General features: G+C 65.2%; 49 protein-coding genes and 1 tRNA gene (2 of these 50 cut by a window edge). 22 read left to right on the top strand and 28 right to left on the bottom strand.

The window, feature by feature from the left end:
* The 3 genes in view from ABJO18_RS15750 to ABJO18_RS15740 are tightly spaced (at most 8 nt apart) and all read left to right on the top strand, a layout consistent with a single transcriptional unit that may run on beyond the window.
* Positions 1–1,015, top strand: partial view of a dsDNA nuclease domain-containing protein gene (locus tag ABJO18_RS15750; protein WP_348507703.1) — the 3' portion only. 254 nt of this gene lie to the left of the window's left edge; only the last 1,015 of its 1,269 coding nucleotides appear in the window; the start codon falls outside the window, past its left edge; the stop codon is at positions 1,013–1,015.
* Entirely contained in the window at positions 1,008–1,574 is a 567-nt protein-coding gene (locus ABJO18_RS15745; protein ID WP_348507704.1) for a hypothetical protein, read from the top strand. The genes ABJO18_RS15750 and ABJO18_RS15745 overlap by 8 nt, the downstream gene beginning before the upstream one ends.
* An 8-nt stretch (positions 1,575–1,582) precedes the next feature.
* Complete coding sequence (locus ABJO18_RS15740; RefSeq protein ID WP_348507705.1) at positions 1,583–3,520, top strand: AAA family ATPase; 1,938 nt, start codon at positions 1,583–1,585, stop codon at positions 3,518–3,520.
* Positions 3,521–3,557: 37 nt separating this feature from the next.
* Here the strand turns inward: ABJO18_RS15740 and ABJO18_RS15735 are convergent, their stop codons facing one another.
* The 11 genes from ABJO18_RS15735 to ABJO18_RS15685 all read right to left on the bottom strand — a co-directional run bounded on the left by ABJO18_RS15735 (position 3,558) and on the right by ABJO18_RS15685 (position 13,618).
* Positions 3,558–4,244: a hypothetical protein gene (locus ABJO18_RS15735; protein ID WP_348507706.1), complete on the bottom strand. Its 687-nt coding sequence runs from the start codon at positions 4,242–4,244 to the stop codon at positions 3,558–3,560.
* A 159-nt stretch (positions 4,245–4,403) separates the two neighbouring features.
* On the bottom strand, positions 4,404–5,567 hold the full coding sequence (locus tag ABJO18_RS15730; RefSeq protein WP_348507707.1) for a membrane dipeptidase: 1,164 nt from the start codon (positions 5,565–5,567) through the stop codon (positions 4,404–4,406).
* A gap of 132 nt (positions 5,568–5,699) precedes the next feature.
* Positions 5,700–6,611: a peptidase gene (locus tag ABJO18_RS15725; protein WP_348507708.1), complete on the bottom strand. Its 912-nt coding sequence runs from the start codon at positions 6,609–6,611 to the stop codon at positions 5,700–5,702.
* 111 nt (positions 6,612–6,722) lie between these two features.
* The gene (locus tag ABJO18_RS15720) at positions 6,723–8,219 is read right to left on the bottom strand and encodes an alkaline phosphatase (RefSeq protein WP_348507709.1); all 1,497 of its coding nucleotides are present in this window, start codon (positions 8,217–8,219) and stop codon (positions 6,723–6,725) included.
* A gap of 188 nt (positions 8,220–8,407) precedes the next feature.
* Positions 8,408–9,256, bottom strand: a complete 849-nt coding sequence (locus ABJO18_RS15715; RefSeq protein WP_348515998.1) for an ATP-binding protein — start codon at positions 9,254–9,256, stop codon at positions 8,408–8,410.
* Positions 9,253–10,437, bottom strand: coding sequence for a fused response regulator/phosphatase (locus ABJO18_RS15710; RefSeq protein WP_348507711.1), 1,185 nt, complete (start codon positions 10,435–10,437; stop codon positions 9,253–9,255). Before ABJO18_RS15710 ends, ABJO18_RS15715 begins: the two co-directional genes overlap by 4 nt.
* 7 nt (positions 10,438–10,444) lie before the next feature.
* Positions 10,445–10,747 carry an STAS domain-containing protein gene (locus tag ABJO18_RS15705; RefSeq protein WP_348507712.1) on the bottom strand — a complete coding sequence of 101 codons (303 nt, stop codon included), beginning with the start codon at positions 10,745–10,747 and terminating at the stop codon, positions 10,445–10,447.
* 36 nt (positions 10,748–10,783) lie between these two features.
* Entirely contained in the window at positions 10,784–11,113 is a 330-nt protein-coding gene (locus ABJO18_RS15700; protein ID WP_348507713.1) for an Hpt domain-containing protein, read from the bottom strand.
* Between the two features lie 77 nt (positions 11,114–11,190).
* Complete coding sequence (locus tag ABJO18_RS15695; RefSeq protein WP_348507714.1) at positions 11,191–12,255, bottom strand: LacI family DNA-binding transcriptional regulator; 1,065 nt, start codon at positions 12,253–12,255, stop codon at positions 11,191–11,193.
* Positions 12,256–12,362: 107 nt separating this feature from the next.
* Positions 12,363–13,037 (bottom strand): ChrR family anti-sigma-E factor, encoded by a 675-nt coding sequence (locus ABJO18_RS15690; protein ID WP_348507715.1) that lies wholly within the window; start codon positions 13,035–13,037, stop codon positions 12,363–12,365.
* Positions 13,034–13,618: a sigma-70 family RNA polymerase sigma factor gene (locus ABJO18_RS15685; protein WP_348507716.1), complete on the bottom strand. Its 585-nt coding sequence runs from the start codon at positions 13,616–13,618 to the stop codon at positions 13,034–13,036. Before ABJO18_RS15685 ends, ABJO18_RS15690 begins: the two co-directional genes overlap by 4 nt.
* A 201-nt stretch (positions 13,619–13,819) precedes the next feature.
* Between ABJO18_RS15685 and ABJO18_RS15680 the strand changes: the two genes are divergently transcribed.
* The 7 genes from ABJO18_RS15680 (at position 13,820) to modC (ending at position 22,062) form a co-directional block, all read left to right on the top strand.
* Positions 13,820–15,172 carry an FAD-dependent oxidoreductase gene (locus ABJO18_RS15680; protein WP_348507717.1) on the top strand — a complete coding sequence of 451 codons (1,353 nt, stop codon included), beginning with the start codon at positions 13,820–13,822 and terminating at the stop codon, positions 15,170–15,172.
* A complete protein-coding gene (locus ABJO18_RS15675; RefSeq protein WP_348507718.1) occupies positions 15,169–15,939 on the top strand; it encodes a DUF1365 domain-containing protein in 771 nt (256 codons plus the stop codon). The genes ABJO18_RS15680 and ABJO18_RS15675 overlap by 4 nt, the downstream gene beginning before the upstream one ends.
* Positions 15,939–17,168 carry a cyclopropane-fatty-acyl-phospholipid synthase family protein gene (locus ABJO18_RS15670; RefSeq protein ID WP_348507719.1) on the top strand — a complete coding sequence of 410 codons (1,230 nt, stop codon included), beginning with the start codon at positions 15,939–15,941 and terminating at the stop codon, positions 17,166–17,168. Before ABJO18_RS15675 ends, ABJO18_RS15670 begins: the two co-directional genes overlap by 1 nt.
* Positions 17,169–17,317: 149 nt before the next feature.
* Positions 17,318–19,456: an EAL domain-containing protein gene (locus tag ABJO18_RS15665; RefSeq protein ID WP_348507720.1), complete on the top strand. Its 2,139-nt coding sequence runs from the start codon at positions 17,318–17,320 to the stop codon at positions 19,454–19,456.
* 74 nt (positions 19,457–19,530) lie between these two features.
* Positions 19,531–20,310 (top strand): molybdate ABC transporter substrate-binding protein, encoded by a 780-nt coding sequence (modA, locus tag ABJO18_RS15660; RefSeq protein ID WP_348515997.1) that lies wholly within the window; start codon positions 19,531–19,533, stop codon positions 20,308–20,310.
* Positions 20,307–20,981, top strand: a complete 675-nt coding sequence (gene modB / locus ABJO18_RS15655) for a molybdate ABC transporter permease subunit (protein ID WP_348507722.1) — start codon at positions 20,307–20,309, stop codon at positions 20,979–20,981. The genes modA and modB overlap by 4 nt, the downstream gene beginning before the upstream one ends.
* Positions 20,971–22,062: a molybdenum ABC transporter ATP-binding protein gene (modC, locus tag ABJO18_RS15650; RefSeq protein WP_348507723.1), complete on the top strand. Its 1,092-nt coding sequence runs from the start codon at positions 20,971–20,973 to the stop codon at positions 22,060–22,062. The genes modB and modC overlap by 11 nt, the downstream gene beginning before the upstream one ends.
* Here the strand turns inward: modC and ABJO18_RS15645 are convergent.
* From ABJO18_RS15645 to ABJO18_RS15620, 6 genes are all read right to left on the bottom strand, one after another.
* On the bottom strand, positions 22,059–23,450 hold the full coding sequence (locus tag ABJO18_RS15645; RefSeq protein WP_348507724.1) for an efflux transporter outer membrane subunit: 1,392 nt from the start codon (positions 23,448–23,450) through the stop codon (positions 22,059–22,061). The two genes, modC and ABJO18_RS15645, sit on opposite strands and share 4 nt — an antisense overlap.
* A 2-nt stretch (positions 23,451–23,452) precedes the next feature.
* Positions 23,453–26,563, bottom strand: coding sequence for an efflux RND transporter permease subunit (locus ABJO18_RS15640; RefSeq protein ID WP_348507725.1), 3,111 nt, complete (start codon positions 26,561–26,563; stop codon positions 23,453–23,455).
* Positions 26,560–27,672 (bottom strand): efflux RND transporter periplasmic adaptor subunit, encoded by a 1,113-nt coding sequence (locus ABJO18_RS15635; RefSeq protein WP_348507726.1) that lies wholly within the window; start codon positions 27,670–27,672, stop codon positions 26,560–26,562. Before ABJO18_RS15635 ends, ABJO18_RS15640 begins: the two co-directional genes overlap by 4 nt.
* A 120-nt stretch (positions 27,673–27,792) precedes the next feature.
* Positions 27,793–29,289 carry an MFS transporter gene (locus tag ABJO18_RS15630; RefSeq protein WP_348507727.1) on the bottom strand — a complete coding sequence of 499 codons (1,497 nt, stop codon included), beginning with the start codon at positions 29,287–29,289 and terminating at the stop codon, positions 27,793–27,795.
* A 188-nt stretch (positions 29,290–29,477) separates the two neighbouring features.
* Positions 29,478–30,107, bottom strand: a complete 630-nt coding sequence (gene eda, locus ABJO18_RS15625; RefSeq protein ID WP_348507728.1) for a bifunctional 4-hydroxy-2-oxoglutarate aldolase/2-dehydro-3-deoxy-phosphogluconate aldolase — start codon at positions 30,105–30,107, stop codon at positions 29,478–29,480.
* A gap of 89 nt (positions 30,108–30,196) precedes the next feature.
* Positions 30,197–31,108, bottom strand: coding sequence for an alpha/beta hydrolase (locus tag ABJO18_RS15620; RefSeq protein WP_348507729.1), 912 nt, complete (start codon positions 31,106–31,108; stop codon positions 30,197–30,199).
* Positions 31,109–31,391: 283 nt separating this feature from the next.
* On the opposite strand from ABJO18_RS15620, the gene ABJO18_RS15615 reads away from it, so the two are divergent.
* The 3 genes from ABJO18_RS15615 to ABJO18_RS15605 all read left to right on the top strand — a co-directional run bounded on the left by ABJO18_RS15615 (position 31,392) and on the right by ABJO18_RS15605 (position 34,299).
* Positions 31,392–33,356, top strand: coding sequence for a copper resistance system multicopper oxidase (locus tag ABJO18_RS15615; protein ID WP_348507730.1), 1,965 nt, complete (start codon positions 31,392–31,394; stop codon positions 33,354–33,356).
* A complete protein-coding gene (locus ABJO18_RS15610) occupies positions 33,356–34,135 on the top strand; it encodes a copper resistance protein B (protein WP_348507731.1) in 780 nt (259 codons plus the stop codon). The genes ABJO18_RS15615 and ABJO18_RS15610 overlap by 1 nt, the downstream gene beginning before the upstream one ends.
* Before the next feature lie 87 nt (positions 34,136–34,222).
* Positions 34,223–34,299 (top strand) — tRNA-Arg (locus ABJO18_RS15605).
* Between the two features lie 257 nt (positions 34,300–34,556).
* Here the strand turns inward: ABJO18_RS15605 and ABJO18_RS15600 are convergent.
* Together ABJO18_RS15600 and ABJO18_RS15595 are read right to left on the bottom strand one after the other, a co-directional pair.
* On the bottom strand, positions 34,557–37,517 hold the full coding sequence (locus tag ABJO18_RS15600; RefSeq protein WP_348507732.1) for a TonB-dependent receptor: 2,961 nt from the start codon (positions 37,515–37,517) through the stop codon (positions 34,557–34,559).
* A gap of 190 nt (positions 37,518–37,707) precedes the next feature.
* Complete coding sequence (locus ABJO18_RS15595) at positions 37,708–38,514, bottom strand: LytTR family DNA-binding domain-containing protein (protein ID WP_348507733.1); 807 nt, start codon at positions 38,512–38,514, stop codon at positions 37,708–37,710.
* A 386-nt stretch (positions 38,515–38,900) separates the two neighbouring features.
* On the opposite strand from ABJO18_RS15595, the gene ABJO18_RS15590 reads away from it, so the two are divergent.
* Entirely contained in the window at positions 38,901–39,704 is an 804-nt protein-coding gene (locus tag ABJO18_RS15590) for a LytTR family DNA-binding domain-containing protein (RefSeq protein ID WP_348507734.1), read from the top strand.
* Between the two features lie 8 nt (positions 39,705–39,712).
* Here the strand turns inward: ABJO18_RS15590 and ABJO18_RS15585 are convergent, their stop codons facing one another.
* Genes ABJO18_RS15585 through ABJO18_RS15565 form a run of 5 tightly spaced genes read right to left on the bottom strand, consistent with a single transcriptional unit; the run spans position 39,713 to position 43,543 of the window.
* Entirely contained in the window at positions 39,713–40,189 is a 477-nt protein-coding gene (locus tag ABJO18_RS15585; protein WP_348507735.1) for a hypothetical protein, read from the bottom strand.
* 11 nt (positions 40,190–40,200) lie between these two features.
* The gene (locus ABJO18_RS15580) at positions 40,201–40,668 is read right to left on the bottom strand and encodes a hypothetical protein (protein ID WP_348507736.1); all 468 of its coding nucleotides are present in this window, start codon (positions 40,666–40,668) and stop codon (positions 40,201–40,203) included.
* Positions 40,656–40,778 (bottom strand): cytochrome bd-I oxidase subunit CydX, encoded by a 123-nt coding sequence (gene cydX, locus ABJO18_RS15575; RefSeq protein WP_271187581.1) that lies wholly within the window; start codon positions 40,776–40,778, stop codon positions 40,656–40,658. The genes ABJO18_RS15580 and cydX overlap by 13 nt, the downstream gene beginning before the upstream one ends.
* A gap of 17 nt (positions 40,779–40,795) precedes the next feature.
* Positions 40,796–41,941, bottom strand: a complete 1,146-nt coding sequence (gene cydB / locus ABJO18_RS15570; protein ID WP_348507737.1) for a cytochrome d ubiquinol oxidase subunit II — start codon at positions 41,939–41,941, stop codon at positions 40,796–40,798.
* A gap of 12 nt (positions 41,942–41,953) precedes the next feature.
* Positions 41,954–43,543 (bottom strand): cytochrome ubiquinol oxidase subunit I, encoded by a 1,590-nt coding sequence (locus ABJO18_RS15565; protein WP_348507738.1) that lies wholly within the window; start codon positions 43,541–43,543, stop codon positions 41,954–41,956.
* Positions 43,544–43,644: 101 nt separating this feature from the next.
* On the opposite strand from ABJO18_RS15565, the gene cydD reads away from it, so the two are divergent.
* Genes cydD through ABJO18_RS15550 form a run of 3 tightly spaced genes read left to right on the top strand, consistent with a single transcriptional unit; the run spans position 43,645 to position 47,453 of the window.
* On the top strand, positions 43,645–45,303 hold the full coding sequence (cydD, locus tag ABJO18_RS15560; RefSeq protein ID WP_348507739.1) for a thiol reductant ABC exporter subunit CydD: 1,659 nt from the start codon (positions 43,645–43,647) through the stop codon (positions 45,301–45,303).
* Positions 45,300–46,958, top strand: coding sequence for an ATP-binding cassette domain-containing protein (locus ABJO18_RS15555; RefSeq protein ID WP_348507740.1), 1,659 nt, complete (start codon positions 45,300–45,302; stop codon positions 46,956–46,958). The genes cydD and ABJO18_RS15555 overlap by 4 nt, the downstream gene beginning before the upstream one ends.
* A gap of 48 nt (positions 46,959–47,006) precedes the next feature.
* A complete protein-coding gene (locus ABJO18_RS15550; RefSeq protein WP_348507741.1) occupies positions 47,007–47,453 on the top strand; it encodes an Rrf2 family transcriptional regulator in 447 nt (148 codons plus the stop codon).
* On the opposite strand, the gene rfbA is transcribed toward ABJO18_RS15550, so the two are convergent.
* The 3 genes from rfbA to ABJO18_RS15535 form a co-directional block, all read right to left on the bottom strand.
* Positions 47,450–48,316 carry a glucose-1-phosphate thymidylyltransferase RfbA gene (gene rfbA / locus ABJO18_RS15545; RefSeq protein ID WP_348507742.1) on the bottom strand — a complete coding sequence of 289 codons (867 nt, stop codon included), beginning with the start codon at positions 48,314–48,316 and terminating at the stop codon, positions 47,450–47,452. The genes ABJO18_RS15550 and rfbA overlap by 4 nt on opposite strands.
* 100 nt (positions 48,317–48,416) lie before the next feature.
* Complete coding sequence (locus ABJO18_RS15540; RefSeq protein ID WP_348507743.1) at positions 48,417–49,349, bottom strand: proline racemase family protein; 933 nt, start codon at positions 49,347–49,349, stop codon at positions 48,417–48,419.
* 11 nt (positions 49,350–49,360) lie between these two features.
* On the bottom strand, positions 49,361–50,308 hold the full coding sequence (locus ABJO18_RS15535; protein ID WP_348507744.1) for a dihydrodipicolinate synthase family protein: 948 nt from the start codon (positions 50,306–50,308) through the stop codon (positions 49,361–49,363).
* 143 nt (positions 50,309–50,451) lie between these two features.
* Between ABJO18_RS15535 and ABJO18_RS15530 the strand changes: the two genes are divergently transcribed.
* Both ABJO18_RS15530 and ABJO18_RS15525 read left to right on the top strand, forming a co-directional pair.
* Positions 50,452–51,420, top strand: coding sequence for a nitronate monooxygenase (locus ABJO18_RS15530; RefSeq protein WP_348507745.1), 969 nt, complete (start codon positions 50,452–50,454; stop codon positions 51,418–51,420).
* A gap of 17 nt (positions 51,421–51,437) precedes the next feature.
* The gene (locus ABJO18_RS15525) at positions 51,438–52,889 is read left to right on the top strand and encodes a carotenoid oxygenase family protein (protein WP_348507746.1); all 1,452 of its coding nucleotides are present in this window, start codon (positions 51,438–51,440) and stop codon (positions 52,887–52,889) included.
* A 15-nt stretch (positions 52,890–52,904) separates the two neighbouring features.
* Here the strand turns inward: ABJO18_RS15525 and ABJO18_RS15520 are convergent, their stop codons facing one another.
* Positions 52,905–53,882, bottom strand: a complete 978-nt coding sequence (locus ABJO18_RS15520) for a helix-turn-helix domain-containing protein (protein WP_348507747.1) — start codon at positions 53,880–53,882, stop codon at positions 52,905–52,907.
* Between the two features lie 159 nt (positions 53,883–54,041).
* Between ABJO18_RS15520 and ABJO18_RS15515 the strand changes: the two genes are divergently transcribed.
* The 3 genes in view from ABJO18_RS15515 to ABJO18_RS15505 are tightly spaced (each overlapping or abutting the next) and all read left to right on the top strand, a layout consistent with a single transcriptional unit that may run on beyond the window.
* Positions 54,042–55,715: a class I adenylate-forming enzyme family protein gene (locus ABJO18_RS15515; protein WP_348507748.1), complete on the top strand. Its 1,674-nt coding sequence runs from the start codon at positions 54,042–54,044 to the stop codon at positions 55,713–55,715.
* Positions 55,712–56,956: a thiolase family protein gene (locus tag ABJO18_RS15510; protein WP_348507749.1), complete on the top strand. Its 1,245-nt coding sequence runs from the start codon at positions 55,712–55,714 to the stop codon at positions 56,954–56,956. Before ABJO18_RS15515 ends, ABJO18_RS15510 begins: the two co-directional genes overlap by 4 nt.
* Positions 56,953–57,671, top strand: partial view of an AMP-binding protein gene (locus tag ABJO18_RS15505; RefSeq protein ID WP_348507750.1) — the 5' portion only. It continues 754 nt past the right edge of the window; only the first 719 of its 1,473 coding nucleotides appear in the window; the start codon lies at positions 56,953–56,955; its stop codon lies beyond the right edge, outside the window. Before ABJO18_RS15510 ends, ABJO18_RS15505 begins: the two co-directional genes overlap by 4 nt.

The following is a 57,671-nucleotide window of genomic DNA, read 5'->3' as shown; positions in this document are numbered from 1 at the left end:
TACAGACAGTCCTGTACTAAAAGCGTTGGCGAAGTTCTGCAGGCTCGATGCGAACTACCCAGGGCAGATCGACAGGTTTGATTTTTCAACTAACCACAGGTTCTGGAACGACAAAGAAAGCCATCAGAACCTGCCTTGGGTGGTCAACCAGCTTCAAGAGAAACCAACGGTAAAAGGGCTGCGCGCTACGTCTGAAAAGCGGATTGCGGTCCAGAAGGTCGCAGCACAGGCGGAACTCAACCAAGAGGACGCCGCCAAAACACTCTCACGCGTTCTGCTTAATGCTCGCGATGAACCCATCACGAATATTGAACGAACCTTGCTTGCCGCCATCTGGGAACTTGGCACCGTTAGCGACTGGACCTATCCGAAGCTGCTGCTTTTGGCGAACGACTTAATAGCTCTTGCGCAGAATGCCTCTAGTCTAGGGTTGGGGAAAGGCCAGGCCGACCTCTACGCCGCAGGGGGTGGCTTCAATCAAGCACTGGCCGCTTCGACACTTGCCGGAAAGAAGCTCGATGGCGAGGCGGTTCAACGCGCCATATCGGAGCGCGCTGACAACGCGGATGAACCCCTGATACTCGATGGCCTCCTTGGGGTGGGCGATCTGCCAGTAGATCTACGAAAAATGGTGCAGAAACTGGCCGCCGGTGGCGTCCAGAAAGTTCGCATAGACCATCTAGAGGACCTAGTACGAAGTTTTCAGAGCCTCGAACTTCGTTGGGCTAGAAAACACAGTTTGGCCAGAGCACGCACCCAACGCCAAGATATCTTGGCGCGCGTGATGACTGACTGCGTCGAAGCCGTCGCAGCAGCCGAAGGAGCACCGGAACCTTATGGTGCCAATATGTACACCGACCTATTGCAGAAGCTCCGTGAGCGGGCAGATAGAGAGGACGGGAAGCTACACGGCTGTACACCCGAACACTTGTTGGGGGCAGCCGGGCTGCTGACCGAGCAATGCAAGGTTTGGTGGTCACCACGCTTTTCTCTGATGGAGGAAGGCGGTGAGTAGCGATTTGCTGGACATTTTAGAAGAAGTCGAGGAGACCAACGACGCAAAAGCTGCTCGGTTGCTTCTGCTGATCCATGCTTTTCGAAAGCAGGACCGCCCCGCTATCGAAGGCATCACCAAGCTCGCGAAATTGGATTTCCTGCTTCGGTATCCAGCTTACTTCGAAAGCGCGATGCTGGCCCGAGGCGCGAACCCAAAGGCCATTGAAGTCCAGGAATTCGAACGGCATTCGATCGAGTCGAGTATGGTTCGATATCGCTTTGGCCCTTGGGATCATAGTTACCGCGCGTTGCTAAACCTGCTCGCCGCTAGAGGCCTCGCCGTTCTCCGCGTGGAGGGGCGGAAGGTTCTTATAGATCTGTCCGATAGAGGCTGCGAGATAGCTGGCGAAATGGAGCTGTTGGAAGAGTTCGCCCCGGTGGTGGCTCGAGCTCAAATGTTGCAACGTTATCTGGATGTCGGCGCCACCAAGATTATGAATTTCATCTATGAGCAATTCCCAGAGCTGGCGGACATGCAGCTCAATGAGCGAATTGAGGCCGAGACACTGCTACCATGACACTAAACTTGAAACTTAAAAGCCTCAAAATTCTCTGCCGTGAAGGCAATGAATTAGTCGAATTTGGTGAAATTCTTACATTTATTCACGGCGAGATGTCGACCGGGAAGTCGACCGTTGTGGAAATGGTTGATTATTGCCTGGGCGGCCAAATGGCGAAAACGCCTGCAGTCTCAAGTGAGGTTATCTCAATTCAGCTCTTAGCTCAGGTTGGGCAGACCGAGATCTTACTTGAGAGATCCATTGAAGAAGGCACCGTCATCAGAGCGACGTGGGAAGAAGAAGAGGGCGTCAGACAGGCTTCGATTCCTGTCAAGGCGGGAACCGAAGAGGTTCTCGAAGGCGGGATCTATGGATTTTCAGACTTCCTACTAACTCGAATGGGCCTAGGCGTTCTCAAGGTAAGAAAAAGCAGGTTAGATCCAGACTCGAAATACGAAAGGTTGAGTTTTCGAGACTTTTTCACATTCAACTACCTCGATCAATTTGACCTGGACTCGAGTCTATTTGAATTAGAGCAACCGATAAAGAAGGAGAAGTCCAAGAATGTATTGAATTTTGTATTTGGCTTCCAGAGCGACCAGCTACTTGTTCTTGAAGCGCGACTTGCGGATTTGAGGCAAAAACAACGCTCTCTGCGCGAAGCCGCCGAAGAGATTGATAATTTTCTCGCGAGTTACGGATACAATTCAGAGTCTCAAATCAGCGCACAGATTGATTCCGTCAATGCTGAGGCTGAACAGCTAGAGCTGGAACGCGAAGAACAGCAAAAACTTGGCGATATTAGAAAGCTCGTAAGCGATCAAGATAGAGCACTTCTTCTTGAACTAGATAGATCTTATTTTGAGAAACTGGAAGCGGTTGAAGATATAAAAGCACGAATATCAGAACAAGAAAGCCTGAAAGCGGAGCTGCTGACGCTCAAACTCAAAGCTGCACGAACAAGCAGCGCTTCGGAGGTTTTGGAGAAGGCCAAGTTTCTTGCATGCCCGCAATGCGGCACAGGTGTTGTAGAAAAACTGGAACCGGAATCCTGCTCTCTCTGCAAGTCAGACCTGTCGGCTGAAGAACACCGAACCGCTTCCCGCCCCTCTGCTTTGATTGAACAGGACCTCTCAGACCGCATCGACGACCTAAAAGTGTCTCTAAAGCGCCTAAGCGCTTCATTGCGCTCGCAGTCTGACGATCTCAGCCTGTTCATGGAGAAGAGACTGGAACTACGAAGAGCGCTGGATGCTCAGCGTCGCGAGAGTGAGTCAGAGTATATTTCCCAAGCACGCCGCTTAGAAGCACGCTTAGGTGAACTCAACGAACGGCGCCGGCACCTTGTGCAGATACGGAAGATGCCGGAGGAGATTGAGCGCCGCCTAGAGGCCGCCGACAAACTTAGCGCGGACATAGCCCAAACGCTGAGGGAGATCGACGCCGAGCGCTCAAAATTTGATAGCGCAAGAGCTAATATAGGACTTTTGAACAAAACGCTCGAAGACGTTCTACGATCTATCCGATTTCCCGGATTCGGGGCCGACGACAGAGTTTATATAAATGTAAAGTCTTGGTTTCCGTATGTGTTTCCGAACGGCGACGAAAGTCGCGCATGGACGTTTAAAGACGCGGGAAGCGGAGGAAAAAAGACGCTATTCAAGATGTCTTACGCCCTATCAATATACAAAGTCGCAAAGGCTAAAGGGCTTAGTTTTCCAAATTGTTTCATGATAGATTCTACCATGAAAAACATTACTCCCGAGATCAACCGCGATATTTTTGAGCACTTTTACTCTGAGCTCTATGGATCGCTTCAAGACGATCTCGCCGGTTGGCAGTGCATAATCGTGGATCAAACACTTTTCCCGTTGGAGGGAGCTGCGCCAGAGTTCGTGGAGAGGAAGTTCACCGTTACCGATCCAGCGCACCCTCCACTCATTAGCTACTATAGGGGGCATTAGGGCTTTACCCCTTCCAATCAAGATCGACCGTTCTCCCCTACTCCACCTCCACCACCACCCGCGCCTCCGCACGATCCAGCACACCTCGCGACAAGCCTTCCCAGAGCGGGCTGTCCAGGCCGGCGTTTATGATGTCGGCCATGGAGGCGCCGGTGGGGGCCAGGTCTTCTATGTAGATGATCATCAGCTCCTCGCGCGGATTGGCGGGGTCGAGGATGTGTTTCATGGTGGCGTTGATGGTCTCGGCCGGCAGGGTGTAGCCCGCCGCGTCGAGCACGGTCCGCATCATGGCATTGTCCGATCCCGCCTGCGGCACATCGGTCGCGCCCTCGCCGAAGCGGGCGCGGACGAAGAAATTGGCGTCGCCCAGTTCGCGCTGTTCGAGGTCTGACAGGTGGAAGTCATAGCCGGCCTCCGGCAGGGACGGCAGATAGGCCTCGAACTGGATCCAGTAGAGCCGGTCGACCACCCGGTCCTCGCCGGCCTCGACGAAGAGGTGCATCTCGGCATCTACCGCGTCATAGAGCGCCCAGCGCCGGCCGCCGGCATAGACCGCGCTGTCCGGTACGGCGATGCGGGCTTGCGGCAGATGCGGCGAGACGAGCGTGCCCGCCGCCTCGACCGTGCGCATCGGGGCCGGCCAGGGCGCGGCGTCCGGACAGCCGGGCGCGGTGCACACATGGGTGGCGAGCGTGACGGCGATGGCGCTGAGGGTCAGGGGCATGAGGGCATGGCTCCGTTTGCTGGATCGGTTTTATGTGAGCCAGCAGACCCGGCGGGCGCAGGCGGAACCAATGAAACATCGGTAAGATAAGGGGATTTTGCGCCGGTGTGTCCCCGAGGACCCGGCGCGCCCCTGAAGACCCGGGCCGGCCTCCGCCCCCTATTCCGGCAATTGCTCCCGGAAAAACCGGATCGCATTGCCGCCCATTACCTGGCGCACATCGTCTTCGCTGAGGCCGGCCGCCAGCAGGCGGTCGGTGAGGACGGCGTATTCGGAGGCGTCGAATGTGGTGGTGATGGTGCCGTCATAGTCGGAGCCGAGGGCGACATGGTCGAGGCCGACAAGGTCGATGGCGGCGATTATGGTGCCGGCGACGCCGGACGGGCTGTCATCGCAGGTCACGTCTTCCCAGAAACCGATGCCGATCAGCCCGCCTTCCGCGGCGATGGCGCGCATCAGCCCGTCGGGAATGTTGCGGGTGACCGGGCAATGGCCGTGAATGCCGGTGTGGGAGACCACGAGCGGCCGGTCGGTCATCGCCAGAACCTCGGCCACCACGGCGGGCGAGGAATGAGCAACATCGATGATCATGCCGCGCGCGAGCAGGGCGGCGACAGCCTCGCGGCCGAAATCGGTGAGGCCGGCGCCGGAGAGGCCGTGCAGCGATCCGCCCAGCTCATTGTCGAAGAAATGCTGCAGGCCGATCAGCCGGTAACCGGCCTCCCAGAGCGGTTCGATATTGGCCAGATCGCCTTCCAGCGGGTGCGCGCCTTCCGTGGCGAGGAGGCCGCCCATCGCCATCGGATCGCTCTGCCGGGCCGCCAGCACCGCGTCGAGATCGCCGCGCGTGCGGATGACGGTGAAGGCGTCGTCATTCTCGGCCAGGCGGTTGAGGCGATCGGCATGGTAGAGCGCGCGATTGCGGATCGAGCCCCAGGTGTCGACCGGCCAGCGCTGGGCGATGGCGAGCGGGGTGATATTGTCGCTGTCGGCCGAGTTTTCCTCGTAATTCATCGAGGACGGCGTCTTGGTGACGCTGGAGAAGACCTGGAAGGCCACCCGCCCCTCGCGCAGGCGCGGCAGGTCGGTATGGCCGCGATCGTTGCGCTGTGCCGGATCGCGCATCCACAGGAGCATGTCAGAGTGCAGGTCGGCGACGTCGAGCGTGGCGTGCAGGGCCTGCGCTTCGGCGGAGATGGCGTAGGGCTCGTGCGGGGTGACGACATTGCGCCCGGCATCGATGCGCACGGGGATGACGTAGAAGAAGAGGCCGGCAGCCACCGCCAGCAGGATGGCGATCGCGCCCAGAATGATCCGTGTCATGCCCCGTCCCTCCCATGAACAGCGTTCACAAGCTGTAGCGTGAAAGCCCGGCGCCAGACAAGAAAGCAGACAGAAAAAGGGCCGCCCGGATTGTCCGGACGGCCCTTTGTGTCTGGTGTCAGCCGGGACGGCCTATTCGCTGTAAAGCTCCGAGATCGACAGCGAGGCGTTGGCATTCTCGCCCTGGCGGTAGGAACCGATCCAGATGTCATAGGTGCCCGAGGCCGGATTGTGGAAGGTCAGGGCCGGGTTGAGACCGCTGTTGCCGCCATCATCATTGCAGTGCCAGTTGCCGTTCGGATCGTTGACCAGGATGGTCGTGTCCGACGAGGAGGCCGCCGACAGGATCAGCGGCAGGCTGGAGCCGGCCGTGTAGCGCAGCTCGAAGTCCGGCGCGGCGGAGACCCAGCCGGCACAGCCGCTGCGCACGTCCGAAGCGCGATAGGCGCCGCCGGAGACGATGTCGACGCGGTAGGGGTCGGGCGTGAAGCCGGCGCGCAGATTGGCGCTGCCGAAATTGGCCGGCAGGGAATAGTCGATCCCGCCATAGCTATTGCCGCCGCCATTATAGCTGCCGCCGGAGCCGCCGAGTTCGGAGATGGCGAGGACGGCGTCGGCATAATCGCCCTGGCTGTAGGAGCCGACCCAGATGTCGTAGCGGCCGGATTGCGGGTTGGAGAAGGTCATGCTCGGATTGAGCCCTTCGCCGCTGTCATCGTCGCAATACCAGTTGCCGCTGGGCCCGTTGACGACGAGCGTCGTGTCGGAGCTGGACGTGGCGCCAATGGTCAGGTCGAACATGTTGCCGGCGGTGTAATAGACCGAATAGTCCGGCGCATCGGCGATCCAGCCGCGGCAGGAGGAGGACACATTGGCCGCCGAGCGCGCACCGCCGGAGGTGATGCGCACGGTGTAGGGATCCGGCGTGAAACCGGAGTTCAGATTGACGCTGCCATAGGTGGGCGGTGCGGAATAATCCTGGGCGATGGCCGGAGCGGCGCAGGCCAGGACAGCCGCAGCGGCGGCGAGAGAACGAAACTGCATGACGGATCCCCTTTTTGAGCCGCCGGCCCGGTCACCCTTGTGCCGTCCCATCCGGTAGCGTGATCCAAGTTTAGACAATTCTGGCGCTGAACCACAGCTGAACGCGTAATTTTATTCCGCCGCGGTCTCGTCCTCATCCTGCCCCCAGCCGAGCGCGGCGGAGATCAGGTGGAAGACCGTGTTCTGCTCGATCGACCCGCCGAACCAATGCGCCCGCGGGCCATTGGCATAAAGCGCGACATCCGCACCGGAATGAGTCTCGTTGGACAGTTCGACTGCAGTTTCCTGGTGATAGTCGGGCGCCATCACCGTCTCGTCGTCCAGAGGCTCGCCCTCATGGGGACGGACATTGGGACCGTTCTGATAACCCAGCGTGGTGTAGGGCCGGCCGCTCTCGTCCAGCGTCAGCTGCGGCTCGGAGCCCGGCTCGTAGGGGTTCGCCCGCCGCACCAGGCCGAGAATGGGATTGCCGCGGCCGGGATAGCCCGAGAAGGTCATGGTGTGGCCGTGATCGGCGGTGACGACGATCAGCGTCTCGTCCAGATCGACCCGCCCCAGCACCGCCGCGATGGCCGCGTCGAAGGCCTGCATGTCGGTCAGGGCGCGATAGGCATTGGTGGCGTGGTGGGCATGATCGACCCGGCCGGCCTCGACCATCAGCACATAACCGTCCTCATTCTGCGACAGGCGATCGATGGCGAAGGCGGTCATTTCCGCCAGGGAGGGCTCGTCGGCCGCGCTGCGGTCGGCCTCATAGGCCATGTGGCTGTCGGAGAACAGACCCAGCACCGGCGCACCGGTGGCCGGATCGAGCGCCCGGAAACCGGCCGCATCGGTGACGGCGACGCGGTCGTGCGCCTGCCATTCCGCGATCAGATTGCGTCCGTCGGCGCGCACGCCGCCCTCGGCTTCGGGCAGGAAGCGGGCCCGGCCGCCGCCCAGCGCCAGCTCGATACCGTCACCCTCGTCGAAGGCCAGCAATTGCGCGGCGATGTCGACACAGCCGGCGGCGACACCTTCCGGCCGCATATCGCTGTCGGCTTCCCAGGAGCGGATCAGGCTGTGCGCGTAGAGCGTGGCCGGCGTGGCGTGGGTCAGGCGGGCGGTCGAGACGATGCCGGTGGCGAGGCCGCGACGCTCGGCCAGCTCGACCAGGCTCGGCGGCAGATCCGCATCGGGCGCGCAGGCGTCGAGGAACTGGTCGGCGCGCACGCTGATGGCGCCCGAGCGCGTCTTGTGGCCGGTCACCAGCGCCGTTGCCGTGCTGGCGCTGTCGGCGACCTGGGCGTCAGCATTGTAGGTGCGCACCAGGGCGGTGCTGGGGAAGGCCTCGAAGGACAGGGTGTGCGTCTCGCCATCGCCGGCCCGCTCGCCGCCATAGATCCGCGCGGCGGAAATGGTGGGGATGCTCATCCCGTCGGCGATGAAGAGGATGACATTGCGGGCCTGCTGCGGACGGACGTCGACTGCCATGCGGCGGTCCAGCTCGGCGCGGGCGCGCTGCCAGTTATCGCTGTCGCTGCCGGTGTCCTGAAGGGTTGCGGCGCTCGCAGCACCGGCCAGGAAGACGCCCAGGACAACCGCCGGGCCGAAGGATTTGATACGCACGTCGTGACCTCGTTCCGCTGGAGCGTGATCAGGTGAGATGGAACCCGGTTCACCGGTTCGATCACGTGACCGCTCAAGATTCCGGAGCAGAACCGGTTCCGCAGGAAACCATCCTGCTCCAGGCCGCGCAGGCCTATCGAATACGGCCGGGAATGACCAATGAAAGTTTCAAGTCGGTGCAGCGGCGCTCAGCCCGCCTGCCTGTCCAGCAGGATCACCGCCTCGACCACACTGCCCGAGCCCATATAGGTCAGCGAGGAGAAAGAGAGCGTGCGCGCCAGCGTGATGCCGCGCCCGCGATAGCCTGCCCCGGCCGGCGGCCCCGCAAGAAAAGCCTCGTGATCGAACCCCTCGCCCTCGTCCTGGATGGTGAAGGCAATCATCCGCGCCCCGCGCTGGAAGGTGACAATGACCCGCCGCTGGGCATAGGCCGGATCGGCGAGCCGGCGCTCGACTTCCTCGCGCCAGGTCCCGGCGATCAGCAGGTCGCGCTTCTGTGCGCCGGTGATTTCCAGATTGCCGTGCTCGACGGCATTGACCAGCAACTCCTGCAGACCGACCACCACGGCGTCGGAATTGGGACAGGCCAGCGCCAGCATGGTCGACAGGTTGCGCGCCTCGTCGAGCGTGCGGAAGACGAACTGTCCGTTCATGATCGTGCCGATGGCGGACTTGCGGCGCGCCACATCGGCCTGCAGTTCCAGCACCTGTTCGCGATAGTCGCAGGCGGCCTCGAAGACCGACTTCACCGACCCGAAATCGGTGTCGCGCGACAGCACGAAATCGGCCTGGACCTGGCTGTCTGTCCGTTCGGTCAGGAAAATGGACTGCATCGCCTCACCGGCCCGCAGCCGGGCTGCCTTCAGCGCACCCAGATGCGCATCGTCGGCGATCACCACCCCGATCTCGCCGGTCTCCGGCAGGGCGGTCTCGCCGACCAGCACACCGCGCGGTTCGTCCTGCAGATAATCGCCCAGGCGGCGCGCCAGCGGGCCGTCGGACACCATCATCCAGATCAGGTCGTCACGGGTTTTCATGGGACATCCAGTCCGATCAGCAGGAAGGTCAGGTCGTCGCGGAATTCGGCATCGGCCCGGCCGAAGAGGCGGGTCAGCAGCCGGCCGGCGAACGCATCGGCGCCCGCAGCCGCCTCGGCCTGTACGGCCGTCGCGATATCGCCGGCCGCAAGGCTGGCGTCGGGATTCTCGAAGTCCTCGTACAGCGCGTCGCTGTAGGCGAACAGCCGGTCCTGCGGTCCCAGCTGTGCTGTGAACGTCTCGTACTCGGCATCCGCCAGGCAGCCCAGGATCAGGCCGCGCCCGGACAATTCCTCCCAGCTGCCATCGCCGTGCAGGATCAGGGGCGGCGGCGCTCCGGCCACGGCATAGCGCATCTCGCCGGCGGCCGGGTCGATGACAGCATAGAAGGCGGTTGCGAAGTGCTCGACCGGCAGGATCGGCACGAGCGTCCGGTTCAGCGCGGCCAGCCACCGGGCCGGATCGGCCCGCTCGCGAACCAGTCCGGCGGTGATCATGTTGACCCGGAAGGCGTTGATGGCGGCCGACACGCCATGCCCGGACAGGTCGACCATGAAGACACCGAACCGGGTTTCGTCCACCGGGAAGACCTGCCAGAGATCGCCGCCCAGCATGTGAGAAGCCCGGTAGAAAGCGGTCATCGCGGCACCGCGCGGATGCAGGATTGCGGCGACATCCTCCGGTCCGGGCAGAAGCGCCAGCTGCATGGACTGGGCGGCGCGCAGCTCGTCTTCCATCCGGTCCTGGTAGCGCTGCAGCCGACCGATCATGCGGCGGCGTTCCAGATGCAGCCGCACGCGGGAGACCAGTTCGCCGGGATTGAGCGGTTTGGAGACGATGTCGGACGCCCCGACCTTGAAGGCGTCGACCCGGCAGTCCGCTTCCTGGATGCCGGTCTGCACCAGGATCGGAAGATCGAGCGCCAGCCGGCCGCGGATTTCGCGGCACACCTCGAAGCCGTCCATGCGGGGCATGCGGATATCCAGGATGACGATGTCAGCCGTGTTGGCTGCGAGCCATTCGATCGCCTCGACCCCGTCCCCGGCATAGGCGAGACAGGTATAGCCCGCCGCTTCCAGCACCGACCCGATCAGAAGTCGCGACGACGCCTGGTCGTCGACAATGAGGATCCGGTCACGCGCCGGGTCGTCATGCTCGGACTGGGAATGTGCGAGGTCCATCCGCGCCTCAGTCGATCGGGATCAGCTGCTCGATCCTGGAAAGCTCGACAACCTTGGCAACCTGCCCGGAAACACCGCGCAGGCGCAGACCGCCGCCGCGCTTGGCGATGCGGTCATTGGCCATGATCAGCATGCCGATGCCGGCCGAGTCGATCATGGTCAGCCCGGAGAGGTCGAACACCACGGGTCCCGGCGTCTGATCGGCGAGCGTGCCGACGAGTTCGCGGAAGCGTTCGTGATCATCGAAGGTGAGGACACCTTCGATCGCAACCACGACCGGACTTCCGGTGAATTCGGATCTGTATTCCATCGTCACTCCCCGGCCCGCCCCAGCGGCGGGCGCTCGTCAGACCGCTTCGGTCAGGCGGGTCAGGGCCACCTCCAGCTCGGCATTGAGCGCATCGCGGGCGGCATTGTCGTCCTGTTCGAGCGCCGCGGCCACTGCCGCCAGCCGGATGAGCCCGATATTTGCGGCCGCGCCCTTCAGGGCATGGGCGGTGGCGTGGGCATCCGGCCGCTCGCCGCGGTCCATGGCGGCCCAGTAGGTATCCACCAGCCGCCGCAGGTCTGCGACAAACTGCACGCTCATGTCGCGAAACACCGATTCGCCGACCGCGCTGACCAGCGCCTGGACGGCTGCGCTATCGATTTCCGGCTTGTTGCGCCAGTCGGACATGGTTCGCTCCGCGATGAAGTCCCCGCAAGGGGCGCGACTTTAGTCACCACTCCAGCATGCGGGCAAGCGGCGAGCGCCTAACCGGTGCTTGCGGGCGGCGCGACGGATTCCCGCAGGATGATCTCGGACCCGATTTCATGCGGCTCGGCATGGCCGCATTCCTCTCCCGCCCGAGCCGCATCCAGCCGGCCGGCGAGAATTCCGACGGCCTCCGCCGCCATGCACGAAACCGGCTGGCGGACGGTCGTGAGCTGCGGCCAGACCGCTGTGGCGCTCTGGGTATCGTCGAAACCGGCAACGCTCAGCTCGCCCGGCAGATCGAGCGCCAGGCGATGCGCCTGGGCGATCACCGCCAAGGCCATGTCGTCATTCGCTGCAAAGATCGCCGTCGGCCGGGGCGACAGGGCGAGCAATCGCTCGGCCGCCCTGAGGCCGGAACGGTAGGTGAATTCGCCCGGCACAATGAGTGCGGGATCGACGTCCATGCCCGCTGCCGTGAGTGCATCGCAATAACCCGCATGGCGCTCACGGCTCGCACGCTGCCCGTCCGGGCCGCCGATAAAGCCGATCCGGCGATGACCCTGCTCGATCAGGTGCGCGGTCATGTTGCGCGCTGCGGCCCGGTCGTCCGTGGTGATGGCGGGCCCGTGATCGCCGGCCTCATCCGGCGCAATGCGGATGAAGGGCAGGCCGGCCGCCTCGATCGCCGCCAGCACACCGGCATGATTGCAGACCGGTGGCGGCAGGATCAGCCCGTCAAACCCGCCTCTCTCCAGCATGGATCCGACCGTGCGTACCCAGTCGTCTTCGCTGGCGCCGCAGGTCTCCACCACGAGATGATAGCCGGCCTCACGGCACCGGTTCAGCGCCCCGATCAGCAGTTCGGAGACAGAGCCGGCGCCGGGATTGTCGTAGAGAAGACCGATGAACCAGGTGTTCGCGCGGGCCAGGTTTCGTGCGGACAGGTTGGGCCGGTAGCGCAGGTCGCGAATGGCGGCCTGGACCCGTTCACGGGTCTCCGGGCGCACATTCGCTTCGCCGTTCAGCACCCGCGAGACGGTCATCGCCGAAACGCCCGCACTTTGCGCCACATCCTTGATCGTGGCACCGAATTGCTTGTTGGCCCGCGTTTTCACAGTCATCGTGTCGGGTACCGGCTCTCGCGTCCAATCGCTGACCGGATGGTAGCGCAAACGCAACATACCCGCTTGATGTCCGTGGACAACTGCAGCGCAGTGCCGCACGATCGTCAGAGCCCGGTGAACACCTGGAAAGCGCGCAGCACGGGGCTCTCGAATTTCAGCTTGCCTTCCGTCAGCGCGAGACAGATGCACTCGCCGCCCTCATCGATACGGATATCGTGCTCGACGCCGGGATGCGCCTCCTCGACATCGCCGGGGCGATACTCCTGCTCGCCGTCCCAGAAACTGCCCTTGAGGACGAGGGTGAGCTCGGAACCGTTGTGACCGTGATGCGGGATCGCGACGCCCGGCTGGGCGCGCAGCAGCCACAGCCGCTCGCCATGCTCGCCGCGCCACAGGATCGCCTTGCGCATGCCGGGGCCGAGGAAGCCCCAGCGCACCGGCATGCCGGTGCGGGCCAGATAATCCTGCAGCGCCTGCGGCAGGCACAGACTGTCATCTGCGGCCGGCGCCGCTGCCACCGGTGCCACCGTCAGGTCTTCTTCCGCCTCGCTTCCGGCGCGCCGCAGGATATCCTCGACGCTGAAGCCAAGCGGCGCTTCGCCGTCCGATGCGTCGAGCATGGCGCCGCCGAGCGTTTCAAGCGCAGCGACGCGGCCACGGGCCTCGTCCGACAATTCCACATGCGATGCCATCATCACGTCCTGCGCCTCGGTTCCAAGCGTTCCCGCGGCGTAGTCGAGATACCAGCTGTCATCCAACACATGACCGCGCTGGGTCATTTCCATTCTCCAAGACCTTGTCTCATTTTGTTCATGGCCAGCCTGACGCGGGACTTCACGGTTCCCAGGGGCAGGTCCAGCCGCTCGGCAATCTCGCTGTGCGAGAGGCCTTCGGTGAAGGCCAGCTCCAGCACAAGGCGCTGGTCGTCCGGCAGCCCCGACAGGGCACCGGTAACGCTTTGACCAGCCTCGGCCCGCTCGTACAAGTCGTCGGGCAAGGGCTGGTCCGGCGGCTGGAAGTGCGGGTCGTGCTCATCGATCTTCCGGGCGCGAACCGCCTTGCGGTAATGATCGATGTGCGCATTCCGCGCGATCGTGTAGATCCACGTCGCCGCCGAGGCCTTCGCTGCGTCAAAGCTCGATGCACGCCGCCAGATCGCCAGCATCACATCCTGCGTCAGGTCGTCGGCCAGAGCCGCAGAAACCCGCCGTTTCATCAGGAAGCTGCGAATACGAGGCGCGAAATGGTCGAACAGCGCCCGGAAGGCCTGCGCATCACGCTTCCGTCCGACCTGTTCCAGCAGGCCGGCCAGCCGAGCCGCGTCGGAGATGGACCGACGGCGGTCGGTGTCCTGCGTCATGCGTGCCTTCCCGGTCTCGACCGTTTCGCGTCTGGCCCTTGCGGGCGGGGTGTGAAGGGCAGCGTACATGCTTCGGATTACGATTGCACCGCCCTGCCGGATCACTGACTGCCTGCGCACCCGTCAGTGATCCGCCGCCGCACCGCCCGCGTAAACCCCGGATAAGGCCGCACTTCCGGCCGTCAGAGGACAGGGCTTTTCATGACACAAGCGCGCGGACAGAAAATCGCCGTCATCGGTTCCGGCATTGCCGGCCTCGCGGCCGCCTGGCGCCTGTCGCTGGTCCATGATGTCACCCTGTATGAAGCCGCGCCCCGGCTCGGCGGTCACGCCAATACCGTCCGCGCCCAGATCGGCGGTGAGCGCGTCGATGTGGACACCGGCTTCATCGTCTTCAATCCGCGCAACTACCCGAATTTCACGCCGCTGCTGGAGTATTTCGATGTCGAGACGGCCCTGAGCAGCATGTCCTTTGCTGCCTCGCTGGATGGCGGCCGGTTCGAATACTCGTCCAATCCGGACGGGCTCTTCGCCCAGAAACGCAATCTGGTCCGGCCGCGCATGTGGCGCATGATCCGCGACATCCTGCGCCTGCACGATCATGCCCGCCGGGGCGACCACGCCGGAGAGGTTCGCTCGCTTGACGATTTCCTGCGGAGCGAAGGCTATTCCAGCACGTTCCGCGAGGATCACATCCTGCCGATGTGTGCCGCAATCTGGTCTTCGCCCGTCGACCAGATGCGGGCGTATCCGGCCCGCGCCTTCTTCGAATTCTTTTCCAATCACGGTCTGCTGCAACTGTCCGACCGGCCGCAATGGCGTACCGTCACCGGCGGCAGCCATCGCTATGTCGAGCGGCTGGCCGGTGCCATCAAGGGCCGCGTGCGCCTGTCGGCGCCGGTGCGCCAGATCGACCGCTCAGGCTCCCAGGTCACTGTCCGCACCGATGCCGATGAAAGCCGGTTCGACCAGATCGTGCTGGCCTGTCACAGCGACCAGGCGCTTGCCCTCATCGACGCGCCGGACCCCAAGGAGCGGCAATTGCTGGGCGCGGTCCGCTACCGGCCCAATACCGCGATCCTGCACACCGATACCCGCCTCCTGCCCCGCCGCCGCTCGGCCTGGGCCAGCTGGAACTATCTCGAGTCCGCGCGCACGGCCGACAGCGCGGCAAAGATCAGCCTGACCTACTGGATGAATGCGCTGCAGCCCCTGCCGACGCAGGCTCCGGTCCTCGTCACGCTCAATCCGGAAGTCGCGCCCGATCCTGCCCAGGTGCTGCACACGGACCAGTACGACCATCCGGTCTTCGATGCGGCCGCGATCGCGGCGCAGGCGCAGTTCGGTGCGCTGCAGGGGCATCGGCGCACCTGGTATTGCGGTGCCTGGCTGGGGGCGGGATTCCACGAGGACGGGTTGCAATCCGGGCTCGCCGTCGCCGAAGCGCTCGGTGCGCCGGGCCGGCCCTGGGCCTGCACTGACGGCGACACCCGCATCCCCTGGACGCAGGCACCTGCACCGGTTCAGCCCGCCTTGGCCGTTGCTGCGGAATGAGACCCCTTCCCGCCTCTCTCTACACCGGCGATGTCGGGCATATGCGGCACCATCCGCGCCGCCACAGCCTGCGCTACCGCATGGTGTCGCTGCTGACGGATATCGATGGCGCGGGCCGTGATGACCGGGGCATTGCCGGCTTTGCCTTCGACCGGTTTGCGCCGGTCAGCCAGCATGCGGCCGATCATGGCCGCGGTCATGGCGCGCTGCGCGACTGGGTGCGCAGCCGTCTGCAGCAGAACGGTATCGATTTCGAACCGGGCCGCATCCAGCTACTCGCCGCTCCGCGCGTGCTGGGCATCGTGTTCAACCCGGTGTCGGTCTATTTCTGCCACAGGGCCGACGACCGGCTGGGCGCGGTGCTGTTCGAGGTCGCGAATTTTCATGGTGGCCGTCAGGTCTATGCCTTCGACGTGCCCGACGACACGGCCAAACCGCTGCGCTTTGCCTGCGAGAAGACCTTCTTCGTCTCGCCTTTCAATCCGGTCGAGGGCGAGTACCGCTTCCGGCTCGACCGCGACGACGACACGCTGCGCCTGGGCATCCGCCATTATCGCGACGGAGCATGCATCATGGGTGCGATCCTGCAGGCGGAACGGCAGGCGCTGACGACGCGTTCTCTCTGGAAAGCCCAGCTTGCCCAGCCGCTGAACACTCTCGTGACGGTTGGCGGAATCCTGTTCGAGGCGTTAAGATTGCGCCTGAAGGGACTGCGCACTTACGCGCCGCGCCGGGGGAGTACGGACACACTGCCGAGGGGACTGTGATGGACTATACGACGCAATCCGCCGACACGCTGGAAAGCCGGGCCAGCCGCCTGCAGCGCTATGCCCGCGAAAAGATGCGCCAAGCCCTCTCGGACCTGACGGACAGCCGTCTGCGCATCGAACTGCCCGGCGGTTACCGCTTTGAATGCGGGCCCGCCGATGCCGCCCACCGGGCCGACTGGTCGATCCGCAAGTGGAACGCGCTCCTGCGCATTGCCGGATCCGGCACGCTGGGCTTTTCCGAAGGCTATATCCACGGCGAATGGGAAACCTCCGACCTGCAGGGCCTGCTCCGGGCACTGGCCGGCGAACTCGACGGCATCGGCGCTGCGCGGGCCGGCAAGGGTCCCAGCCGCATCATCGGCAAGATCCAGCACTGGATGAACGCCAATACGCGCAGCGGCAGCCGGCGGAACATCTCCTTCCACTACGATCTCGGCAACAGCTTCTACGAACGCTGGCTCGACGGGAGCATGACCTACTCCTCGGGCATTTTCGACACGGCCGGCGACACGCTGGCCGAGGCGCAGGCCCGCAAATACCGCCGTATCTGCGAGACGCTGGGCCTGAAGCCGGGCGACCGCGTGCTGGAGATCGGCTGCGGCTGGGGCGGGTTCGCCGAAGTCGCGATCCGCGATTTCGGCTGTCACGTCACCGGCCTCACCCTGTCGCGGGAGCAGCATGACTATGCGGTCGCCCGCCTGGACAAGGCCGGCCTGGCCCACAAGGCAGACATCCGCCTGCAGGATTATCGCGACGTCTCGGAAGAGTTCGACGCCATCGCCTCGATCGAGATGTTCGAGGCCGTCGGCGAGGAGAACTGGCCGGTCTATTTCGACCAGGTCTCAGCCTGCCTGAAGCCGGGCGGCCGGGCCGCGCTGCAGATCATCACGATCCGCGAAGACCTGTTTGCCCAGTACAGCAAGTCCGTCGACTTCATCCAGAAATATGTCTTCCCCGGCGGCATCCTGCCACCGCCCTCCCGGCTGGGCGAAGAGGCCGATCGTGCAGGCCTGGTGCCGATCGATACCTGCATGTTCGGGCCGAGCTATGCCCGCACGCTGGCCGAATGGCATGACGCCTACCGCGATGCCTGGCCGGATATCGCCGGTCTGGGCTTCGATGCCCGGTTCGACCGCATCTGGCGTTTCTACCTGGCCTATTGCGAAGCCGGTTTCACCACCGGCCGGATCGACGTCGGCCAGTTCGCCTACCGCAAGCCTGACTGACCCGACGACCGCGTGGCTTATAAGATAATACCGGAATAGCGAGCCTTTTCCGCGCTTTCGAACGTCCGGATGCAGCTGCGTCGACCCGGTGTTTACGATTCCCGTGCAAGGCTTGTCCGATAACGGATAAAAAAAGCCGGCGGACAGGGATGAGTCAGTCACTCGACAGTCAATTGGGGCGCTACATCAACGTCGCGACGTTGGTGAGCCTGATTGCGTCCGTGCTGGTGATCTACTTCTTCGTCGGCGCACTCAATCGGGGCGCCGCGGAGACCGACCGGCAATTGCTGACCGCCGGCATCCAGACCACCATCCATCACAACGAGACCTGGGTCGCCGACTATGGCTGGTGGTCGGTCGCGCTCGAACGTCTGGATGCCGGCGATGTCGATGTGCTCAGCGACAGTATGGCATCGTCCTTCTCGGACCATCTCGGCTTCGACTTTGTCGTGATGTCGCGGGCGCGCGACACGCTCACCTATTCCTGGCACCGCGACAGCGGGCAGACCCCTCTGGACCACCTGCTCACCCCGGACGATCTGGACAATCTGCGCAGCGACCTTGCGCGCGCCTATGCCGAGGGAAGCTTCATCGGCTCGCACATGCTGACCGTCCGCGGCCGGCCCTACCTCGCCTCGGTCACCCTGGTCGGCGAGTATGAGAACCGCGCCGCCACCGACCCGCTGACCGGACCGATACTGGTGATCGGCACCGCGCTCGACGAGCGCTTTGTCAACGAGATGCAGACCCGCTTCCTCGTCGAGGATGTCTCGCTGATCCCGATGGACACAACGCCCTCGCACGGCAGCCGCCTGCCAATCACGGACAATTCCGGGCATGCCGTAGCGCAATTGTCCTGGACGCCCTCGCGGCCGGGCAATGAGACACTGCGCTACAGCTTCCTGCCCCTGCTGGCCTATATCATCGTCTTCTTCGCCGGGGCCCAGATACTCGTTCATCGCGCCCGCAAGCTGGGCCGTAGCGCGGAACGCAATGAACGCCGGGCCCTGCGCGCCGCAACGACAGACACGCTGAGCGGACTGCCCAACCGGCTGGGCTTCAACCGCTTCATCGAGGGCGAGACCGCAACGCAGGCCGCTGCCTGCGGCGAGGCGGCCGTCATCTATATCGACCTCAACGGCTTCAAGGCGGTCAATGACAAGGCGGGCCACCAGGCCGGCGACGAGGTCATCCGGATCGTGTCGGACAAGTTCCGCGCAGCCTTGCCGGACGGCGTGCATATCGCCCGCGTCGGCGGCGACGAATTCGCCTGCGCGCTCACGGGTCAGGCCTATGCCAGCCAGGCCCTGCCGATTGCCCGCGCCCTGTCGGCCAGCCTGCGCGACCCGTTCGAGATCGGCGGCCGCCATTTCGATATCGGCGCAGCCATCGGCGTCGCCTGGTCGCGGCCGGATGCCCCCAAGACGTTTGCCCAGCTGGTGAATGATGCCGACCTGGCCATGTACCGCGCCAAGGCCGACCAGCTGGAACAACCCCTGTGCTTCGATGCCAGCCTTGGCCTGGAAAAGGACGCCCGCTGCTCGCTGGAAGCGGATATCGAGGCGGGCCTGGAGCGCAATGAGTTCCGCGTTGTCTATCAGCCGATCGCGCGCGCCCGCGACGGCAAGATCGTGTCGGTCGAGGCCCTCCTGCGCTGGGAACACCCGACGCGCGGCGCCGTTCCGCCGGACATCTTCATCGGCGTGGCAGAGCGCTCGCGCCTGATCCGCCGGCTGGGCGATTTCGTTGTCGACAGCGTCTGCCGCGAAATCCCGAAGCAGGCCGGCTTCACCGTTTCGATCAACCTGTCCCCGACGCAGCTCAAGGATCCGGATCTGTGCGTGCGCTATCTGGAGAAGCTCGGCGCGGCCGGACTGACCTCCAGCCAGATCGAGCTGGAACTGACCGAGACCGTGCTGGTCGACGATTTCGAACAGGCCAAACAGCGTCTGCACGAGTTCAATGCCGCCGGCTTCCGCGTCAATCTCGACGATTTCGGCACCGGCTTCGCCTCGATGGGCTATCTGCACATGCTGCCCTTCTCCAAGATCAAGGTCGACAAGAGCTTCATCGATGCCCTCGGCAAGGGCGAAGGTCCCAATAAAATGCTGCAGGCGCTGGCCCTGCTCGGCGATGCGCTCAATCTCGACATGGTCGCGGAAGGCGTAGAGACCGAAAGCCAGGCCGCCATGTTGCGCCTCTTGGGCTTTGATTACCTGCAGGGCTGGCATTTCGGCGCACCGATGACCGCCCGCGCCCTTGCAGACCGGATGAACAGCGCCGCCTGACCTGCGCTGACGACTGCGTGAACGGCCGCCTTTGCGCTTGAACCGGACCGGCTATAGCGAGCAATCTGCCGCGCATGGCCCGGTCTCTCCTCCTCCGACTTGCAGTCGCTTTGCTGGTTGCCCTGACCGCCGCCCTGGGCGGTCAGGCCCGCGCCGACATCGTGCGGCTGGCCGTTGCGTCGAATTTCACCGAACCGATGCAGGCCCTTGGCGCGGCATTTTCCACCAGAACCGGTCACACGCTTCTGGTCGTGAACGGCTCGACGGGCCGCCTCTATGCCCAGATCGTCAATGGCGCGGCCGTCGACATATTCCTCGCCGCCGACACGGTCCGTCCGGCGCGCCTGGTTGAAGACGGCCTGGCGGTTGCCGACAGCGTACAGACCTATGCGATCGGCCGGCTGGCCCTGATGGAGCCGGGGGACGCCACGGCCGGCACCCCGTCACCGCTGCAGCGCCTGCAGTCCGGTGACTACCGGCACCTCGCCCTCGCCAATCCCGACCTCGCGCCCTATGGCGCCGCGGCGCGTCAGATTCTGGCCCATCTGGAGCTTCAGACCGCCTCGGCCTCACGCCAGGTCTTCGGCGAGAATATCGGGCAGACCTATGCCTTCGTCGCCACCGGAAATGCCGATCTGGGTTTCGTCGCGCTGTCGCAGATCCGGCACCCCGGCAGCGCGCCCGCCGGCCGTCATGACCTCATCCCGGCCGACTGGCACGATCCGATCCGCCAGGACGCGGTTCTTCTTGAGCGGGGCCGCAACAATGAGGCCGCCCGCGCGTTCATGGATTTTCTCGCCTCACCCGAGGCCCGCGACATCATCGCCGCCCATGGCTATGAGGCGCCGGCGTGAGCGAGAGCCTGCCGGCAATCCTCCTGACGGTACAGTTGGCGCTGGTCACCACGCTGATCCTGTTCGTGATCGGCACGCCGCTGGCCTGGTGGCTGGCGACCACACGAACCCGGCTCAAACCCGTCATAGAGGCCGTCACGGCACTCCCCCTCGTCCTGCCGCCGACGGTGATCGGCTTCTACCTGCTGATCCTGTTCAATCCCGGCTCGGCAATCGGCGGTCTGTGGGTGCGTCTGACCGGCGACACGCTCGCCTTTTCCTTTTCCGGACTGGTCATCGCCTCGGTGATCTACTCCCTGCCCTTCATGGTGCAGCCGCTGCAGACCGCCTTTGAACGGGTCGGCCGCGGGCCGCTGGACGCCGCCGCCAGCCTGGGCGCATCGCCCCTGGACGCTTTCATCTCGGTCGTCATGCCCCTCAGCCTGCGCGGCTTCATCACGGCGGGGGTGCTCAGCTTCATCCATACCGTGGGTGAATTCGGTGTCGTGCTGATGGTAGGCGGGAATATCCCCGGACGCACCCGCGTGGTCTCCATCGCCCTTTATGACCATGTCGAAACGCTGGACTATGCCGCCGCTCATGCGCTGGCGCTGGGCCTTGTCGCCGCCTCGCTGAGCGTGCTGGTCGCCGTCTTCCTGATCAATCGCCGGTATCCCGTCCATGCCGGATAGAACGCTCGACATCGACCTCGACCACCGCCGCGGCGGGTTCAGCCTGAAAGGCGCAGCCACTCTGCCCCTGACCGGCGTGACGGGCATTGCCGGTCCCAACGGCGCGGGCAAGACCAGCCTGCTGCGCGCGGTCGCAGGACTGGACCGGACGCGCGGCAATACGATCCGTTTCGACAGCGAAACATGGCAGGCTGGCCCCTCATTCCTGCCGGCATACCGGCGCCGGGCCGTGCTGGTCTTCCAGGACTCCCGGCTCTTCACCCACCTCTCCGTGACCGGCAATCTGGACTATGCCAGCCGGCGTGCGCCCCCGGGCGGTCACGGCCCTGATCGGGCAGAGCTGATCGACCTGCTGCAGCTGGCGCCCCTGATGACGCGCCGCACCGCGGACCTGTCTGGCGGAGAACGCCAGCGCGTCGCACTGGCCCGGGCGCTGTCGGCCCGGCCGCGGCTGCTCCTGCTGGACGAAGCCTTCTCGGCCCTTGATGCCAGCTTCCGCCAAAACCTTCTGCCTGCGCTCCGTGAAAGGCTGGCGCACTGGCAATTGCCGGCGCTGATGGTCAGCCACTCGGCCCGGGAGATGGCCGTCATGGCCGACCATGTCCTGCCCGTCGAAAACGGACAGATCGGCGCGCTCTACGAACGGGATGCGTGGCTTGCCGGTTCCGAAGGCGGCAGCGAAGCGGCAGACGAGCCCGGCGCCGTTCTGACCGGTCGGATCACCGCCCATGATGCGCGTCTTCACCTGACAGACCTGCGTATCGGCGAGCACCGTATCGCCCTGCCGGGGCTGACGGAGCTCGCTATCGGCAGCGAGGCGCGCCTCTACGTGCCCGCCCGTGATGTCACGCTGGCCGTAGATGCCGTCGACGGGCTTTCGGTACAAAACAGACTGCCCGGAACGGTGGCGGCCATCACCGACCGGCGGGACACGGCCTGGTGCGATGTCGAGCTGGAGGTGGCGACGCAGCGCCTGTGCGCCCGGATCACCCGCGCCGCCGCCGAGGCGCTCGCGCTGAAACCGGGCGATACGGTTATCGCACTGATCAAGAGCGCGAGCCTGGCGCCCCGCCAGGATTAAGTGCCGGAAGTGAGTGCGGGGTCGACCGGCGCGCCCAGCGCCCGGTGCAGCGCGATCACGGCCAGGGCATGATCGGCCTGGCTGTCCAGCAACGACTCGCGGCTGTCGATCAGGGTGCGCTGGGCATCGAGAATGTCGATGAAGCTGGCCAGGCCTTCCCGATAGAGCGCGTCGAGCTGGTCGAAGGCCTGCTCCGACGCGGTGACGGCGCGCTCGAGCTCTGCCGTACGCGCTTCGACGGCGCGGATCGAGACGAGGGCGTCCTCAACCTCGCCGACCGCTTCGAGCAGCGTCTGCCGATAGGCCAGCAATGCCTGTTCGGCCCGGGCTTCGGCGATGTCGACACCGGCGCGGCGGCGGCCGCCATCGAAGACCGGCACATCGACCGCAGCACCGATCCGCGCAACCGTGTCTCCGACCAGCCGGTCGGCCGATCCCAGATCGGCGGTGATGCTGCCGGGAATGGAGAAGGCAGGATAAAGCCCGGCCGTGGCCACACCGATGGCGGCGCTGGCTGCGGCCAGATCACGCTCGGCGGCCTGCAGATCGGCCCGGCGGCGCAGGAGATCCGCCGGCACACCCGGGGCAACCGGATCGGAATAATCCGGGATCGCCGTGTCCGCCGCCGGCTCCAGACCGAGCGTGCCGGGGACAGCACCCGTCAGGATCGCGAGATCGTGCAGGGCCCGCGCCTCGGCAATATCGAGACTGCCGCGCTGGGCGCGAGTGCGCGCAAGATCGGAGGCGGCCCGCTGAACGTCGAGATCGGCCGACAGACCCGCTTCGGCGCGCTGGCGCACGATGTCCAGCGTCTGCTGCTGCAGCTCCAGCGAGGTCGTCAGCAGGCCGAGCCGGGCGCGGCTGCGGCGCAGCTCGATATAGCGTTCGGCAATCGAGGCGGCCGTGACGCGTTTGACATCCTCGATATCGAAACGCCGGGCAGCAGCGGCCGCCTCGACCTGTTCGATCTGGCGGCGGCGCCCGCCGAACACGTCAGGTACAAAGCCCAGCGCCGCGCCGAGACCGGCACCTGTCGAGGACGCGGCATCGCCGGAGATGTCGCCCGTGGCCGACGCATCCGCGCTCGCATCGACAGACGGCCAGTTCGCGGCGCGTTGGGATGTGATCCGGGCCTCGGCCTCGGTCAGGCGCGCGACCGCGATCTGCACGTCGATATTATCGTCCAGCGCCGTGGTGATCAGCGTTTCCAGCTGCTCATCGCCGAAGCCCCGCCACCAGGCGGTAGCCGAAGCGGCCTCGCTGCCCGGAACCGCTTCCGACCAGGTCTGCGGTACGCCGGGCGCCGGCGCGTTGTAGTCGGGTCCGACCGTGCAACCGGCCAGACTGGCCGCGAGCGCGGCAAGGGCAATACTCGGGACGTGACGCATGATCATTCTGCCGGTTGGGTGTCGGGATCGTGCTCGACGCGGGCCAGTTCTTCCTCAAGCTCGACGAGATTGACCGAGCGCGGTTTGCCGAACCGGGCGACGCCCAGATAGATCACCGGGGTCAGGAAGAGGGTGAACAGGCCCGACAGGCCCAACCCGCCGAATACGGTCCAGCCGATCGAGGTGCGGGCCTCGGCACCGGCCCCGGTCGACAGGATCAGCGGCAGGGCCCCCAGCACCGTCGAGATCAGCGTCATGGCGATCGGGCGCAGGCGGATGGTCGCCGCCTCCTCGATCGCCTCGCGCACGCTCTTGCCCTCGGCACGCAGCTGGTCGGCGAATTCGACCACGAGAATCCCGTTCTTCGCCATCAGGCCGATCAGCATGACCAGGCCGATCTGCGAGAAGATGTTGAGGGACGTCCCCGTCAGCACCAGCGCATAGACCGCGGCGGCGAGACCGAACGGCACCGTCAGGATGACGACGATGGGGCTGGTCAGGCTCTCGAACTGTGCGGCCAGGACCAGGAAGACGATGACAAAGGCGAACAGATAGGTGATCGCCATGTCGCGCGATGTTTCGTTCAGCGTGCGCGCCTCGCCCATCATGATCATCTCGATCCCGGGCGGCAGGGCCGTCTCGGCCAGACGCTCGATCTCGGCCACTGCGTCGGACAGGGCGACATCGGCGGCGACATCCGCCTCGACATCGATCGAGCGGCGCTGCTCGGTCCGGTTCAGCTCGGCGGCCACGCCTTCCTCGACCAGCGTGGTCAGGGCAGACAGCGGGATCAGCTCGCCGGCATTGGATCGCACATAGAGGTTCTGCAGATCGGTCGGGTCGTCGATGGCGCCATTGGCGGACTCAAGGAAGATCGGGATCGCCTGGTCGCCGACATTCAGATCGACCAGCTCGTCACCGCCGACCATGGCACGCAGGGTGACGGACAGCTCGTTGAGCGGCACGCCGAGATCGGCAGCGCGGCGCCGGTCGATGCGGATCGACAATTGCGGCTGGGTCGGCTGGTAGGAGATTTCCGGATTGGACAGGATCCGGCTTTCCGTATCGATGGCCCGCTCGAGCGCCAGGGCGCCCTCATAGATCTCGGCATATTCGCGGCCGGTCAGGGCGACCTGGATGCCGCCGCGGCTGGAGCCGCGCATGTCGAGACTGCCGCGTCCGAAGACCGAGGCGCGCAGGCCCGGGATCTGCGAAAGCGGACGGCGCATCTCGGCCATGATCTCCTGTTGGCTGCGGTCGCGATCTTCCCAGTCGGCCAGGGTGGCGGTCATGAAGATGCGATTGGGGTCCCAGCGGCCGACGATCGAGAAGACCGACGTCACTTCGCCGCTCTCCAGATAGGGCTGGACGATCGCGTCAACCTGGTCGGCCTGGCGCTCCATGAAGTCGAGCCCGACGCCGTCCGGGCCGGTCGCGAAGATATAGATGCGCCCGCGATCCTCCTGCGGCACGAGTTCCTGTTCGAGCGAGGTGAAGGCAAACACGGCCCCCAGCGCCGAGACCAGCATGATGCCGGCGGTGATCCAGGGACGGTTCAGGGCGAGCCGCAACAGCTTGCCATAAACGTCGGAAATACGGCCGCCGATACGCTCCAGCGGCCCCTGCTTGCTGCTTTCCGAACGCAGCCAGAGGCGCGCGGCCAGCGCCGGCACGATGGACAGAGCCACAAAGGACGAGATCACCACCGCCAGCGCCAGCACAAAGCCGAATTCGCGGAACAGGCGTCCCGCCGTCGATGGCAGGAAGGAGATCGGGATGAAGACGGAGACCAGGACGGCCGTGGTCGCGACAACGGCAAAGAAGACCTGGCGCGTGCCCAGCACGGCCGCGGCCCGCCGGCCCAGCCCCTTCTTCTGCAAGCGCTGGATATTCTCGACCACGACAATGGCGTCGTCGACGATGAGCCCGGTTGCCAGCACAAGGGCCAGGAGGGTCAGCAGATTGACCGAAAAGCCCAAGAGCCAGATGCCGGCAAGCGCACCGATCAGCGCGGCAGGAATGGCGGTGGACGGGATCAGCGAGGCACGGAAACGGGCGAAGAAGAGCCAGATGGTTGCGATGACGATCACCACCGTGATCGCCAGGCTGGTCAGGACCTCGCGCACGGAACCGCGGATGAAGACGGCGTCGTCGGAGGTGATACGGATTTCCAGATCGTCGAAGCGGCCATTCAGGCGCTCGACCGTCTCGCGCACCCCGTCGGAAATCGAGATCGTGTTGGACTGGGCCTGGCGCACCACGCCGAGCCCGATGATCGGCCGGCCGTCGAGACGCACGAAATTGGTCGCATCGGCCGGCGCAAAGAAGGCTTCGGCCACGTCACCAACACGCGTATTGCCGTCTATGATGACATCCTTGACCCGTTCCGGCGTTGCCGCCGTCGCCTCGGCCCGCACCAGCAATTGCTGGTCTTCGGAGCGGAAACTGCCGACCGGCACATCGAAGGGCGCCTGGCGCAGCGCATCGGCAACATCGCCGACGGTGAGACCGAAACGGCTGAGGCGCAGAGGATCGATCACCACGCGCAGAAGGCGCTGGCGATCACCGAACATGTTCACACTGGCCACGCCTTCGATGGAGAGAAATTCCGGCACGATGTCGTTTTCGACGATGGCCGTCAGCGTCTCCTCGTCATGCACGTCGGAAAGCACCGCCATCTGGACGATGGGATCAGCATTGTCGTCGGCTTTCACCACCCGGATCTGCTCGACCCGGTCGGGCAGCTGACGCGCCACGCGCGACGTCGCTTCGCGGATATCGGCCGCGGCGGAGTCCAGATCGACACCGGGGTTGAATTCGACCCGGATGCGCGAGCCGTTTTCCTCGCTCTGGGCGTCGATTTCCCGCACGCCGGACACACGCGCAACGGCACCCTCGAGAATGCTGGTAACCTCGGCATCGACGGTTTCCGGCGCAGCGCCGGGGAAGTTCGCCGTGACCGACACGACCGGCCGGTCGACATCGGGCAGTTCGCGAACCTCGACACCGAACAGGGCGGCAAGGCCGCCGATGATGATCAGCAGGTTGAGGACCGCGACGAGCACGGGCCGCTTGACGGCCAGCGCGGGAAGATCGTTGCGCTGCAGGCTCATCGGGTTTCATCCGAGACGATGGGCGAGCCACCGACCGCCAGCCCGGTTTCCCGCTCGCCGACATCGACGATACGGCTGCCTTCACGGACCTTCTGCACGCCTTCGGTGATGATGCGGGCGCCGGCCTGCAGATCGCCGCGCACCAGGACATGGCCTTCATTGCGCGCCACGATATCGACCGGCACGCGGAACGCCGTATCGCCATCGACACCCCAGACATAGGAACCGCTGCCGCCCCAGATGATCGCGGCCTCGGGCAGGCGCGGATAGGACTGGCCTTCGATGGTGAAGGCGACGCGGAAGCTCATCCCCGGCCGCAGCACGTCGGCTTCATTGTCGATACTGGCGCGCACCGTGAAGGTCCGGCGCGTCGGGTCGATCCGGCTGTCGACGGCGATAATGTCGGCCTCGACGGCGAGATCGGGATCGGCGAACGGCGTGGCGGTGACCGTGTCACCTTCACGCAGACGGCCGAACACCTGCTCGGCCGGCGAGAAGTCGACAAACAGCACGCTGCGATCGTCCAGCTGGGCGATGACCGTCGTCGGCGTGATGCGTGAGCCCGGGTCGATGTCGGTCAGGCCGACATGTCCGGCAAACGGCGCCCGCACGGTGCGCTCGTCCAGAGCAACCTCTGCCTGCTGCAGTTCGATACGCGCGGCGTCCAGCGTGGTGCGGGCCTCGTCGATCTGGCTGGCGGAAATCGCGCCCGTATTCTCGATCCGGCGGTAACGGGCCAGCAATTGCTCGGCCTCCTGCACCGACACCCGGGCCAGGTTGACGGCGAGCTGTTCCTCGCGATCGTCCAGCCGCAGGAGGACGGCACCCGCTTCGACATGACTGCCGGTAACAAAGGGAACATCGGTCACGATGCCGCCGGCCTCAGGATAGATCGTCGCCGTGGAACGGGCCCGGGCCGTGCCGACCGCTTCGATATCTGTGCGCTCGCGCGCAAACCGGACGGGCTGGGTGACAACACGGATCGCCTCGTCCGCACGCCCACCGCCCGCGGACGGCCCGCCAGCCGAAGGCTCGCCGCCGCATGCCGACACCAAAAGAGCGAGCACCGTGCACAGCACGGCCCCGCGAACCGAAAATCCAGCCGTCAATCAGGCCTCCCAGCGGATTGGAAGCTATAGCGCTACGCTATCCCATAGTCCTGTTGAACGAAGTAGGACAGGAAATCCGTCGGTCCAGTCCGAGATTCACTGTCAGGAATGCAGGACCCGTCAGGGGGACGGCAATTCCGCCTGGTCACGCGCGGCCGCGGCCATGCGGCGTGCGCGGCGCTCGATGCCCTGGCTGAGGCGGGCATGGCGTTCCGGCGTCAGCGGGTAGGACCAGATCAGCGGCGCCGCCAGGCCATAGAGCACGATCGGCCCGAGGCAGTAGACCAGCCGCAGCGACAGCACACCGATCTCGGTCGAGCCGTCCACACCGGCCGATGCGTGATAGCCCAGAAGGCCGACAATATTGAGCGACACGCCGGTGAAGATGGCCACAGCGAGTTTTTCCGACAGGCCGAGCACGGCGAAATAAGTGCCCGCCCGGCGGCCGCCGGACCGGGCACTGTCGATATCGACGACATCCGCCAGCATCGCCAGGGGCAGGAATTGCAGTCCGCCGAAGGCAAATCCCTTGAGAATGAACAGACAGAAGAAGGGCAGATAATCGCCCCGGCCAAGCAGGAGGTTGGCCGCGCTGACCGCGCTGACAAAGCCCAGCGTCACCAGGAAGGCGCGATGCTTGCCGATCCTGCGCCCCATCCAGAGCCAGAAGGGGATCGCGGCGATACCGGCGATGAAATAGAGGAAATAGGCCGCGCCGATCGTCGGAATGCCGATGATGTCGCGGATAAAGAAGAGCGAGACGGCGTTTCGCGAACTCTCCCCCGCAATGACCAGGAAAGCGATGATCAGGATCCGGCGCATGGGTCCGTTGCGCCAGAGATGGCGGAAGCCCTCGATCATCGGCACACGCTCGCGCGCGGCGGGCGGCGGCTCGCTGACGGTCAGGATCACGATGCCCGCGAGCAAGGGCACAATCGCGACGATCGTGACGGCCAGACCCATCATGACAGGGCCGGTCAGCGCCGCGCGACTGGTCGGCGTGCGCTGCATGATCTCGCCGGTGAAGGCACCCGAGATGTCACGCCACATCGAGGCGAAGATCTGGCCGACGGCACCGCCATCGGCGAGGATCTCCACCACCATCGGCACGGCCGCGGCCAGCAGAAGTCCGCCCAGATAGTAGAATTCGCGCGCCGCGGTGACCTGGCTGCGTGCATGATAATCGCTCGACAACTCGGCACCCCAGGCCCGGAAGGGGATCTGGATCATTGTGGCGCTGGCGAAAAAGGCCGTCAGCCAGATCAGGAAATAGACCAGGCCTGCGCCCTCCGGCGGCACGAAGAGGAACCAGGTCGAGAGCATCAGCAGCGGCGCGCCGAGCGCGATATAGGGTTTGCGGCGGCCGAAACGGGTGCGGCCGCGATCCGATATCTCGCCCATGAGCGGATCGGTGATCACATCGGTGAAGCGGGCCACCATGATGATCAGGCCGATCACCGAGAGGGACAGTCCCAGATGGCCGGCATAGTGCGCCGGCAGCCAGATCGCGAGGGGATAGCCATAGATCGCCAGAGGCAGGGCGAGCGAGCCATGCAGGAAGATCGTGGAGCGTTTCAGTGCAGGGGCCGCTTGCGGCGCCCCCTCCCCTTCACGCACGGGGGCGTCACCCGTCCTGCCGACAGTGTCCAATATGTCCTCCCAGACCTCGCACGCCGCGTCATTCTTGGTCTTGGCGCTTTTTCAAAGTTTGAGTATGGCGAGATCGGGGAGTCAAATTAAACAGGAACAATAATTTCAGAGCACTTTGTTCGTGGGCCCGGGCCTCGCTGGCGCCGAAACGAACATCAGGTACGCATCGCCGCAGCCGCTCGGGCATTCGCCTCGATGCCGGCCCAGTCGCCCTGTTCGACCATCGTCTTGCTTGCGATCCAGGACCCGCCGACACAGACGACATTGCGCAGCGCCAGATAGTCCGGAGCCCGCTCGCGCGTGATCGAGCCGGTCGGACAGAAGCGGATATCCGGCAAGGGGCCCTGCAGGGACTTGAGATAATCCAGCCCACCCGCCTGCTCTGCCGGGAAGAATTTCAGCAGATCGAACCCGGCTTCGGTAGCCGCCATGGCCTCGCTTGCGGTTGCGACACCGGGCAGGACCGGAACCCCTGCATCGAGCAGGGCCGGAACAAGCTTCGGCGTCAGACCCGGCGACACCAGGAAGTCTGCTCCGGCCGACACGCTCTGCGCCGCCTGTTCAGGGGTACGGATGGTGCCCATTCCCACGACCAGACCCGGCGCCGCGGCTTTCATGGCCCGCAACACTCCCAGCGCCGCAGCGGTGCGCCAGGTCATCTCGATCACCTTGAGCCCCCCGGCCTCCAGAGCGCGGGCCAGCGGTGCCGCATCCGCCACATCGCTGACAGTGAGAACCGGAATGACGGAGGCAAGGTCAGCAAGGGCGTCGGTCGTAAGAGACATGAATTGTCCTGTTGGGCTGCGATCCAGCGCGAAATGTCACCCCTACCATAGGACGGTGACCAGACGCTGAAACCGCACGGCGCAGGCGACTATTGCGCAGCGGTCTCCGCGCTCGCTCGTTCGGCCGCACGGTGAATGGCAGCAATGACCCGGCCATACAGGGCCGGCGGGATATCATGCCCCATGCCTTCCACGATTTCGAGTTCGGCACCGGGGATGTTCGCTGCCGTGTCGCGACCGGCCTCGACGGGCACCAGCGGATCGTCAGCACCGTGGAGCACCACGGTGGGAACCCCGATCTGTGCGAGCCGGGTGCGCCGGTCCGGCGCCGCGATGATCGCGGCGTATTGCCGTGCAAAGCCCGCGGGGTGATAGGCCCGGTCCAGATCGGCTGCGGCCCGCTCGCGCACGACAGCCTCATCCAGAGGATAGGCCGGCGAGCCGATCACCCGGCTCGACGCCACGGCGCGATCCAGAAAGGCCTCGCGATCCGCTTCCGGGTTCGGCGCCGGCGTCATCAACATGGCCTGCGCCTCTTTCGTGGCGCGCGGAAGAGCCCGATTACCCGAACTGGACATGATCGAGGTGAGCGACAGGACACGGTCCGGATAGTGGATGGCAACGAGCTGGGCGATCATGCCGCCCATCGACACGCCGACAATGTGCGCCTGATCGATACCAAGCGCGTCGAGCACCCCCACCGAATCGGCAGCCATGTCCTCAAGCGTGTAGGCCAGATCCGGCGCCTTGCCGGCCGCGACGGCACCGGCAATCGCACCGAAATCGGGTGTCCCGGCCGCATCGAACCAGGCCGACAGCCCGACATCGCGATTGTCGAAACGGATGACCCGGCATCCATCCCCGGCCAGCTGGTCAAGAAAAGGCTCCGGCCAGCGGGTCATCTGCGAGCCCAGCCCCATGATCAGAAGAACCGGTCTGCCGCCCCGCGGCCCGCGCTCGTCATATTCCAGCTTCAGGCCATTGGCGTCGATCTGCGGCATATAGCTCTCTCCTTTTTGTCGCAGGACTATGCGGCACCGCACCGTGTGGTGACAAGTGCAGCTCGCGATTTCCGAATTGTCGGTCTGGACACTCCACGCATGCCGTCACACCTGCACGCACACAGAGGCAGGAACTCGAAACACTTTTGAACAAAGAGTATGCCGCAACATTTCTCCGGGACCAGCCCGGCCACCGCTGCACAAGCCTGCAGAGGCGCGATTGACCTTCCAGCAGGGGGAAGGTGGACACTCTGCCACCTGCATCGGCAAGGGAGTGAAGCGCGTGATCTCACGACGCCTGTTCATGGGAACGGCCGCCGCATTCGGCGGAATGACGGCGACCAATCTACTGCCGGCCTGGGCGCAGTCGAACGGCGCGGCCAATCTCGGCGGCCTGCGCCCGCTGGACGGCCAGGCCTTCGACCTGACGGTCGGCCGCTCGCAGGTTCGTATCGATGGGCGCGGCGGCCCCGCCGTGACGGTGAACGGTCAACTCCCCGCGCCGCTGCTGCGCTGGCGCGAGGGCGATGAGGTCATTCTGCGCGTCCACAATACGCTGGACGAGGACACCTCGATCCACTGGCACGGCCTGCTGCTGCCGTTTGAGATGGACGGTGTGCCCGGCGTCACCTTCCCGGGCATCCGCCCCGGCGAAACCTTCGAATACCGCTTCCCGGTGCGTCAGGCAGGGACCTACTGGTACCACTCCCATTCCGGCCTGCAGGAACAGCTGGGCCATTACGGTCCGATCGTCATCGAACCGGCCAGCGCCGATCCCGTCGCCTTCGACCGGGAATATGTGATCGTCCTGTCCGACTACACATTCGAAGGCCCGCACCGCGTCTTCGACCGGCTGATGAAATCCAGCGATACCTATAATTTCCAACAGCGCACGCTGGGCGACTTCTTCGGTGATGCCCGCGAGCAGGGCCTGGGCAGCGCATTGCGCGACCGGATGGCCTGGGGCCGCATGCGGATGAACCCCACCGATATCTCGGATGTAACGGCCGCAACGCTCGACTACCTCGTCAATGGTCACGGGCCGCAGGACAACTGGACCGGGCTCTTCAATCCCGGCGAGCGCATCCGCCTGCGCTTCATCAATGCGTCGGCCATGACGATCTTCAATGTCCGCTTCCCGGACCTGCCGATGACCGTCGTCCAGGCCGACGGGCTGGATGTGCAGCCGGTCCAGGTCGGCGAGTTCCAGTTCGGCCCGGCCGAAACCTATGACGTGATCGTCGAACCGCGCGAGGACCGGGCCTTCACCCTGATGTGCGAGAGCGTCGACCGCTCCGGCTTTGCCCGCGCCACGCTGGCGCCGCGTCCGGGAATGACCGCGCCCGTCCCGGCCCTGCGCCCGCGCCCCACGCTCACCATGCGCGACATGGCGATGGATCACGGTGCGATGGGGCATGGCGGGATGGACCACACGGCGGCACCCGCTGCCGATAGCCACACGATGAACCATGCCGCCATGGGGCACGGGAATGCCGCACAAAGCGCAATGAATCACGACTCGATGGACCATGGCTCAATGGATCATGGCACGATGGGCCATGGCTCGATGATGCACGACGCCCCGGCGCCGGAGACCACAGGTCCCCAGCGGCATGACCACCCGGCAGGCCCGGGGGTCGTCGGCCTCGCCGAAGCCCCGGTCAGCCGCCTGCACGAACCCGGCGCCGGGCTGGAGAATGCCGGCCACAAGGTGCTGGTCTATACCGACCTCAAGGCCCTGACGCCCAACCCGGACACGCGCCGCCCCGGACGCGAGATCGAGGTGCATCTTACATCGAACATGGAACGCTATATGTGGTCCTTCGACGGGGTGCGCTTTTCGGAGGTCGTCGACCCGATTGTCTTCCACGAAGGCGAACGCCTGCGGATGACGCTCGTCAACGACACGATGATGCCCCACCCCATCCACCTGCACGGCATGTTCTTCGATGTGGTAACCGGCGCGGATGATGACCCGTACAAGCCGCGCAAGCACACGATCACCGTCAAGCCGGGTGAAAAACTGTCGCTGGACATCACGGCCGACGCGGTGGGCGACTGGGCCTTTCACTGCCACCTGCTCTACCACATGCATGCCGGGATGATGCAGGTCGTCTCGGTCCTGCCGGACACCGCGCCGGCGGCGCAGCCCGACCCGCATGCCGGCCACCACGCCATGCCGTCCCGGGCGCCAGCGCCCGGGCCAGGGCAGACGCCCCACCATGGCGGACACGGGGAACACCATTGATGCGCGCGCTCATTTCGACCCTCGCCCTCCCGGCGCTTGCCGCCCTCTCCGGCACCGCGGCTGCCCAGACCCAGGCCGACGCCTATTATCCGCCCGAGGAGATGGCCGCGGCCCGCGCCGCACTTCATCACGCAACGGGCGGCGCACGGCACCTCTTCTTCCGCACCGACCGGTTCGAGATCCGCCAGCAGCGCGACGATGAAGAGGTCCTGCTGTGGGATATCGACGCCTGGTATGGCGGCGCCATCAACCGGCTCTGGCTGAAGAGTGAGGCCGAGTATTCCTTCGATCACGACGAATTCGAGGAGCTGGAAGTCCAGGCTCTCTACAGCCGCGCCATCTCGCCCTTCTTCAACCTGCAGACCGGCATTCGCCACGACTTCGAGCCGGATGCCGGCCGTACCCATGCCGTGCTCGGCGTGCAGGGCGAGGCGCCCTACTGGTTCGACATCGACGCTGCGCTCTTCCTGTCCGATGAAGGCGAGCTGACCGGCGCCCTCGAGACCGAATACGAGCTGCGCCTGACCCAGCGCCTCATCCTGCGACCGCGCGCCGAGCTGACCTGGTCGGCCGAGGCGATCCCGGAGCTCGGGACCGGATCCGGTCTCGGCACGATCGAGACGGGGCTGCGCCTGCGCTATGAGATCCGGCGCCAGTTTGCGCCCTATATCGGTGTCGAATGGGGCCGTCAGCTGGGCGAAACGGGCGATTTCGCCCGCGCCGCCGGCGAGCGCACCGAAAACACCGCCCTGGTCGCCGGACTGCGTGTCTGGTTCTGATTGTACTACCGCTGACATCGGCCTGCCGACGGCCGGAGCAAGCCAATTGCACTTGCCCCGCGTATCGGCTAAGCCTCCCCGTCTCGCGCACCCATAGCTCAGCTGGATAGAGCGCTGCCCTCCGAAGGCAGAGGTCAGAGGTTCGAATCCTCTTGGGTGCGCCATTCCTTTCCTTGTTCCCGCTCCGCTCGACCCGAGCCTGGCACCGATGCCGGTGTTGGGGTCGATGCTCACATGGAACGCGCTCAGGGCTGCGGGGGTCGAACCTGGTCATGTCGGGCTCGCAGTCGCGCCTGTGAACCGGTTGGGTTCGGAATTGTATGCCATTCACATATTTGATCCGAGAAAAAGAAACGGCGGGCACATGGCCCGCCGTTTCCCAGCCCGGTGCCGCCGTCAGGGTCGGCGGCATCCCCCCGGTCTAGAAGGTCCAGCTCAGTCCGAAGCGGACAGAGCGCGGCTGCTGGAAGGTCCGCGGCGCACCATAGTTCGGATCCGGCACGTTGAGCGCCGTTTCGCCGATTTCGCGGATGTCGGTGACGCCCGAGCTGTCGAAGACGTTGAAGATATCCATCCGCAGCACGGGTTCCCCACCCAGCGGCAGGTCCACCGGCCGGTAGATGAAGGCCAGATCGACATTGTAGATCCAGTCGCTCTCCAGCTGGCTGCCGCGCGGCGTCGGCTGGCTGTTGCAGAAGAAGGACTCGGACTCATAGGCCTGCGCGAAGTCGTCCGTCGGGTGGAAGCCGATACAACCGAAGCGCCGCGGCGAGGTGACCTGCATCGCAGCCCCGACCGAGAACTGATCGGTGAAGGCATAATTCCCCCACAGCTTGATCTTGTGGGCGCGGTGGTTGGGCAGCAGGCCATCGGAATTGTCGGTCAGACCCGGCTGGTCGAAGGAGGTCGTGATCCCCGCATCGTCCTGGCCATTGTCCGACTTCACCGTCCCTTCGTAATTGCCCTCGCTGCGCGACAGCGTCCAGGACCCGTGCAGATCCCAGCCATTGTCGAAGGCCCGGTCGAAGGTCAGCGTCAGGGCTTCATAGGTACGCGTCGGCGTGGGATAGCCCAGATCCGCGGCGCTCAGATCGACGGTCTCGTCGAGCTCCGGCAGGTAGACCCGCATATCCTCGCCGGGATTGGTCAGCACATACTGGTGGAAGCCCGTCCAGACATCCTCGCAGGGCGTACCGCCGACCGTGATACCGTTGGCATTGCAGTAGGCGATGACGGCAGCATCGATCGCCACGTCTTCCAGCGTCACGCCCAGATCACGATAGGTGTAGCTGGCGCTGAAGTCCCAGAGGTCATTCATCATCCAGCGCGCGCCGATGATGAATTCATCCACATACATCGGATCGAGATACTGGTCGGTCACCGCCCGCGTGTCCGGCACGGTTCCGTCACCGAACAGCTCTTCCAGGAAAGGTCCGCCTTCGAGTTGCGGCACGTCGTTCGCATCCAGCCCGCTGAACTGGTACCAGTCCTGGGTGAAGAGTTCAGCGCCCGCCATGCGGATATTCGTATTGGTGGCGACAGGCAGGAAGTAGCGGCCATAGAAGCCGAACAGCTCCAGTGACCCGTCTCCGAAATAGTCGTAGGACACACCCAGGCGCGGTGCCAGCTGGTCCTCGATCTTGGTGAAGGTGTCGCCACTGGCGTTGCGATTGTCGAAGGTCTCGTTCCGCAGGCCGATATTGAGGTTCAGCTGGTCCGTGACCTGCCAGGAGTCCTGAATGTAGAAGGCCGTCTGGATCGTTTCGAACGAGCCACCGCGATCAAGCTGCCGGACACGGACGCATTCACGGCCGGCCTGACCGCCCTGGGCTTCGCACGATACGGGATCATAAAGCCGATAGTAGACGCCGCCCGAGTAGAAGGAGCGGTCTTCAGCCGTCAGCGTCTCCCGGTCGACACCGACGCGGATATTGTGTTCACCGAAGAAGTTCGCATAGATGTCCGCATCGGCCCGGATCAGTTCGCGCGTGTCATTGCCTTCGGCCGGGACGAGCTCACCCCAGTTGCCCAGCTGGATGACCGGACCGCTGGTGTCCCGGGCATCCAGGATCGCCGGATTGCCGTCCGTGCTGCCCGCAATAGTCTGGTTGAAGGTCTGCCGGCCCGCGGTCAGAGACACGGTAAGCCAGTCGGTCATGGCACCGGAATAGCGCAGGATATTGACGTCCCCGCCTTCGAGGAAGTTGGTCTGAGCGACCGGCGTGCGACTTTCGATTTCGGTCCGGTCGGCATTAAAGGTGACGTCGCTCGCCTCACGCACCGTTGCCCGGTCATCGGAAAAGCTTGTCCAGGCGAAGGTATGCCCTTCAAACAGGTTCACATCGAGACGGAAGCCGAAGAAGGGGTCGTCCGTGCGATCGACTTCCTCGCGGCCGGCCTCGGTGATGTTGATCGCCTCGATCAGGCGCGGCGAGTACAGGCCATAGATGAAGACCCGGTCCTCGATGATCGGCCCGGAAACCCAGAAATCGCTCTCCAGCGTCATACGCTGATCGAACTGGTTGGCCTGGACATAGGTCGTCGGCGAATCCTCGCGGAGCTCGTCGGGCGAATAAAAGATATTGAACCCGTAGTGCCACTCATTCGTGCCGGAGCGGGTAACGGCATTCACGACCCCGCCGGTCGAGCGCCCGAACTCGGCCTGATAACCGCCGGATTTGATCTCCAGCTGGTCATACAGCTGGAAAGGCACGGCCGAGGCACCGAGGAAGTTGCGGAAGTCGGTGATGTTCATGCCATCGACATAGAAGGCATTCTCGCCCGGCGAAGCGCCCGAGATCGAGGCGAAGCCCGTGCTGAGCCCGTCCTCGAAATCGCTATCGCCAATCACGGTGCCTGGCGCGAGCAGCGTCAGCGACGTCACATCGCGACCGATCGGCACCTGTTCGAACACCGCCTGAACATCGATGTCCAACCCGGTCTCGGAAGCCTGGAACACATCGACCTGCACGGCCTGGCCCGTCACGGTGATCACGTCCTCGGCCATCCCCGCCGGCAGAACAAACTCGTAAGACGCAGACGATCCCACCGAGACCCGGACGCCGTCATCGGACACCGTCTGATAGCCCGCCCCTGCCGCCGTCAGCGTGTAATTGCCAACCTCCAGGCGCCCGATGAAGAAGCGGCCATCGGCGCCGGTCGTAACGCTGCGCGTCGAGCCCCGGTCGCTGGACACGGCGGTGACAGTCGCGCCGGAGACCGGATTGCCGGCCTCATCCAGAACCGTGCCGCCAACACCGCCTGTTGTGTAGGACTGTGCCAGCACGGCCGGTGCGGTCATGACGGAGACCCCGGTCACGGCCGAAAGGGCGAGCCCGAAACAGGCGGTGGTGCCCAGAAGAGTTTTCTTGATCGCGTTCATATTATCCCCCGAGGCCGGTCGGGCCGGCACTCTTGTTTGGTGGTCAACTGCCAGCGCGCCGGGGACCTTTCGGACATGCGGACGGGCGCTGGCGGACTGATCCGACCAGTGCGGGTGAACACGTCTCAATATGAATGGGTCGAACGGGAGCGGTGTGTTGCCGGCAACGGGCCAGCATGCGGACAGGAGGTCAGGCCGGTGAAACGGCCGCCGTGTTGTTCAGAGCCGCCATCAGCGCCGCGCTTCCGGTCGCGCTGACAGGGAGAACCTGGCCGCTGCGAAGCCGGACCGATGCAATACGCTCACGGCGTTGTTCGGCCGAAACGACTTCCGAGGGACGCACGAAATGCGACCGGTGCACCTGGACGAAACCCTGTCCGTCGAGCATCTGCGCCATCTCGATCATGGTCGCACGATGCAGCACTTCGCGCCCTGAGCGGTCGACAAGGGCTACATAATTGCCCTGTGCGGACACAATAACGATATCATCCAGTGCCACATAATCGGTGCGCCCGGCCGACCGCACGGCCAGGCGCCCCGCCCGGCCTCCCCGCGTCGCATCGCTGCCGCGCTGAACCAGGCCCTTCAGCTGGGCGCCGGCCAGATAGGCCATTCCCGTGAAGGTCGGCAGCATCAGCCAGAACAGGGATGGTGTAGATGCCACGAGCGTCTGGGCCGGTACGCCGGTGTAGGCAGACAGGACCAGCACCGTCCAGAAATAGTCGGCCATCGAGAATATCGCGACGACGCCGGCCGCTTCGACACAGCGGCGCCAGGCCGGACTGCCTGCCAGCGCGTGACGCAGGCCGACCAGAGCGCCCGCGATGATCGCCGGCAGGGCAATTGCGGAAAATACGGATTGATGCCGCACACCGAGCGCGAAGCTGGGCGGGGCCCCGTCGGACACGGCTTCCTTGTACTGCACGGCGACGAAGACGAGGACGAGAACCGCCCACACGATACAGCCGCCGGCGGCAACCCGGAGCGCCCAGCGCATCGGGACGCCTCTGCCATAAGACTCTGGAAACTGCGCCGTCACGCCGAGCCTCCCCATGCCCTGAACAGCCCAAAACAACCTGGCGAGCCTGTCATCCGGAGCATGACGGCGACCACGCGGGGGGCTTACATTTCTGTCACCTCGCACGCCCCGCACGTAGCAAGAGAAGCGCCGGACTGCCTGGAATTGCGACGAGGTGCGGCCGCGTGTTGCGAACAGCGCAGGAAAACGGCGAACGACGGCATCAGGGTTTAACCCGCCAGCGCTTGTGACGAACCCAGACACTCCGGAAACCGTCACTCGCCCGGGCGTGGAGTATAGGCATGCCCGAAACGCCGCGGTAGCAAATCCGCCACGTTATTCAGTGCGTTATGTGGAGGACCGCCATGCGCTGCCTCATCCTTGAAAGCCGCGAACTCGCCCGGACACAATTGCAGCGGCAACTGGACCGGTTCGCCGACACCAGCTGTGTCGGCGCCCGTCCGGCAGCCGGCCAGGACGACCCCTGGTACGGCACATCGCCGGACGTGGTGTTTCTGGGCAGCGACCAGCCGCGGCTCGAACACCTTCTCTCGCGCCAGGCGGGCCCCGGTGACGACGGCCCGGTCATTGTGATGATGGGCGACCTGCCGATCCACGCTCTCACCGCATTCGAGCTTCAGGTGACCGACTTCCTGCTGCGGCCGGTGGAAACGGCGCGACTGGAGGAATGCCTGCGTCGTGTGCGGACCGAGCTGCAGCAACGGCGCGACCTGGCGCGGGTCGCCGTCCTCAGCGAGACGCTGGCCGGGATCCGCCAGGGGCACGCCACCGATGCGGGCGCACCGGTCTACCGCGATTTCTGGATACGCTGCCGCAACGAAACCGTGCGGGTGCCCCAGTCGCAGATCGTGTGGATCGAGGCGGCGCGCAGCTATGTCCATTTCAACCTGCGCAACCGGCAGCTCCTGCACCGGATCTCGCTGCGGGAGCTGGAGGAACGGCTGGACCCGGCGGACTTCCTGCGCATTCACCGCTCGGCGATCGTCAATGTGCATCACATCGAGCGCACCCATGCCGACCGACACGGCACGCATTCGGTCGAGCTGACCAATGGGGAGATGGTGCGTGTGGGGCGCAAATACCGCCTGCAACTGGCCGAGTTCATGGCGAGCGGCCGGGTACCGCCGCGTCAGGACGTGGCCGCCTGAAACCCGGCCTACCGGCCCGGCTCACCCCGGGATGACACGATCTCGACGCGGTAGCTGTCATGGCAGGCGACACAGGTATACATCGCTGAAGCCGCCGCGGCCTGGGCCTCGGCAACGGGCGTCTCGTCGGGCAGAGCGGCAATCGCCGCCAGGTCCTGGCGCAGCATCTGCCCCATGCCCCGGAAGCTGTCCGGCATTCTGGCCCCCATTCCCGGCATCATGGGGCGTGGCGTGGCCATCTCCGCGGCGGCTTCCCGCAGCCGGTCGAGATCGCCCTCGCTGCCCGCCTCCATGATCGCCTGGCTGCCCGAAAGGAAGATGCGCATCGTCTCCACGATGTGCCTCTGCTCCGCCGCGGTCAGCCGGATCGGGGTTCTCGGATCGGCATCGTCCGCCACGTCCGTCTGGGCGTGTCCGGACGCCGCGATTGCCATCCCGGCGGCCAGAACGGCGGACCCCAACATGATTGCAGGCTTGGCACGCATCCCCGCCTCCCTCAGAACGTGAAGAACCGCGTGCGCGGATCCGCCATGATGGTCGCAATTTCCGGCGGGGTCGCCACACCGATCTCGCTGTGCAGGTCTTCTGCGCTGTGGGGCGAGTTGGGCAGGTAGATCGCACAGACCTGAACCGTCACACCATCCTCGATCAGGGTTTCAAGCAGACCGTGCGGCGACATGTTCCGCGGCGCAAGCGGCCGGGTGGCGGCTTCCGGCGGCTCGGCCAGCGCGAGATCGCCGGCCTTGTCGCACAGGAGAACGCGCACCGGCACGCCCTGCCGGGCGCTGGCGCGTGTCAGGATCAGCGCCATGAGCTGGGTCTGCGGATCCTCGCGGGTCAGCACCGTCAGCACAGGCGCTGTCTGCGATGACGGTGCCTGCATTGTTTCCTGGGCCGGTGCGGGAGCGGCGGCGGCCGCCGTCAGGACCAGGCCGGACAATATGATCTGCTTTACTCGGCGCATTCCAGATCCTCGCAGTCTTCCGCATCCGGCGTGAATTCCAGCCAGAGCGCGTTGAGAATTCCAAAGCCGAGGGCGGCGGCAAGACCCAGTATCCAGGTAAAATACCACATGGTTCCAAGACCTCCGGTCAGTAGGAGCCGGGCGAGGTGGCCTGCTCGGACGTCACACGTCCCCAGAGCACCTTGAACACCCAGCCGGTGTAGAGAAGGATCAGCGGCACGAAGATCACCGTCATGATCAGCATGAAGAACAGCGTGCCGTGGCTGGACGAGCTGTCCCACACGGTCAGGCTGGCATCGGGATTGAGCGAGCTGGGCAGGATGAAGGGGAACATCGACACCCCGGCGGTGGCGACAACACCGAAGACCGACATGGCCGATCCGGCGAGGCTCGCTGCATTACGCTTCTTGCCCAGGCTGACGGCAGCCAGGAAAGCCCCCGCCACGGCCATCAACGGCGCCAGCACCATCCAGGGATAGCGCACGAAATTGTTGACCCAGGCGCCGGCCTCGACACTGACCGCCTTGCGCATCGGATTGGACGGACCATCGAGCAGGACGTCCGATGTAATCGTGTAGCCGGGCAGAACCGTGGCGGTCCAGACACCGGCAATGACGAACAATACGATGGTCAGCATGGCCGCGATCGATCCGAAGCGGGCCGCCCGGTCACGCACCGGGCCCTTTTCGGCCTTCACCACGATCCAGGACGCACCGTGCATGACCAGCATGGCGACCGAGATCAGGCCGGCGAGCAGGGCGAAGGGATTGAGCAGGCCGAACAGGCCGCCTTCATAGGTCGCCCGCAGCATGCTGTCGAAGTCGAACGGGACACCGCGCAGCACATTGCCAACGGCCACACCGAAGATCAGCGCCGGTACGAAGCCGCCGATGAAGAGCGCCCAGTCCCAGCTGTTGCGCCAGGCGGTGCTCTCCCGCTTGGACCGGTATTTGAAACCGACCGGCCGCAGGATCAGCGCCGACAGCACCACGAACATGGCGAGATAGAAGCCGGAGAAGCTGACGGCATAGACGTACGGCCAGGCGGCAAAGATCGCGCCACCGCCCAGAATGAGCCAGACCTGGTGGCCCTCCCACATCGGCCCGATCGTATTGATCACGAGCCGGCGTTCGGCATCGGTCCTGGCGACGAAGGGCAGCAGGGTCGCAACACCGAGGTCGTAGCCATCGGTCAGGGCGAAGCCGATCAGGAGGACGCCCAGAAGGCCCCACCAGATGACGCGGAGCGTCGGATAGTCGAGAGGCAGTTCCATGATATGCGTCTCCTATCGGTCGTAGAGCGGCGCCGGCACGGCTTCGGGGAAGCCGCCGGATGCGGGCTGGTGTGTCGTGACCGGTGTTTCTGACGTCGGCCCCTTGCGGATCGCCCGGACCATCAGCGTCACCTCGATCACGGCAAGCGTGCCGTACAGAACGGTGAATCCGACCATCGTCAGGATGACCTGGCTGGCGGACAGGCTGGACACGCCCATGAAGGTCGGCAGCACACCGTCGATCACCCAGGGCTGACGTCCGGTCTCGGCCAGCACCCAGCCCAGTTCCGCGGCAATCCAGGGCAGGGGAATGATGGCCACGGCCAGCCGCAGGAACCAGCGCGGGAAGGGCCGGCGCAGGCTCACCAGATAGAAGGCCAGGGCAAAGACCGCGATGAAGAAGAAGCCGAGGCCCGCCATGATGCGGAAGGACCAGAAGGCCATGGCGACGTTGGGAACCGTGTCCCAGGCGGCCTGCAGGATCTGGTCCGGCGTCGCCTCGCGCGGATCGTCGACATAGCGCGTCAGCAGAAGGGCATAGCCCAGATCCTGCTTGGTCAGCTCGAACTGTTCACGCGCCGCCACATTCTCCGGATCGGCGTTGAGCCGCTGGACGGCATCATAGGCCGATATCCCGTTCTCGATCCGGTCCTGGGCGATGGCGACGAGCGGCAGGATGCCCTGGACGTCGCCGTCGATGCTGCGGGTGGCAATCAGGCCCAGCAGCCAGGGCACCTGGATCTCGTAGCGGGTTTCCTGCGCCTCCTGGTCGGGCAGACCGACCAGTGTCAGCGGCGCCGGCGCCTCCTCGGTGTGCCACATGCCCTCGAGGGCTGCGAGCTTCATGCGCTGGTGATCGGTCAGCGTATAACCGCTCTCATCGCCCAGCACGACAACCGACAGGGCCGAGGCCAGGCCGAAGGACGCCGCGACCGCGACAGACCGCTTGGCCAGTCCGCGATGGCGTCCCTTCAGCAGGTAGAAGGCGGAGATGCCGAGGACGAAGACCGAGGCCGTCACATAGCCGGCCGACACCGTGTGCACGAATTTGGCCTGGGCGACCGGGTTGAAGAGCACCTCCATGAAATTGGTGATCTCCATGCGCATCGTGTCCGGATTGAATTCCGACCCGACGGGCGCCTGCATCCAGCCGTTTGCGATCAGGATCCACAGCGCCGAAAGGTTCGAGCCCAGGGCGACCAGGCCCGTGACGAGCCAGTGGACCGGACGCGACAGCTTGTCCCAGCCGAAGAACATCAGGCCGACAAAGGTCGCTTCCAGGAAGAAGGCCATCAGGCCCTCAATCGCGAGCGGGGCGCCGAAAATGTCGCCGACATAGTGCGAGTAGTAGGACCAGTTCGTGCCGAACTGGAATTCCATGGTGATCCCGGTCGCAACCCCGAGCACGAAGTTGATCCCGAACAGGTTCATCCAGAATTTTGTGATGTCCTTCCAGACCTGTTTGCCGGTCAGGACATAGGCGCCTTCCATGATCACCAGGATCATCGACAGGCCGAGGGTCAGGGGGACGAACAGAAAGTGGTACATCGCCGTCAGCGCGAACTGCCATCGCGAAAGGTCCGCGACCAGTAAGTGTTCCATGGTTGAACTCCGGTTCCGACGCGTTAACTTGCACCTGAAATACAAGTTTTATCGACAGGCGCAACGGGCGAAACGTCGCACACTGGACCCGCACAGGCTGCATGACCGCAAAGACCGATACGCAAACGGCGGCCGCTGCCCGCCTGAAAGGCTGGACAGGCGCTGCGCGCCGCGATGTCCGGCTGGCCGAACTGGCGATCCTGCTGGACGCGCTTGCGGCCATCGCCTTCGCGCTCGGTTTTGCCACGGCGATCTCGGCCCTCGTGGATGGACGCAACGCCCTCCCCGCCCTTCTGGTCGCGGGCGCGGCACTCATCGGCCGCGGCGGCTGCAGCTGGCTCCGCTCGCAGGCTTCCGAGCGCGCCGGACAGGGACTGGTCGCAGCCGCACGGCAGGACATGGCAGGTCTGGCGGCGAAGGCCGGCCCGGCCCTGTTTGACGGTGCGCCCGGCGGCGAACGCACGGCACAGCTGGTCGACCGCACCGCCATTCTTTCCGGCCATGCCGCCCACTGGCTGCCGGGCCGGACTGCCGCCGTTATTACCCCGGTCCTCGTCGTCATCGCCATCTTCACCCAGAGCTGGCTGGCGGGCGCGCTGATCCTGGCCTCGACCGTGATGCTGCCGGTCTTCATCTGGCTGACAGCGTCGGAAACTGCCGCCCTGGCCCGCGCGCAGCAGCGCGCGCTCGATACGCTTGCCGGGACCTTCGAGAGCCGTGTGCGGATGGCGGGAACCATCCGCGCCTTCAACGGCGTGACGCGTGAAGCCGGCGTGATCGAAACGGCCGCCGACGAGCTGGCACGCCGCACCATGGCGATCCTGCGGGTCGCCTTCCTCTCGACGGCCGTGCTGGAGTTTTTCGCCTCGATCTCGATCGCGCTGGTGGCCGTCTATGTCGGTTTCAAACTGCTTGGGGTCTTCCCGTTCGAGACTTTCGAGACCCTGACCTTGCGGGAGGGTCTGGCCGCCCTGGTGCTGGCGCCGGAATTCTTTGCGCCCGTGCGCCAGCTCTCCGCGCTTCACCATGCGCGCAGCGATGCCCGGGCCGGGGCGGAGTCCCTCGCAGGACTTGCCGATACCGGGGAGGCGGCACCCATCGTCCGGCTCGACGCGCTCGGGCAAGCACCGCGGATCGTCTGGCAGTCCGTCGATCTGGCCCGCAGCCGGCAGGTCGTGCTCGCGGGCTTCGACGCCATCGCCGAACCGGGCCGCATCACCCTGCTCTGGGGGCCGTCCGGCTGCGGCAAGACATCGGTTCTGATGTCGCTACTGGCGCTGGCCGAGCCGGTTCGCGGCGCAATCCGTGTCGACGGCGAGATCCTGCCGGCCGGCCACTCGCTGGCCAGCTCCATCGCCTGGATCGGACAGAAGCCCTGGGCTCTGGAAGGCACGATCCGCGACAATCTCCACCTCACCGTTCCGGGCGCGGACGATGCGGCTTGCCTGGCCGCGCTCGACACAGCCGGGTGCGACTTCATTGCGGACCGGCCCGAAGGGCTCGACATGCGGATCGGCCCCGGCGGCAGCGGCCTGTCCGGCGGCGAACTGCAGCGGCTTGCCCTTGCCCGGGCCGTGCTCGCAGACGCGCCCGTCCTGCTGCTGGACGAGCCCACCGCCCATCTCGATGCCGAACGCCAGGATGCGCTGCTTGCAACCCTTCGCCAGCTGGCCTCCGGACGGACCGTGATCATGGCCAGCCACGACCCAGCCGCGCGCGCCATCGCCGACGCCGTCATTGCGATGGAGCGCCGCTCATGATCGCGCTGTGGACGCGGCTGGGCCGGCCATTCCGCGGCCGGATCGCGCTGGCCTTTCTGCTGGCCACGGCCGGTGGCGCGTTGGCCGCGCTGCTGCTGGGCATATCGGGCTGGTTCCTCACCGCCAGCGCCATCGCCGGCGCTGCGGGCAGTGCCTATGCCTTCAACCATCTTTATCCGAGCGCCACGGTACGCGGCACTGCGATGGGGCGCATCCTGGCGCGCTATGGCGAACAGCTGGTCGGGCACGACGCCACGCTGCGCCTGTCGGCGCGGCTGAGGCGGCACCTGTTCGAGGCCGAGGCGCGCGCACGCGCCGGTCTGGCAAGGCCCGCATCGGACAGTCTGGCCGTTTTCCTGGATGATGTGCGCCTCGCCGAGGGCGCCCTGCTCCGCCTTTGGCTGCCCGCCGCCAGCGCCGCCGCGGCCTCGCTTATCGCGCTGGTCTTCGCCGGTCTTGCCGGCTGGGTGCCGCTCGCGGTCGTGGCTAGCGGGCTGATTCTCGCGCTCGCGACGGGCCGGTTCGGCATCGCCGAGCAACGCCGGATCGATGCCCGCCTGCAAGCACTTAACGACCGCTACCGCCGCGAGGCCGCCAGCTTGGTGGAGAACCGGGTGGAGCTCGAAGCGCTCGGCCGGTTCGGCGATGCGGCTGGAGCGCTCGGATCCCTGTCCGCTGAAACGGCGGCCCAAGCCCTCTCCGCCGGCAGACGCTCACGGCTGGCGGGCGCCTTTATCGCCATCCTTGGCGGTCTGTCGGCGACCCTTGCTGTCTGGCTGGGCGACGGCGCCACAGTGCCGCTTCTCGCCGGAACGGCGCTGTCCGTCCTTGCCGCCCACCAGAGCCTGGCCATCGCACTGGGCGCGCTGACGGCCTACCCGGCGACCGAGCTGGCCCTGTCGCGGCTGAATACGCGCATGGCAGCACCGTCTGCGATTGCCGAGCCGACCGACCTCGCACCAGCGCCCGCTACCATCCTGCCGGTCAGAACCCGTCAGCTGCAGATCGGTTTTCCCGGAGCAGCGCCGCTGTGCGAGGTGCCGGATCTTGATCTGGCGGCCGGCAGCGTCACCGAGATCACCGGCCCGTCCGGCTGCGGCAAGACCACGCTTCTGGAAACTCTCGCCCGCCTCCGCGCGGCCCTGGGTGGATCGCTGGACTATGCCGGCGTCGAGGCTTCAAGCCTTCGCGCGGCTGCGATCCGCCAGCACACGGGCTTTGCCCCGCAAATGCCCGACACGATGCGCGGGACGCTCGCCGATGCGCTGCGGCTGGCCCAGCCGGATGCCGACGATGCGCGCCTGCTGGAAGCTTGCCGGACCGCGCTTTTCATGCCGGTGGTGGCGCGCTCGCCGGAGGGGTTGTACCAGCCGCTCGAGGACGGCGGCAGCAATCTGTCCGGCGGCGAGTTGCGGCGCCTCGCCATCGCCCGGGCCATTCTGCGCGGTCCGGACCTTGTGCTGCTGGACGAGCCCTTTGCGGGCCTCGATGCGCCCATGCGCGAGACGCTGGCCGCGAACCTCGGCGCTTGGGCGTGCAGCCAGGGTGCCGCGATCGTACTGGCGACCCATATCCCCGACGCAGCACTCTGGCCGGGCCTTGCCTACCGGCAGGTGCCGCTGGCGCCGTCACTGAAGCGTCACACGAGTGGCTGACGCCCGCGAATTGCGGTATGGTTTTTACCGGTATTTCAAGGGCAGAATATGCGGCTCACCAGTTTCACCAATTACGCCTTGCGGATGCTGCAATACACGGCACTGCGCGGCGAGCGCATCAGCCGGGTGACGGACATCGCGATGATCCACCAGGTCTCGGTCCACCACATGGTGAAGATCGCCAACCTGCTGGGCCGCGAGGGCTATCTGGAGACGATCCGGGGCCGCAGCGGCGGGGTGCGCCTGGCCAAGCCTGCCGACGCGATCACCGTCGGCGAGATCGTCCGGCTGACCGAAGCCCCCCTGGAACTGGCCGAATGTTTCAATGACGACTCCAACACATGTCCGCTGATCGGCGTGTGCCGGCTGTCGAGAACCTGGCACAAGGCGCTCGACGCCTTTCTGGACGTGCTCGACGGCGTGACCATCGCCGACATCGCCGGCAATCGCGGTGAACTCACGCAGCGGCTCGCGCTTGATGCGGACGGCGGCTAACCGCCGACCAGCCGCTGCAGATAGGCGCCGTATTCGGTCTTCAGCATCGGCTGGGCTAGACGGAGCACCTGCTCGTCATCGATGAAGCCCTGGCGCCAGGCGATCTCTTCCAGACAGGCGACTTTCAGGCCCTGCCGGGTCTCGATCGTCTCGACGAACTGGGCCGCCGCCAGCAGCGACTGGTGGGTTCCGGTGTCGAGCCAGGCATAGCCCCGGCCCATCAGATGGCCCTTCAGCAGGCCGTCACGCATGTACATCTCGTTGAGCGTGGTGATTTCCAGCTCGCCACGCGCCGAGGGCCGGACCTCGCGCGCCCGGTCACAGACCGTGTCGTCGTAGAAGTAGAGCCCCGTCACGGCGAAGTTGGACTTCGGCTTCAGCGGCTTTTCCTCGATCGAGATGATGGTCTGACTGTCGTCGAACTCGGCCACGCCATAACGTTCCGGATCGGCCACCTGATAGGTGAAGACCTCGGCACCGCGCGTCAGGCGGGATGCATCCTTCAACAGCCCCTGCAGGCCGTGTCCGAAGAAGATATTGTCTCCCAGGACGAGGGCACACGGCTCGCCGCCAATGAAGTCCTCGCCGATAATGAACGCCTGGGCCAGGCCCTCCGGGCGCGGCTGCACCGCGTAGGAAAAGTTCACGCCGAGGTCGGAACCATCACCCAGCAGGCGCTGGAAGGAGGCCTGGTCTTCCGGTGTCGTGATGATCAGGATGTCGCGGATGCCCGCCAGCATCAGCGCGCTGATCGGATAGTAGATCAGCGGCTTGTCATAGACCGGCAGGAGTTGTTTCGACACGCCCCGGGTAACCGGATACAGGCGCGTCCCCGAGCCCCCGGCCAGCACAATACCTTTCACCGCATGTCTCCCGCTTGCATTTGCCACCGCGACCAGTTCCGGCGGCACGGTTGTCTAGCCCCGGATGCCCGTCTTCCGCAACCATCCGTCCACCTCCTCGTCACAGAATGCCCAGACGGAAAGGGTCTCTGGCGTCATCGACCAGCCGCGTATCGGCGAACACATGGGCCGTTCCGGTGATGACCGGAATGATCCCGCCCGCCGGCGCCGGCCGGTAGTGGCCCGAGAACCGGCTGCCGATGATGCTTTCCTGCACCCAGATCTCGCCCGGTGCGAGGCGATTGCGGCGCGCCAGGCAGGCCAGTTTGGCACTCGTGCCGGTCCCGCAGGGCGAGCGGTCATAGGCACCGCCCGGGCAGAGCACGAAATTGCGGCTGTTGGCCCCGGGCCCGGCGTCTGCCTTCGAGAAGAACTCGATATGGTCGATCTCGGCGCCGCCCAGGCCCGTCAGCCCGTTGGCTGCCAGCGCCCGGCGGACCGACCACGCTGCGCGCGTCAGTTCGGGGATGTTGGCGGGCACCAGCGGCAGCGGAGCATCCTCGGCGAGGAAGAACCAGTTGCCGCCCCAGGCGATATCGCCGCGCACCCGCCCGAGGCCCGGCACATCCAGTTCGACGTCTTCTGTCATGCACCGGCTTTCGACATTCTCGAACTGCACGGTATTGGCATCAACGAGCTCGAGCTCGATCACACCAACCGGCGTGTCGATGCGGTGGAGACCGGGCGCCATGCGGCCCATCCAGGCCAGGGTCGCCGCCAGCCCGATCGTGCCATGCCCGCACATGCCCAGATAGCCGGACGTGTTGAAGAAGATGACCCCCGCCGTACAGTCGGGCGCGTCCGGCTCGCACAACAGCGCACCGACCATGGCATCCGAACAGCGCGGCTCCAGCACAGCCATTGTGCGGTAGTGATCGAAACGGGTCCGGAAGCGCTCCAGCCGGTCCTGCAGCGATCCGCCACCCAGGTCCGGACCACCCTCGACGATCACCCGCGTGGGCTGGCCACCCGTATGGGAGTCAATGACCCGCATCGCAGCCTCGTTCAGCCAGCGGCGCCGGGCCAGCTGGCCCACCAGGCGCGGAACTGCCGCCAGGCATTGTCGATGAAGGCCGTCTGCGATGCGCTCAGTCTGTCGTGCGCATAGAGCTGATGCTTATAGGCCGCGTGCCCTTCCAGAACCATCAGCCGCTTGTAGTAGAGAACGAGATCCGGCCCTTCATCGAACCGCGCCAGAACGTCCAGCGCCTCCGACAATTCCAGGGCCAGACGCCGGCTCTCCGGATCGCCGCCGGCCGCACGGCGGCACAGCTCGACCAGGCGTAGCACTTCGGCCGGCAGGGCATTGCCGACACCGGTGATGGCACCCGTCGCACCGCAATTGACATAACCGTGGAAGACCTGGGTATCGACGCCGACCATCAGCGTCAGCGCCTCATTGCCGGAAGTGATGGTCTCCGCGGCATAGCTCAGCGCGTCGGCGCCGCCGAACTCCTTGAAGCCGACGAGATTGGGATAGCGGCCGTGCAGCTCGAAGAAGAGATCGGCCCGCGTCTCGAAGCCGTAATAGGGGCTGTTATAGATCACCGCAGGCAGCCCCGCGGCCGCTTCGAGGATGGCCAAGAAATGTGCGTGCTGGGCCGCCGGTGAGCTTCCACGCGACAGGACGCGGGGTATGACCATCAGGCCGGCCGCCCCGGCCTCAACCGCATGACGTGTGATTTCGACCGCGCGCCGGGTATTCTGTGCGCCGGTGCCGACGACAACGGGCAGGCCTGCCGCACACAGACGCGCCACGCCTTCGCATCGCTGTTCGTCGGTCAGAAGCGGCCAGTCGCCCATCGAGCCGCAATAGACGACAGCATCCATGCCGGCATCGACAAGACCGCGGCCCGTTTCAACAAGCGCATCCCAGTCCGGAATCCCGTCCCCACTGCACGGTGTCATCAGGGCTGGCATGCAGCCGGAAAAGATCTGCTTGTCGACGCTCATACGGCCCTCCCTCCAAGCCTTGAAGCGGCGAGCCTAGCCCGGAATTTCCTGTGCGAATACGGATTTTGGCCGGCGCCGGCAGAAGCGCTTGTCCTGCCGGCCATCAGCGAGTATGGTTATGAAAGTTTAGTTGGAGAGCCCGCGTGTCACAGTCCGAGATCGCTGCCCGCCTGAAAGCCCGGATGCGCCTGCCGGCCGTCGTCGCACCCATGTTCCTGGTATCCGGCCCGCAGCTGGTCGCCGCGGCGCGGGGAGCCGGGCTGATGGCCTCCTTCCCCTTCCCCAACGCCCGCACCATCGATGTGCTGGAGGAATGGCTGGCCGCGACCCACGCCGACAATGCGCGCGCGCCCTTCGCTGCCAACATGGTGACGCATTCGACCTATGGCCGCTTCGATGCCGAGCTCGACCTGGTGAAGCAATACAAGCCCGATGTCGTGATCACCGCGCTGGGCGGACCGGGGCGTGTGGTGGACGCGGTCCACGACTATGACGGCCTGGTCTTTGCCGACGTCAACAATGTCAAATTCGCCCGCAAGGCAATCGAGCAGGGCGCTGACGGTCTCGTTCTCGTCGCTTCGGGCGCGGGCGGACATACCGGCGCCATGTCCAGCTTCGCCTTCGTCACCGCCGTGCGCGAATTCTTCAACGGCCCGGTCATGCTGGGCGGCGCCATCAGCAATGGCCGCGCGGTCCGCGCGGCGGAAGTCCTCGGCGCCGATTTCGCCTATATGGGCACACGTTTCATCGCGGCCGGGGAAAGCCTCGCCGACGCCGCATACCGCGACATGCTGATCGCGGCGGAGTTCGAGGACCTTGTCCTGTCCGACAAGCTGACCGGCGCACCGGCCCATTATCTGCGCGCGAGCCTGGAGAAAATGGGTGTCGGTACAGACGGCTCACGCGGCAGCGGGCCGGACTTCGCCGACAGCGAAAACCAGGTGAAAGCCTGGCGCGATGTCTGGTCGGCCGGTCACGGCGTGGGCTCGGTGAAACAGAGCCAGCCCGTCGCCGCGATCGTGGACGAACTCGCCGCGGAATACGCCGCCGCCTGTGCCACGCCGGTTCACGACACGAACACCAAGACGACAACGGCGGCCCTGGCAGGCTGACCGGGAGGAGACACCCCATGACCATGATCCAGACCGAATTCGAGCGCGATGAGCTGACCGAACTCAACCGGTTCAACCCGTATCTCAAGGGCATCTACGCCCCGGTACGCAAGGAAGTGACCGCGCTCGACCTCGAGGTCGAGGGCGAAATTCCGCGCGATCTCTACGGCGCCTATCTGCGCAACGGACCGAATCCGCTGAATGCGCCGGAGGGGATGCACCACTGGTTCGACGGCGATGGCATGGTGCATGGCATCTTCTTCGAAAACGGCAAGGCGGAATACCGCAACCGCTATGTCCGCACGCGCGACCACGAGGCCGAGCGTGCCGGCACGCTGGATGCCGGCGGCATTCTGGAGCCGATCCGCCGCGAACGCAGCGCGCTGACCACCTACAAGGACACGGCGAACACCGACATCCTCATCCATAACGGCACGGCGATGGCACTCTGGTACGTCTCCGGCCAGCCGGTGCGGATGGATCCGCGGACCCTGGAGACCATCCGGACCGAGACCTTTGCGGGCCGCCTTCCCAAGAATGTGTCGGCGCATTCCAAGGTCGATGCCCAGACCGGCGAATTCCTGTTCTTCGACTATGATCTCTACAATCCGGTGATGTCGGCCGGCGTCGTTTCCGCAGATAATGAGCTGAAATGGTTCCGCGAGGTCGAATTGCCCGGCCCGCGCCTGCCGCACGACATGATGATCACGAAGAACTACATGATCCTGATGGATCTGCCGGTCGTGTTCACCGAGGCCGGCCTGCGCAACGGCATGTGGCAGATCCACCAGCCGAAGAACCAGCCCGCCCGTTTCGGCGTCGTGCGGCGCGACGGCACGGGCGATGTCAAATGGTTCGAGACCGAGCCCTGCTACATCTATCACGGCTGCAATGCCTGGGAGGAAGGCGACAAGATCGTCTTCTACGCCTGCAAGATGGTCGATAACGGCCTGCCGCCGAACCCGGAATTCGGCCCCTATGCGCCCATGGCCGCAGTTCTCGCCCTGCAGGCAGAGCTGCACCGCTGGACTTTCGACATGAAGACCGGCCAGACGACCGTCGAGCATCTCGACGACCGGCGCACCGAATTTCCCGTCGTCAATCTCGACCTGATGGGACACAAGACGAAATACGCCTATCACGTCACCATTCCCAATACGCATACCCAGGTGTTCGACGGGCTGGTGAAGTATGATCTGGAAAGCGGAAACGGTATCGAACACCGCTTCGCCGACGGCGTTTACGGTGCCGAGCCGGCCTTCGCACCGCGCGTCGGCGCGACGGAGGAAGACGATGGCTATGTCATCACCTTCCTGACCGACAGTGCGACCGGCCAGTCCGAAGCCCTGATCCTCGATGCGCGCGATTTCGGCGGCAAGCCGCTGGCGCGTGTGAAACTGCCCCAGCGCGTACCCGCCGGCTTCCACGGCACCTGGGCGCCGGGCGAGCAGATCGCCGCGGCCTCCTGACCGGAAACGACGCGATCAGCGGGTGGAGAACACCTGCTGACCCTCGCCGTCGAGCGGCTCGATGGTGAAGTCCACCTCGGTGGGATCGAGCGGTTTGTGACAGTTCGAACAGGCCATGACGGGCTTGAGCGGCTCGCCGCTGTCGCGATGGAAGAGCAGGAGCGGCGGACCTTCCGGTGTCAGATACCAGCGGTCGCCCCACACCATCAGCATGACCAGAACCGGGTAGTAGTCGATCCCCGCTTCCGTGAGCCGATACTCGTAGCGCGGCGGCGCATCGGAATAGGCGCGCTTGTGGATCAGGCCCATATCGATCAGCCATTGCAGCCGGTCGGCCAGGATATTGGTCGCGATCGCCGCATCCTTCTGGATTTCGTCATAGCGGCGGAACCCCGTGAATATGGAGCGCAGGATCAGCGACGCCCAGCGGTCGCCGAGCACCCGCAGGATGACATCGAGCAGATTATTGTCCGCGCCCTGCTCCTCGCCGCGCGGCTTGCGCCGGCGGCTGTGCCGCGGCGTCACCCAGCCCATGCCCGGGCCGTGCTTCCAGCTGACTTCGCGCGCATTGAATTCACGGCCGGCCGACAGGCTGAACGGTACGGGATCGATATGGTCGCCACCGCAGGTCCGGTGCGTCAGGCGCACCTTGAACTTGGCCTTGGCGGCGCCCCATTTCTGCTCCCAGCGCAGCATGGCAAGGGCGACCCAGTAAAGATCGCGCCCCTTCTCCGTCATGATGTACTCATAGCGGGGCGGCCGCTCGCAATAGAGGCGCTTTTCCAGCAGGCCTGCCGCCACCATCTGTTTCAGCCGCTGGCTGAGCAGCGCCTTGAGCAGACCGGTGCGCTTCTGAAAGCCGTCGAAGCGCCGTTCCCCCAGCCAGAATGCCTCGAGGATCAGCATGGTCGGCACATCGCCGATATCCTCGAGTGCACGCCAGATCGAGCAGCATCGGACGAGCTTCAGGTCAGCTGGAGGACGGGCCATCATGTGAGTCATCCGTCACTTATATAGTCAAACTCACTTGGGCGTAACACCGGGTCTGTGCGACAGTTTGCCGGCTGCGCGGAAGAATGCACTTGGCAGACGGCGCGGGAATTGGTTTGATTAAGCAAGTAACAAGAACAGACCGAGACGGGAGGAGCCGCAATGACGGCCACGACGCGAGAGGCGCGCCATCGCCAGTACCGTGACAAGGGCTGGTGGGGAGACGAGACGCTCCACACCGCCTTCGACAAGGCTGTCGCAGCAGCCCCGGGCCATATCGCCATTGTCGATCCGCCGGACTGCCGGACACTGATCGGCCGGGATCCGCAACGGCTGAGCTATCAGGAGATTTTCGACGCCTCGCACAATCTCGCGGCGCGGCTTGCACAGAGGCGAATTGGCCGCGGCGATGCCGTGCTCGTGCAGCTGCCCAACACGGTCGAGCTTTCGGTGCTCTATCTCGCCCTGTCGCGCCTGGGTGCGATCATCAGCCCGGTGCCCATGCAGTATGGCCGGCACGAGATCGGCCACATGTCCCGCGAGCTGAACGCGAAAGGCTTTGTCGGCATTGAAAGCTTCAAGGGCCAGGCCGCTGCAGAGCGCATGAGCGCCGCGCTGCCGGACACGGTGCCCGTCCTGACGTTCGGCGGTTCGGGCGAAGGCATGGATGCCCTCGAGATCGACACGTCCGAACCGCGCATGCTGATGCCCTCGGCCGGCGAGGCGGACGATATCTTCACCGTGTGCTGGACCTCGGGCACCACGGGCACACCGAAAGGCGTGCCGCGTACGCATAATCACTGGTTCTCCCAGGTCATCGCGATCGAGGACACCGTGCCGCTGGAACCGGGCTCGGCGATGCTGAACCCCTTCCCGATGACCAATATGGCAGCCCTGTCCGGCTTCTTCTTCTACTGGCCGCGGATCCAGGCGACGCTGGTGCTGCACCACCCGTTCGACCTGCCGGTCTTCCTGACCCAGCTCACCACCGAAAAGGTCGCCTACACGATCGCACCGCCGGCCGTGCTGAACCTCTTCCTGCAGAACACCGATCTGCACGACAAGTTCGACCTGTCGGCAGTGAAGTATATCGCCTCCGGCAGCGCCCCGCTGGACCCGTGGATGGTGAAGGGTTTCCGCGACAAGTTCGGGATCGAGATCATCAATTTCTTCGGCTCCAACGAGGGGATCGGCCTGTGCGGCGGTCCGGCCGAAGTGCCGGATCCGGAACAGCGCGCCACGCTCTTCCCGCGCTTCGGACGCGAGGGCATCGACTGGGACAACCGTTTCGGCCAGCGCTTCGAGACCAAGCTCGTCGACTGGAACGACAATGACCGCGAAATCCTCGAACCCGGCGTGCCCGGCGAAATGCTGATCCGGGGGCCCAACGTGTTCGACGGCTATCTCAACGATGCCGGCCAGGATGTCTTCGACGCCGACGGCTATTTCCGCACGGGCGACCTGTTCGAGATCGCCGGCGAGGGCGATCTGGCGCGCTATTACCGCTTCAAGGGCCGCCGCAAGGAGCTGATCATCCGGGGCGGCATGAATATCTCGCCGGAAGAGCTGGACGGGCTCATCAGCGCCCATCCGAAAATCCAGGAAGCCGCCGTCTGCGGTTATCCCGACGCGGTGATGGGCGAGAAGGTCTGCCTCTTTGCCGTGCCCAAGCCGGGCGAGAACCTGACCCTGAAGGACGTCACCGACTTCCTGGAGGCTGAGGGCGTGGCCAAGTTCAAATGGCCGGAGAAGCTGGTTCTGGTCGATGCCCTGCCGCGCAATCCGCTGAACAAGGTGGTGCGGTCGGAACTGCGCGAGCAGCTGGAACCCGCATGACCCGGATCTGCATTGCCGGCACCGCGATGACGGCGATGGGCAAACAGCCCGCCGCCAGCGTCAAGTCGCTGACGGCGCAGGCCGTTTCGGCGGCCCTCGCCGATGCCGGTATCGATGCCGGGCGGATCGAGGCCGCCTGGTTTTCCAATACCCGCCAGCCCATGCTGGAGGGTCAGAACACGATCCGCGGCCAGATCGCGCTGCGCGCTGCGGGGATTGAGGGCATTCCGGTCAGCAATGTCGAGAATGCCTGCGCCAGCGGGTCGACAGCGCTCTGGCAGGCGGCGACGGCGATCCGCGCCGGCCTGTTCGAGACCGTGCTCGTGGTCGGGGCCGAGAAGATGTTCTTCCCCGACCGGCCCGAGGCGGTCGCCGCGGCCTTCATGGGCGGCACGGACATCCACCGGATCGACGATATCCATGCCGCGGTCTCGAACCTGGCCGCCGATCTTGTTCCCGAAGAGCTTCGGGGTGCCGGCACGGCGGGCCGCAGCTTCTTCATGGACAGCTATGCCGCGCTGGCCCGGCTGCACATGCAGACCTTCGGCACGACCCAGGCCCAGCTTGCCGCCGTTGCTGCCAAGAACCACGACCATTCCGCCCACAACCCCCTCGCCCAGTACCGCACGCCGATGAGCGTCGAAGCCGTGCTGGCCGATCCGCTGGTCGTCTGGCCGCTGACCCGCGCGATGTGTGCCCCGATCAGCGACGGTGCCGCAGCCGTGGTCCTGATGGCCGACAGCGCCCTGCCTTCAGCGGCACGCGCCCGCGCCGTCATCCTGCGGGGCCAGGCCCTCCTGAGCGCGACCACGCGCGACGCGGCGGACTTTGCCAATCATATCGGCGCCCGCACCGCGAAAGCAGCCTACGAGCAGGCCGGGATATCTCCGGCCGATATCGACATCGCCGAAGTTCACGATGCCACTGCCTATGCCGAGATCCAGCAGGTGGAGAATCTCGGCCTCTGCCCGATCGGCGAGGGCGGCCCCCATGCCGAGGCCGGTCATACGCGCCTCGGTGGACGCACACCCGTCAATCCCTCGGGCGGGCTTGTGTCCAAGGGTCATCCCGTCGGTGCCACCGGCCTGGCGCAGATCCACGAACTCGTCACGCAATTGCGCGGCGAGGCCGGGACGCGCCAGGTCGAGGGCGCCCGCATCGCAGTCGCGGAGAATGGCGGCGGCTTTCTCGATGTCGAGGAAGGCGCGACCGTTGTGTCGGTACTGGAGGGCGCGGCGTGACCCCGGTCATCCTCGCCTTTCTGGAGCAGGCCCGCCGCACACCGGATGCGGTCGCGGCGTCCGACGATACCGGCGCCACAGAGACCTATGCCTCACTGGCCCGCCGGGGCAGCGCACTCGCCGCCGGGCTGCAATCCAGGCTGGGCACGGATACCGGCCGCATCGTCGCCATCGCCGCAAAAAACCATGTCGAACACCTCGTCGCCCTGATCGGGGTCTTCCTGTCGGGCCATACCTGGCTGCCGCTCAACCCGCGCAGCGCCCGTCCCCTCAATGACGGCGTGCGTGAGCGCCTCAGCCCGGCCCTCCTGATCTGCGACACGGCCTGCGCCGATTGCGTCACGACCGACGCCTCGACGCTCTGGTTCGAGGCCGGATCGCCGGACGGTCTCAACGCCCTCTCGACCGACGCTGACAATTGGCGCCAACCGGCCCTGGCGCCTGACCATGTGATGAGCGTGAAACTGACCGGCGGCACCACCGGCACGCCCAAGGCCGTCGCCCAGACACAGGAGATGATCGCCACCGTCGTCAGCGATCTGGTTTGCGTCTTTGCCCTCGGGCCGGCCGACACCAATCTGGCCGTGGCCCCGCTGTCGCACGGCGCCTTCCATCTCTTGTTTCCCCTGCTGACGACGGGCGGACGGCAGGTCATCCTGTCCACCGCCGACACGGCGATCGTGCTCGAAACGATGGAGCACGAAGGCATCAGCAT

The sequence above is a fragment of the Maricaulis sp. genome (genome assembly GCF_039978735.1).
Taxonomy (GTDB): Bacteria; Pseudomonadota; Alphaproteobacteria; order Caulobacterales; family Maricaulaceae; genus Maricaulis.
The sequence above is the reverse complement of the archived record's forward strand: the minus strand, read 5'-3'. Positions and strand labels throughout refer to the sequence as shown.

Bases quoted from the DNA above. Each gene is read 5' to 3' on its own strand.
- ABJO18_RS15535 (WP_348507744.1), bottom strand. From the start codon at position 50,308: ATGAGCGTCGACAAGCAGATCTTTTCCGGCTGCATGCCAGCCCTGATG.
- ABJO18_RS15595 (WP_348507733.1), bottom strand. From the start codon at position 38,514: ATGCGCTGGGCGCTCCGGGTTGCCGCCGGCGGCTGTATCGTGTGGGCG.
- ABJO18_RS15730 (WP_348507707.1), bottom strand. From the start codon at position 5,567: ATGACACGGATCATTCTGGGCGCGATCGCCATCCTGCTGGCGGTGGCT.
- ABJO18_RS15695 (WP_348507714.1), bottom strand. From the start codon at position 12,255: ATGACTGTGAAAACGCGGGCCAACAAGCAATTCGGTGCCACGATCAAG.
- modA (WP_348515997.1), top strand. From the start codon at position 19,531: ATGGCCCGGTCTCTCCTCCTCCGACTTGCAGTCGCTTTGCTGGTTGCC.
- ABJO18_RS15665 (WP_348507720.1), top strand. From the start codon at position 17,318: ATGAGTCAGTCACTCGACAGTCAATTGGGGCGCTACATCAACGTCGCG.
- ABJO18_RS15525 (WP_348507746.1), top strand. From the start codon at position 51,438: ATGACCATGATCCAGACCGAATTCGAGCGCGATGAGCTGACCGAACTC.
- cydD (WP_348507739.1), top strand. From the start codon at position 43,645: ATGACCGCAAAGACCGATACGCAAACGGCGGCCGCTGCCCGCCTGAAA.
- ABJO18_RS15620 (WP_348507729.1), bottom strand. From the start codon at position 31,108: ATGCCGCAGATCGACGCCAATGGCCTGAAGCTGGAATATGACGAGCGC.
- ABJO18_RS15680 (WP_348507717.1), top strand. From the start codon at position 13,820: ATGACACAAGCGCGCGGACAGAAAATCGCCGTCATCGGTTCCGGCATT.
- ABJO18_RS15590 (WP_348507734.1), top strand. From the start codon at position 38,901: ATGCGCTGCCTCATCCTTGAAAGCCGCGAACTCGCCCGGACACAATTG.
- ABJO18_RS15640 (WP_348507725.1), bottom strand. From the start codon at position 26,563: ATGAGCCTGCAGCGCAACGATCTTCCCGCGCTGGCCGTCAAGCGGCCC.
- ABJO18_RS15510 (WP_348507749.1), top strand. From the start codon at position 55,712: ATGACCCGGATCTGCATTGCCGGCACCGCGATGACGGCGATGGGCAAA.
- ABJO18_RS15725 (WP_348507708.1), bottom strand. From the start codon at position 6,611: ATGCAGTTTCGTTCTCTCGCCGCCGCTGCGGCTGTCCTGGCCTGCGCC.
- ABJO18_RS15550 (WP_348507741.1), top strand. From the start codon at position 47,007: ATGCGGCTCACCAGTTTCACCAATTACGCCTTGCGGATGCTGCAATAC.
- eda (WP_348507728.1), bottom strand. From the start codon at position 30,107: ATGTCTCTTACGACCGACGCCCTTGCTGACCTTGCCTCCGTCATTCCG.
- ABJO18_RS15610 (WP_348507731.1), top strand. From the start codon at position 33,356: ATGCGCGCGCTCATTTCGACCCTCGCCCTCCCGGCGCTTGCCGCCCTC.
- ABJO18_RS15585 (WP_348507735.1), bottom strand. From the start codon at position 40,189: ATGCGTGCCAAGCCTGCAATCATGTTGGGGTCCGCCGTTCTGGCCGCC.
- ABJO18_RS15735 (WP_348507706.1), bottom strand. From the start codon at position 4,244: ATGCCCCTGACCCTCAGCGCCATCGCCGTCACGCTCGCCACCCATGTG.
- ABJO18_RS15670 (WP_348507719.1), top strand. From the start codon at position 15,939: ATGGACTATACGACGCAATCCGCCGACACGCTGGAAAGCCGGGCCAGC.
- cydX (WP_271187581.1), bottom strand. From the start codon at position 40,778: ATGTGGTATTTTACCTGGATACTGGGTCTTGCCGCCGCCCTCGGCTTT.
- ABJO18_RS15675 (WP_348507718.1), top strand. From the start codon at position 15,169: ATGAGACCCCTTCCCGCCTCTCTCTACACCGGCGATGTCGGGCATATG.
- ABJO18_RS15515 (WP_348507748.1), top strand. From the start codon at position 54,042: ATGACGGCCACGACGCGAGAGGCGCGCCATCGCCAGTACCGTGACAAG.
- ABJO18_RS15555 (WP_348507740.1), top strand. From the start codon at position 45,300: ATGATCGCGCTGTGGACGCGGCTGGGCCGGCCATTCCGCGGCCGGATC.
- ABJO18_RS15700 (WP_348507713.1), bottom strand. From the start codon at position 11,113: ATGTCCGACTGGCGCAACAAGCCGGAAATCGATAGCGCAGCCGTCCAG.
- ABJO18_RS15715 (WP_348515998.1), bottom strand. From the start codon at position 9,256: ATGAAAACCCGTGACGACCTGATCTGGATGATGGTGTCCGACGGCCCG.
- ABJO18_RS15580 (WP_348507736.1), bottom strand. From the start codon at position 40,668: ATGCGCCGAGTAAAGCAGATCATATTGTCCGGCCTGGTCCTGACGGCG.
- ABJO18_RS15690 (WP_348507715.1), bottom strand. From the start codon at position 13,037: ATGACCCAGCGCGGTCATGTGTTGGATGACAGCTGGTATCTCGACTAC.
- ABJO18_RS15705 (WP_348507712.1), bottom strand. From the start codon at position 10,747: ATGGAATACAGATCCGAATTCACCGGAAGTCCGGTCGTGGTTGCGATC.
- ABJO18_RS15710 (WP_348507711.1), bottom strand. From the start codon at position 10,437: ATGGACCTCGCACATTCCCAGTCCGAGCATGACGACCCGGCGCGTGAC.
- ABJO18_RS15685 (WP_348507716.1), bottom strand. From the start codon at position 13,618: ATGACGCAGGACACCGACCGCCGTCGGTCCATCTCCGACGCGGCTCGG.
- ABJO18_RS15645 (WP_348507724.1), bottom strand. From the start codon at position 23,450: ATGCGTCACGTCCCGAGTATTGCCCTTGCCGCGCTCGCGGCCAGTCTG.
- ABJO18_RS15520 (WP_348507747.1), bottom strand. From the start codon at position 53,882: ATGATGGCCCGTCCTCCAGCTGACCTGAAGCTCGTCCGATGCTGCTCG.
- ABJO18_RS15540 (WP_348507743.1), bottom strand. From the start codon at position 49,349: ATGCGGGTCATTGACTCCCATACGGGTGGCCAGCCCACGCGGGTGATC.
- ABJO18_RS15565 (WP_348507738.1), bottom strand. From the start codon at position 43,543: ATGGAACACTTACTGGTCGCGGACCTTTCGCGATGGCAGTTCGCGCTG.
- modC (WP_348507723.1), top strand. From the start codon at position 20,971: ATGCCGGATAGAACGCTCGACATCGACCTCGACCACCGCCGCGGCGGG.
- ABJO18_RS15600 (WP_348507732.1), bottom strand. From the start codon at position 37,517: ATGAACGCGATCAAGAAAACTCTTCTGGGCACCACCGCCTGTTTCGGG.
- cydB (WP_348507737.1), bottom strand. From the start codon at position 41,941: ATGGAACTGCCTCTCGACTATCCGACGCTCCGCGTCATCTGGTGGGGC.